This window comes from Thermostichus sp. MS-CIW-40, from assembly GCF_054058315.1.
Genome location: NZ_JBSSAC010000007.1, coordinates 1 through 55,757, shown reverse-complemented (window position 1 = coordinate 55,757; position 55,757 = coordinate 1). Strand labels below are relative to the sequence as shown.

Here is a 55,757-nt window from a genome sequence, read left to right as displayed (position 1 = left end):
TTTTGAGAACTGTGCCGTAGCGGGATAGGGCAGCCGCCAACATTTCCTTGGTGGTGGTTTTGCCTGCTGAGCCCGTGATGGCCAGTATGGGGGGGGGAAACTGCTCCCGCCAGCCTCTGGCAATGCGCTGGTAGGCAGCTAGGGTATCTGAGACTTGAAAATGGGGCCCAGCCACCGGACGCTGGCTGATGACGGCAACGGCCCCCCTTGCCAAAGCTTGTGGAATAAAGTTGTGTCCATCAAACCGTTCCCCCCGCAGCGCCACAAAGACTGACCCCGGCTGCAATTGGCGGCTGTCGGTGCAAATGGCTTGGACGGGAAGACCCAACAAATGGGGATCCCCCTGCAGGGGAGTTTGCAGCAGGTCGGCCACAGTTCGTAAGGTCAGCATCGGGCAGAAACTCCAATTCGCCTACAGCCTCTTCGTCTATGGTCATTTCAGACCCGATTGAGACATTTCCCAAGCGCTCCCCCTCACCCCCAGCCCCTCTCCCAGGGGGAGAGGGGAGTTGGGGATAGCTGTACAGCTTTTTTCAGCGTTGTTTACCACAGCCAGTGTCAATCAATCTCTTGCGTGGGAAGGCTCCCGCTTGGCTACGGAACTCCCATGAAGTCGAAAAAAGCTGTAAACCCAGTTCCTGGGCAACGCCAATACACGACTGGGTATAGGAAGTTGTCAGCTGGGTTGCAGCGTTTCGATCCCAGTCGGGAGGGCGATGATTGCCTCTTTGGCCATGCCGATGAACAGGCCATGTTCCACAACCCCCACCGTCCCCTTGAGTTGATCGGCGATCTTGGCAGGATCCGCCATGGGGCCGAATTGGCAGTCGAGGATGTAGTGCTGCTCGTCCGTCAAGTAGGGATCCCCGTTGGCATTCCGCCGTAAGGTGGCTGTGCACCCCAGAGCCTCTACCCGCGCCAAGGTGGTTTTCCAGCCAAAGCGCACCACCTCTACCGGCACCGGGAAGCGAATGCCCAACTGCGGGACTTTTTTAGAGGCATCGGCGATGATGATCAGCTCGGCGGCGCTGGCCTCCACCAATTTTTCCCGCAACAGGGCCCCTCCTGCCCCTTTGATCAGGTTCAGGGATCCCACTTCAATCTCGTCGGCCCCATCGATGGCCAGATCCAGGCGCGGCTGCTCTTCTAGGGTAGCCAGCGGGATCCCCAGGGAGCGGGCCTGTTCAGCCGTGCGCTCGGAGGTGGGCACACCGAGGATCTGCAGACCCTCGCTTTGCATCCGCTCTGCTAGGGCGCTGACAGCAAAGGCGGCTGTGGATCCCGTGCCCAGCCCCACCACCATTCCCGACTGCACCTTTTGAACTGCAGCCCGGGCTGCCGCCTGTTTCAGCTCATCTAAAGACTCGGTCCCGCTGCCGCCAAGGGTAGTCATTCCCAGCTCCTCTCCCGTGGATGAAGATCCTACCAAAGTGCTTTGCACCGCTACCGCCCGCTCCAGCTAAAACCCTCCGGCGCTGCCACCACCCGACCGAAGAGATCATAGGGCTCGGCGTGGGTGATCTGCACCGGCACCAGGGATCCCAGGGATCCCTGCCCCTGCACATACACCACTCCATCCACCTCGGGGGCAAAGCGAGGGGAGCGGCCAATCCACTCGCCGGTTCTGGGGTTTTCCTGCTCCAAAAGTACAGGTACCACTCGGCCCACCTGCTCGCGGTTGCGGCGGAAGGCAATGCCTTGCTGCAGTTGCATTAGACGGGCGCGGCGCTCTTGTTTGACAGCCTCTGGAACCTGATGGGGGAGGTGGTAGGCAGGGGTGCCCTCTTCGGGAGAAAAGGTAAACACCCCCACATGGTCAAACTGATGGCGCTGGACAAAGTCTAGTAGATGCTGGAAGTGCTCCTCCGTCTCCCCAGGAAAGCCGACGATAAAGCTGGTGCGCAGCACGGCATTGGGCAACGCCTGGCGCAGCCGCTCGATCACCCGGTCGTTGACCTGCCCTTGCCAGGGGCGATTCATGGCCTTGAGGATCTCAGGATGGCTGTGCTGTAAAGGCAGATCCAGGTAAGGCAGGAAATTGGCGGTCTCTTGAATGGCCTCCACCACAGCGGGGGTAATGCCCGTGGGGTAGGCGTAGAGCATGCGGATCCAGGGAATGGGGATCTGGCCCAGGGCGCGGATAAGCTCAGCCAAGCACGGCTCCCCGTAGAGGTCGATCCCGTAGTGGGTGGTGATCTGGGAAATTAAAATCAGCTCCTGCACCCCCTCTTCGGCCAGTTGTTCTGCTTCCCGTAGGATCGACTCGATGGAGCGAGAGCGTTGGTCGCCCCGCAAGTGGGGGATGATGCAGAAAGAGCAGCGGTAGTTACAGCCCTCGGCTACCCGTAGGTAGGCCACAGGCGCATGGGTGGTGCGATAGCGAGGTACGGTCTCGTCGGCAATGTAATCCAAGCTGGAAGTAACGGCATTGACCCGCTCTCCCCGCTCCGCCCGCTCGATCACCTGGACGATCTGGTGGTAGTCGCCGGTACCCACGATAGCCACCGCCTCCGGGATCTCCTGCAGCAGCTCCTCTTGGAAGTGTTGCGCCAAGCAGCCGGCAATAACGATTTTCTTGCCCTGTACTGCCAACTCCATCAGGGTGCTGACCGACTCCCGCCGCGCTGCTTCAATGAAGCTACAGGTATTGACGATCACATAGTCAGCACTCTCTTCGTCCCCATCCACCCGGTAGCCTGCTTGAGCCAGCAAGCCCAGCATGTGCTCGGTGTCCACCCGGTTTTTCTCGCAGCCCAGGTGTAAAACGGCAACCGACGCCTTTGTACGCTGCACCGCTGTTCGCGTAAGCGGGACGGAGTCCTTAACGGATGGGAAACTGGAGACGGTCGCTTCTAACCCATTCATGGACTGAGCATCAAAAAGGGGGCAGCTTGCCAGAGGCTTATCTATTCTAGTTGAGGGCCGCATCAGCGTTGCGGAGCAATAGAGCCGTAGCCACGGCCAACGCGGTGGCCGCCCAACTGTAGGGATCCCCGCCAGCCGCCGTCGGAAACAGAGGCGCTTGTCCATAGCCCCGCAGGCGCAAAGCCTGATAAACCCTCTGCGAGCGCTCGTAGCTGCGCACCAACAGGGTGCCCACCGAAGCGGCCAGAAAGGGCAGATCTTGTCTTAGAGACGGTCCAGGACGCCACAGGGATCCCCGCGGTCGCCAACCCCTCAGCCGGGCTGCCCGTTGCATCTGCTGCCACTGAGCGGCCACCTCCTGCAAATAGCGCTGGGTGAGCCAGGCCAGTTCCAGCAGGAGGTCTGGGATCCCCAGTTGCCGCAACGCTGCCAACAGTTCCGATGTGGGGGTGGTCTCCAGCAGCAGCATCGTGAGGGCAAATAGGGCCAGCCCTCTCCCCCCAATGCGAAGCGCCATCTGCAGCCCCTCCCAACGCAGAGCCAGGGATCCCCAGCGCCACAGGATGGTTTCCCCCGCCCAGAAGGGTAGGATCCCCATCAACCCTGCCACCAACAGCCCTGGGGCTGCCAGCCGCCTCAGCCCGAGGCTCCAAGGCAATCCCGACAGGCTCCACAGTCCAGCCACCAGCGCCCAGATGAGCGGCAAGAGGGCCAGGCACCTCACCGAGGCGAAAGCCGCCATCAGCGCCATCAGGCCCAGCACCTTGGGCAGAGGTTGCCACCGGTGCAGCCAGGAAAGGGGTTTGGAGGGGTGAGGATGGGATTGTTGACCGCGCCAGCAGCAAGGGATCCCTGAGCCGGCTTCATCTCTTGCCATACTCTCCCAGCAGCGCCGGTTGTACCCGCTGCAAAAACAGCACCACCCAACTGGCGAACAACCCCTCCACCACCATCAGGGGGATGTGGGCCACCACCAAGCTCCCAAGAGCCAGGCGACCGGCTTCTGTGGAGAGGATCCCGCTGCCAGCGTCAACCACAGCAGCCATGACCACCCCGTAAAACAACAGCACTGCTAGACCCACCCCAACCGCTCCCGCCAAGAAGGCAGACACTCCGGCCCCCATCACCCGACGGCCTGCCCGAAAAATCCCACTGGCCAGGAGCGCCGGGATCCCCATAATGGCGGCGTTGATGCCCAATGTGGTCAGGCCCCCATGGCCAAAGGCCACCGCCTGAAAAAACAAGCCCACTACAATCGCCGGATAGGCCAAAGCCCCCAACATCAGACCCATCAACCCGTTCAGCACCAGATGCAGGCTGGCCGGGGGAAAGGGCAGGTGAATCGAAGAGGCCACAAAAAAGACAGCCGTGAGCAAAGCCGCTTTGGGCAACTGATGGCGGGGATCCCGTTCCCACCAAGGACATTGCTCGGCAACGCCGGCGCGACGGAGAAGCCGCAAGCTGTAGCTGGTGATCAGGGCGGTGATGCCATAACCCCCTAGCCAAAGCGGTGCTGGCAAAATGCCATCGCTGATGTGCATGGTCAGTCCTACTCCAGAGCAGAGGAGCCAGCCTGGGAGCCTGAGATTCCTGACCCTGGAGATCCCGAAACCGGTGGGCTCTCCACCGCTGCGTAACCAGATTGACGGGGCCTGGAGAAGAAGAGAGCTGTGCCCAGACAGCCCCAAATGACACAGGCGGCCATAACCCCCCGCTGCAAAGGCCCAAAGGGTGGGGAAGCGCTGGGGATCCCTTCTGTCTGAGGGAACTCCTCGCCCACCGGCACGTTGACCAACACCCCATGCCCCAGCTGGCGAATCCGCACCTGCCAGAGGCCCGTCAGGTTGGGATCCGGCTGCAGCAAAAATCGTCCCTGTGCATCCGTCTGTCCCTCCTGCCAAGGGGTAGTGGGATCCGTTGGCGCAAACACCGTTACCTGCGCAGAACGCATCGGTTCGCCAGAATCGTAGCGGGCCTGGATCTCAAAAGCGGGAACTGCCCGCCAAGAGGCCTCCACCCCGTGGCCCCAAGCGGGAGCAGACAGGAGCAGGCCGAAAGCCAGCAAGCTCAACCGTGCTCCGCATCGCTGACGCGACGCCGCAATCAGGCTCAGTCGGCAGGAAGGGATCCAAAGTTTTGGCCAGACTCGGTTCATTGGTTAGCTGAGGACAGACGACAATCTCTACGCTCTGCAGGCGACCGGTCTTAGAAAAGCCAAGACTTCAGGGCGAAGACTCTGTCTGGGCAGGGCCAGAGGCAGCGCGGCAGTGGCCTTCCCCCACATGGCCCAAGTGGTGCAGGATCTCCAATGCGGCCTTAGCCGCAGGGGATCCCTCCTGCAGATCCCCCCAGTCCACTTCCAGAAGGTCGGATCCCCCCCCAGTGCTCCGCGCCGCTGACGCGGCCAGCCGCTGCTCCAGGGAGACAGGATCCAACTTCACCAAAGGGGCAAACCCCAGAGCTGCTTGATTGAGGCTGTCGTTGGGGGGCAAGCTTCCATCTCCAAACAGGTGGTCGAAATGGAAGGTGACCTCCAGATCTGCCACCTGGCCGACGCGCACAAAGCCTTTGCGCTCCTCCCCCACATACTCTCCGCAGGTGAAGGCCACCTCAGGGCTGAACTTGAGCACAAACGGCATCTCCCCAGCCCCTTCCTTTGTCGGTCGGGCTTGGCCTTCGATCCAGAGGGAATAGCCCTTTGCCGGCCCCTCCAGTGCTGGCACCAGCCGCCACCCCAGGGCGTTGTAGTGGCCAGGGGGTGCCTCTAGGGATCCCAGTAAGGCCCGCTCCGCCGGGGGAGCCGTGATCAAATCAACCGTGATGGGGCCGGAGAGGCTGACCAATGCCCGTGCCAGCAAATCTGCATTTCCTTCCGGATCAAAGGGCGGATCGGTTTGGTAGGCGGTTATGTCCGCCAGCGTCACGTACACGTGCTCAAAGCTCAGTTCCCAGCCGTCTTTGGAGACAAACCCCTCCCGAATGAAGTCCTCGCCGTTGGCCCAAAACTCCAGAGTACCCATCTCTGCCTTTGCTTGGGCTAGGGGTGCTTCCTGCCTGACCTTTTCCGCTCCAGCGTTAGAAGCCGGTCGGCAGGCGCCTAGAGAGAAGGCCAACCCAAGGGCCAGAAAGGGTAAAGCTAACCCCTTGCCCCAGGGATCCCTTGTTGAAGCACCAAGCCGAAATGGAGTGTGTTTCACCAGTTCCCCTGCCAAGGACTCGGTCCCGATGACGCAAACGGCACTGCTCTACCGAAACACAGGCTTCCCTGGTGTTACAATCCCCCACCAGGGCATCTGTAGGGCTATGCCTATGGCAAGGGCTACTCCTGCGCCAGATTCCCCGCCCGCACCCAACCTTCCTGCCCATTCTGACGGCGGATGCGCTGCCAACGACCATCTTCGCTGAGGCCCAGCACCGTCACCACCTCGTTCATGGGCACACCGCCAATGTAGGTTCCCTCCCGCTCTGGAGTGGCCCGCAGCGCCAGGCCAATGGGCTCGATCACCCGTCCCCGCTCACCTGGGGAAACCACTGCTGCCGTGGGGGGTCGAGTCGGCAAAGGAGTTGATTCAGGGTTGGGTTCAACCGTGGGAGCTGTAGAAGTTGAAGCTGAAGCACCATCCACAGGGCCCAAATTGCCGGCGCGCACCCAGCCCTCTTGTCCGTTCAACTCCCGCCGCACCCGTTGCCAACGACCATCGGCGCTGTACTCCAACACCGTCACCGTTTCCCCCACCACAATTCCCCCTTGGTAGGCTCCATCGGCAGAAGGTTGGCTGCGGATGGCCAGGCCAATGGGCTCGATCACCCGCCCGCGGCTGCCGGGGGGAAATCCCTCAGGGTCAACAGTGCCTGCAGCAGGGCCAGGCAAGGGAGAGGGAAAACTTGCCGGGCTGGGCAAGGGATCCAAGCGCACCGCCTGCGGAAATTGAGGCGGGGCAGGGGGGGCCAACATGGGGGCGACGAGCTGCCACAACTGCCAAGCCAAGGCGGCCAGAGCCCCAACCGAGACACTCACCACCACCAAGGTGCTCAAGGGAAAACTGCCAGAAGCAGGAGAAGAACGGCCTCGCATCGGGTAGTTAGCCATCCGAAATACCTTCCCGCAATGCTGCAGGCAAGAATCCGCAGAGAAGATGGGATCCCCGTCAAAACCGGGGATTTACGAAAGCCAGAGCACGACTGCTGCGCAACGCTGACGTGATTGCATCCCAATGTATCGTGTTCCGCAGCGCTCTTGCTAGGCCTGTGCAGAGGAATCGCAACGCTGACGGGGCGACGCGACCCCAGAGGGCAAGGGCGTCGGAGATTAGCTTCTACTTATTGGTGTTGGTGAACTTATTCTGCCAGTCGGTCGTCAAAATCTCTCGGCCAAATACCCATCCTGCCAGAAGGAGGGGCAATGCCAAGCCCAGAAAGCCAAAAAGACTGACCACCTGAGCCACTTGCCGCTGGGCTTGTTTTCTCCTGGGATCCGGGATGTTGTTAGCAGCCAGCACCACTTTAGAACAAAAAGCCACTACCACCGCCCCCACCGGCCCCAAAACCAAAGAGGGCCACAGCCAAGCCGCCACTTGCGAGAATGCGTAGGCTCCAGTGAATGGGATAATCACGAAACAAGCCAGCTCCAGGATCCCCCACGTGAAGAGGGCCAACCAGACATCTTTGCGGAAGACTTCATCGGGATTGGTGTACATAAGCCTCCGGGATAAACCGCCACCTGCCACACTAAAGCGAGACTTTGAGACAGGAACAGCAGCGTCACAGCTTCCAGATTAACTCCAGGTGCTAAGGATCTTGCTTGACGGATCCTCCTTACGCTACTTTTCCCCTTGGGCAACTCAGTAAGATAATGCCCAAGATTCTTGGATAAGCCTCCGTTGATTTACGCACAGGAGGGCGGCCTTGGCAAGGATAAACTCCCCGCGCGACCCCACACGTAAAGACTTGAAATAAGATTTAGGTGTTCAATAACTCATGAATCACCTGCGTTTGTTGCCCTTTCCAGCCGAGGTTGGGGTCAAGCTTGCCCTGTTGAGAGGGCTCTTTATTCACCCGCGAGCCGAGGGCCCATCGCCTCTGCACGATTGTTGCCCATGAGCTGCCGAAGGGATCCCCACACCCCAACGCCCTGCAACCTTGTCTCCTGCTGACTTCGAGAGTGCCAAGCTGCCATGTCACGCATCCTCATCATCGATGATGATCCCAGCATTTGTGCTCTACTGCAGCGGTACTTGCAGCGGCAGGGGTATTCGGTTGAGGTGGCGATGACGGGGGCCGAGGGCTTACAGCAGTTGCGCGCTTTTCAGCCGGCCTTGGTAATTTTGGATCTGAACTTGCCGGATGTGAGCGGCTACGATCTCTGCCAGCAAATGCAAAAAGAGACCGGCGTGTACGTGTTGATGTTGACCAGCCGCGTCAGCCCTGCTGATAAGTTGCACGGATTCCAGTTGGGGGCAGATGACTACCTGACCAAGCCCTTCAGCCTGCCGGAGTTACAGGCGCGAGTGCAAGCCATTCTGCGGCGGCAACGCATGAAGACCGAAGTTGCCAGCGCACCGGTCTTGACCTTTGCCTCTTTGGTAATCGACCCGGAAACCCGAGCAGTCATCCGCGAGCAGCGCCTGATCAACTTAACAGCACTGGAGTTCGATTTGCTCTATGCTATGGCTCGACATCCGGGGCGGGTTTGGCGACGGGCTGAGCTGATTCAAGAGGTGTGGGATTTTAACCACGAGGGAGATGAACGGGTGGTCGATGTCCACATCGGCCAAATTCGCAAGAAACTAGAGACTGATACCAGCCAACCGGAGTTGATCCGCACCGTGCGTGGAGTTGGCTACAAGTTTGAGCCCCCCGCTCCGAAGGAGGGATGGGGAGAGGAAAAACCTTAACCCCCAAATAACTCTGATACATTTACGCTGAACACTGCTGAACATCACTGTTCAACTATGCAGCGATAGCATTCTGTTTGTTTCCAAACAGAATGGCGGTATCCCGCAAAGCTTTGAGTAGAATACCCAAAGCGCAGTTTCCGTGTCGTCTTACTACCAATTTTCTGCTTTGCTTTGGCTACCATGTTGGCAGACTCGAAAGTAAACAGAAAGATCAACTGGTAGTAATCCGTACTGAACATATTATACATTATTTTCAGTATAGTTGAGCTTATTATTGACTAGAGTCATGCTCCCCTCTTCACGTTGGGAGAGGGGCCAGGGGTGAGGGCCCGTTAATCCAAGCGGCGGCCTGTCAAACGCACAAAAATGTCTTCTAAGTTGGCCGGGCGCACCATGAGGCCAGTTTTGTCAGGTTCAGCTTCCAACTGCCGCTGAGCTTCCGCCAAGCTGGGGAAAAAGGTGTACTCCACCTCCCGGCCAGGACAGGATCGCACCAGCAGGGCCTCTCCATACTTAGCCCGCAGTTGCTCGGTGCTGCCCAACTCGATTAACCTTCCCCCATCCATGATGCCGATGCGGTCGCACAGCTCTTCTGCCTCCTCCATGTAGTGGGTGGTAATCAGCAAGGTCATGCCCTGCCGATTGAGATCCCGCAAGATCTCCCACAACAGCCGCCGCGCCTGGGGATCCAACCCGACGGTGGGCTCGTCCAAAAACAAAATCTGGGGGCGATGCAGTAACGCCCTGGCCACCTGCAAGCGTCGTTTCATTCCCCCTGAGAGGGTTTTCACTTTGTCTTGCCGGCGATCCGCCAGCCGCACATACTCCAGCCATTCATCGATGCGCCGTTGCCGCTCTGGGTTGGGGATGTGGTGCATACGCCCGTGGAACTCCAGGTTTTCCCAAACGGTCAGCTCTGCCTCTAGGGTGATAGGCTGCAGAACTACGCCAATTTGCTGCCGCACCGCCACCGGATCCCGCACCACGTCATACCCCCCCACCCGGATGGATCCCTGGCTGGGTCGGGTAAGGCTAGTAAGCATGCGGATGGTGGTGGATTTGCCGGCGCCGTTGGGCCCCAACAGGGCAAACACTTCCCCCTGGGGGATCTGCAGGCTCAAATCTTGAACGGCAACCTGCTGCCCAAAGCGCTTCCACACCCCCTGCATTTCCACCGCCACCGTCTTGGTTTGGGGCAAGGTTGGGGCCGTCGAAAGAGCTGTCACAGTCCGCTCCGGTAAAGTGTAAAGAAATCTTTATTCTCCAGCATACGCCAGCCGTGTCAGCAAGCTGCAGGTCTTATCAGGGATCCCTGCCCTTGGCAGTAGTTTATGCTATCCCTTCAAGTCTTCCGTGGCTGTGATCTCGTTCCCTGTGGTTTTTCTCCAAGCTCTGCAAAATAGTGCACATTGCACCTGAAGGGTGAGTTACGTCCGCAGGGCAGGGCGTGATCGTACAGCAGATAGGGGAAGTCGCACTAAATAGCTAGTGCTGTATCTGTACGTATGGGTAGCAATAAAGACACAAGCTTGAGCGGGCTGACTGTTCGGCTTGGGGCTTTTTCTTGGTGAAGTGACTTCCCTTCAGCGCCCACCGATAACCTCTACTAACCAATGTAAGGAAAATGCAGAGCAAAGACCGATTCGACCAAATTGACTTCCGGCTGGATCGCCTGGTTGGGGCTGTGTTGACCCTGGCCGAGACCGTCAGCTTCGTCAAGGATGACCTAACCCATTTGAAAGCTGTTGTTCAACAACAGGTGCTGATATCCCAGGAGCAGAGCACTTGGCTGGGAGAGTTAAAGGCAATATGTCAACAGCAAGCCGATACAGCTCGTCGCCAATCTGAGATGATTGAGCGCATTATTGCCCATCTCCTGCCCACTCAGGATCCCAAGTCTTGAAGGATCAGAGGGCAGCCTGGGGGCGTGCCACAATGGCAGCAGAGCTGAGGTTTTCCACCGTTGGAGTGCCAGGTTGCAGCAGCAGGACAGGGTTCTGTTGAGGCTGAGGAGCTGCTTGCTTTCTTTCGTTGCCGACGCTTGCCTTACCTGGATCGCTTTGGCCCTCAAGAGGCCAAGCTGCCGCCGGACAACCTGCTGGAGCAATGGCGGCGGGATCGCCAAGCCCTGGCAGCCGCTGTGTTTGAGCGATTCCCCGGAGAACGGGTTGCGCCGGGCAATGAAGCTCTCTTGGCAGCCATGGCCGACGGGGCGGAGCGGATCTACGGCGGACGGATTGCCGCAGAGCTGTTTTGGCAACCGCAGGAAGATCTCAACTGTACTGCTGAGGCAGAGCTGTTGCAGCTTGCTTCTGAACCTGTCCCTCACTCCTCCTCTCCAAGGGATCCCATCCCTGCCCCAGAAGACTACGAGATGGTGCCCGCTCTTGCGTTGCCGCCTGAAGCTGTTCCAGAGAGACGTTCAGTTTGGGTGAGCAGCTCCCTGGATCTGCTGATTCGGGATCCCACTCTCGTTGGCAGAAGTCGCCACGCCGCCCGATCCTCTTACCTGCCGGTTCATATTCGTATCGGCAAACGCCCCAAACCGGAATACGAATTGTTGCTGGCTTTGCAGGCAGAGTTGCTCGGATCCCTGCAGGGAAACGTTCCCAAGCGGGGCATTTTGATCCTGAAAGATGGGAAGTGGCACCCCGTCCACCTGAGCCGACGACGAGCACAGGTGCGGCAATTGCTGCAGGAGTACCTGCACTCCCTCAGCCAGCCGGAACCGCCCCAGGTGTTTATGGCCCGCAGCCGCTGTCATCTTTGCCACTGGCGGGAGCATTGTCGGCAGTTGAACGCCACTGCCCAACCCCTCAGCCTGCTGCCGGGCGTAACGGGATCCCGCTATCCCCTTTTGCAAGAGGCGGGGATCCACTCGATTGAAGCCCTGGCCAACGCTCAGTTGGATAGGTTGCAAGCCATTCCCAAGTTGGGATCCGGCGTGGCCCTGCAACTGCAGCTGCAAGCCCGTGCCACCCTCAGCCGGCAGCCTCTCTGGATTCAATCCCCCCCGGAAACCCTGCCCACCACACCCGTAGAGCTGTACTTCGATATCGAGGCGGATCCCCGCCACAACGTCGCCTATCTGCTGGGCCTGCTGGTGGTGGAGCAAGCCGAGGGGAAAAAGGTTGCGAGCTATCACAGTTGCCTGGCCGCCGAGCCGCGGGAAGAAAGGCAAGCTTGGGAGCAATTCTTGCAACTGGCACAACGCTATCCTGACGCTCCCATCTACCACTTTCACGGCTTTGAAGTGCAGACCTGCCGACGGCTGGGGGAGCAATACCGCACGGATCCCCGACAGCTGCGGCAGTTGTTGCAGCGCTTTGTGGATTTACAGGCCTGGGTGCAACGCTCGGTGGTGCTGCCGATCGAGAGCTATTCCCTGAAAAACATCGCCCGCTGGTTGGGGTTTCAGTGGCGTCTGCCTGATGCCAATGGCGCCCAGTCCATTTATTGGTATAGCCAATGGCTGGAAACTCGGGAGCGCAGATATTTGGAGCACTCGCTTATCTACAACGAGGATGACTGCCGGGCTACCCACCGCCTAAAAGACTGGCTGTCCCAAGGAGTCCTCCATGCCGAATGATGCGAATAAATTGACAAAGACGGCCTATCCCCAGCCGCAAATGCCGCAGCTTGCGCCGCCAGTCTTGTGGCCAGTTGCTGAGGTTTCGTTTAGAATCAGGCAGGACTGTTTAGTTTATCAGGGGAATCCCATGCTGTTGAAATCTCATGAATCTCCTCGCCATCAGGGCAGAAACCGTCGCGGTCGTGGGGGATCGGCACGCAAGCGCCAACTGGACAAACGGAACCGCGCCTTGATGCAACGATTACGACAAGGAGAGCAGGCTCTCGGCTCTCGATCTTCTCGGCAGGGGCAAGTCAACCCTGCCTTTTTTGTGCTTGCTTCTTTTTTCCCTCAGCCTGGCTACAAGGGATCCCGCTTGGCTGCGTAAACTACCCGGCTCCGACCGCTAAGCGGTATGGAGCGGGCTTTCAGTAGCCCTGAGCCTGCTCTGCCCTACCAGAGAACAAAACAGGCCCGAACCTCTAGGCTGGTTTACGGCAGCCCCCAAAAGCGCAATCACATTCGCACCATTCAAATCCGCATCCCCTTCCCATCCACAGTGCCCACACTTGAACGACTTACCACTGCGGTAGGATTGCGCAGGATCGGGATGGATGTGTAAACACTTGTGGCAGGTCTGCGACGTGTAGGCAGGCGGCACAAGAATCAGAGAAACCCCTGCAACCCTCGCCTTGTACTCCAGAAACTGACGTAGTTGGTAGAACGCCCAACTGTTGGCCCTGCGCCGCTCGGCTTTGCTGCGCGGCTGTTGATTGACCCTTTCCCGGATCCCTGTCAAGTCTTCCAGAGCAAGAGCGCTATTTGTCGCCTTTGCCCTAGAGACAATAGCTTTGGAGATGCGATGATTGACCCACGCCTGAAAGCGTCTTTCCTTGCCAGACAGCCGTTGCAACAGTTCTCTGCATCTGCGCCGCGAACTGCGGGTGCCCTTACTGGCTTTGCGTTGGAGTACCGCCCTCAACCGGGAGTAGTGGTCTCGGATTCGGTTCAACTGCTGTCCATTCCAGTTATCCCCTTCCGACGTATGAGCAATATCCGTCCTTCCCAAGTCCACCCCCAGCACTCTACCCGTGCGTTGCGGTGGGGATGGCTCCGCTTCTACACAGATCTGAATAGAGTAGGAGCCGTCTTTACGCTTGACCAGAGTGGCAGATTTGGGATTGGAGCCCGCCAGCCGTTCTCTCTGGTAGCGGCCAATCGCCAGCTCAAAGCGCTCCCGACCCTCCACCGTGGTCAGCGACACCGTCCAGTCTTTCTCGCGGAACGAAAAGATACGAGCGTCGTAGGTAGCGAAGCCCCCCTTGTTCGCGTTAGCGTCGCGTAGCGACAACGCTTTGACGGGGCGGTTTTTCTGTTGGGCAACTTTACGGGCGCCGGCCAGCCGTCTGCAGACCTGCTGAGCCAAGTTACTGGACAAGCCGAACCGGGCGCGGATTTCGCGGTAGCACAGAGACTGGAGCTTAACGGCGTTGGCGACTTTCTCCGGCGTGTTCTGGTTGACCCAATTCAAGGCTTGGCCAAAAGCCTCCAAAGTCGCGTCCAATTTGGCGGCCTGCGACTGGGACGCCTTGAGCTTGCAGGAGACGGTCAGGACTTGGGTCATAGTTCTATTGTAACCTCGCATTCCTCCCGGCACTGACCCTACGGGTACAGTGCGGGGCTCCTGCGATTTCTAGCTGATCCGCCCATTTCTTTCATGGCATCGAAGAATCGAAGAGTTTGCTTCTTGCGCCTTCAAGACAAAGACTGCGCCTCCACCAATAAACGCCCGCTTTAGCAGTTAGCAACATCAATGGGAAGATTTTGGGGCCCTGGATAAGCGCGAAGCTATCGGCCAAGAACGCGAATGGCTCTGTTCTTGGTGCAGGCAGGATCGGGATGACAGGATTTGAACCTGCGGCCCTCTGCTCCCAAAGCAGATGCGCTACCAAGCTGCGCTACATCCCGGCTTAGCTTTTGTGATTATGCCAGATCCCCGCCTCTGATGCACACCCAAGCAGGGATCCCTCGCTCAAGGCAACAAGGGAAACAAACATTTGTCCAGGTCAGGACTTGAGCATCTTGGCCGGCATGACAATGAGGGTATTCCCCTGTCGCTCCACCACGTAGAGCTCCTGCCCGGCTTGGATTTCCAGGTTGGGAATGCTGCACTTGGCGTTCCAGGTGGAACCCAGATAAGAAACCCGCCCCCGTTCGCCTGGGGGAATGGGGGTGATTGCCCGCGCCTCGCGAGATTCCTCTACCTGAACCGATCCATGGGGCACCAGACGGCGGCTGAGGATAATCAACACCACCGATGCCCCAATCCAGCTGGCAAATTGTACCCAGATCGGCAGCCCCAAATAAGCCAAAAGCCCCGCCAAGAGCGCCGCCAGCCCCACCGAGCCGGCAACCAATTCTGGCAAAAACAATTCGGCAGAAATGAGGACTAACCCGATGATGATCCAAGGCCAAACCATAGAATCCAGGGATCCCACCTAACTCAGTATGGCTCAAAACCCCTGGATCCTCAGCAGGGATCCCTTGTCCTTAGGGAGACTGGTTGGGGCTTACCCGCCCAAGCGGTAATTCTCCAAAAACTGCAGGGGATCCATCTCTTCCTGAGGGGAGCTTTTGGGTAGGTTCTTGGATTCGGCGATCCGCATCAAGGTCTCCCAGTCGGTGCTCATGACAAAGGCCACGGCTTGGCGAGCTGCCTCTCGGTGGGGGCAGTCCTCTCCCAAGACACAGCCATCTCGACAGAGGGTGGCGCAATCGTGCGCAGTGCTCCTGGGATCCGGGCCAGCCATGATGTCTTCCTCTCGGTGGGTTTCACGTTTTCTTTAGGATACCTGAAGAGAATCTTGCGCTTGCAGGAGATTTGGGTCAGGGCGGGTAGCTTAGATGAGGAAATGAGGCGACAAGACCTGTTCAAGCGCAGAGGAGCCTTATGGAGTTTTCGCAATTGCAAGCGCTGGTGGATCGAGCGCTGGAAGACAAAAAGCTCACCCGCACAGAGGTGGATCAAATCGTCAACGCCATCCGGTCGGACGGCAAAATCTCCCCCGAAGAGATAGGCTTGCTGGAGTCCATTCGCGAAATGGTGCTCCGTCGGGAGATTCAGGTGGTGGAAACGGCAGATTGAGGGGCAGGGATCCCCAAGTAGAGGGTGACTTCGCTGCGATTGTGAAACAGGTGGCGGGCTCTCACCAGGGGGAAGGCACTACCCAAAATCTCCAGACTTTGCCGCAGCACCCGCAGGCGGTGTTGGCGAGGTAGCTTCAGGGTCATCACAGCTCTCCCCTGTGGCTCCAGATGGGGAGCAAAAGCCACCATCAGGTGGGCGGAAGCCGGACCATCCATGCGCATGTCGTTGAGGATGAGGTGAAACCGGCCTGGGCCACGGGCCAGGTAGGCTTGGGCGCTGAGGCAATGGTGGCGGATCCCCGGATCTTGGCTGAGGCGCTCGTCCAAGTCCCCCGGATCCACTGCCGTGACCTGCTGGCCATATAGGCGCAAAATGCGCGACCATCCCCCCGGTGCTGCCCCCAGATCCAGAGCCTGTCCCCCCGGCACCAAGGGAATCTGAAACACCTGGATGGCCTCCAGCAGCTTAAACTCGGAGCGGCTGATTTGCTCTGGATCCCGCCGAAAGCGATGGATCCCACCGGCCCAGTTGGAGAGGTTCTGGGCAGCCAAGGATAGGCCCAGCCAAGCGCGAATGCCCATCGGTTGAGCCAGGATCACCACCGAGATCACCTGCTGTGGGTCTTTGACCTGCAGGGGGGATCCCACCGCTGCGATCACCTGTTCGGCCAGGGTTTCATTGACCTGGAAGGGCTTGAGATTCCGCTCCCCAAACAGGCGCGTCTGAACCGAAAAGCTGAGGGTGGGGTCAATGGCTGCCAACATTTCCCCATCAAGGCGCAATTCAACTAAGGATCCCTCGGCCAGCCGCCGTTCTTGGTGAATGGGGCAGATGTGGCGTAAAAAAATGGGCGGGTCAGCTTGCCAAGCCTCAGCCAGGTCGGCAAATGAGCGTTGGCTGCATACCCACACCAAGCCAGGTGCTTCCTTTAGCCGCTGCACGGCAGCCTCTGGATCCGCAGCTTCTATCTCCCGGATCGCCAAATCCAGAAAATCTGGGTCAGCACTGCCCAGCCATGTATGGGTATCAGGGGGGAGAGGATTGCTCAACGGGCTCGCTGCCAACGCACGTAGGGTAAAGAAGCGGCTACTTGCTGAATCTGGGCTTGGGCGGCCAGCAGTTGTCCTGTGGCGTCCCAGGTGCCCTGCACCAGCATTTGCCAGGCTCCCTGGGGGATCTCCACAGCAGCGGTATTTGCCTCCCAGCGCACCTGTTTGTTGGGCAGATCCAGCGTCAACTGGAGCTGGGGATTTTCCGCCACCGCCTTCTGCAGGGCTTGAATCACAGCCGGGGGTGCCGTAACACAAGGGATCCCTAGAGCCAAGCAGTTGCCGAAGAAGATCTCGGCAAAGCTTTCGCCAATGAGGGCGCGGATCCCCCACTTGGCCAGCGCTTGGGGGGCATGCTCCCGGCTGGAGCCACAGCCAAAATTGGCATTGACCACGAGGATCTGGGCTCCCTGGTACTGGGGTTGATCGAAGGGGTGTTGGCCGGGATCCTGGGCGCGGTCGTCGGCAAACACGTGCTGGCCCAAGCCGTCGAAGGTGACGCACTTCAAAAAGCGGGCCGGGATAATCCGATCGGTGTCGATGTCGTTGCCCAGCAGGGGGATCCCTCGGCCTGTGACGGTCAAAACTTCGCTTGACATAGGAACTTGATGAATTCTCCCAGAGAGAACTTCAGGGTATCGCAACGTTCGGCAAAACCCTGCCCAACGGCAAAGGAAAGCCGGCAAAAGGGGAAGGCTCAGCTCGGCTACCGGCGGTAAACCTGATTTTCCAAATTGCGCACCTGCCGCTCCAGCCGATCCAGCCGCCCGCGCAGCTCGTCCATTTCCGATTGGCGGGGCACGCCCAGATCCTGCAGGACGTTGCGCACCTGCCGCTGAACATAGGATTCAAAGTTGCTCTGCTCGGCCTTCACCTGGTTGAGCAGGTTGTTGATGACATTGGATGCCTCTTCTGGGTTGAGCTGCCCCTTCTGCACCAAGTCGTCGGCAGCCTTTCTCAACTGTTCTGCCAGCAGAGTGGTTGTGCCCACGCCCATTAGCAAGAGCTGACGTAAGATACTGTTGTTGTCCAATGCTGCCCTCCAAAGGACGCTTCGCGAACGGTACGGGCCTCCATGACTACCCATTTTCCTCAGTTTGCCCTCAACTTCGCAACCGGCTCGGCCAGTTTCTCCCTTTCGCCTGAGGCGGCACAACAATGGCACAAGGCTCTGCAAATCCTCTTGGAGCGGCTCAAGGTTCGCTCGGGCAGCTCCCGGCAGCAGCCTCAGGATCCGGTTGAGTTTCATCATTCTGCTGCCGACTTCTCTTTGGAGATGTTCTGCAACCCCAACATCTGGGTCGGCCCCCACGCAGCCAAGGTCTTGGTTACTGTGAAAACGGAAGGGCTGCGCTTTTCCACCGAAGTGGAGTTCTCTCGCCTTCAAGAAGACCTCAGCCAATATCTGGAGTCCCTAACATGAGCGAAGATGCCCATGCTGCGGGAGAGGAGCCCGCGGCCATTACGGTGACGCAACTGCTGGACGAGCCGTCAGAGGGGATCCCCGGCCACTTGGAAGTGGTTTCCCTCACTTGGCACGACCGCCAGCGATCCCGGCAACGGCTGGTGAGCGATCGGGGCACCGAGATCCAGTTGATGCTGCCTCGGGGCACCCATCTTCACGATGGGGATCTGCTCTATGCGGATGCGCAGCGACACATTCGGGTCAAAGCCCAACCCGAACCGGTGCTCTTGATTCAACCTGAAAACCCCATCCAGATGGGCCAGGTGATTCATCAACTGGGCAATTGGCACCGCCCGGCCCACGTTTCTCTCCAAGGACAGATCCTGGCGCTGGCCGATGATCCGCTGCAGGACTGGCTGGCCCACATGGGGATCCCGTTTCGGTTGGAGATGGAGGTCTTCGAGCCCAACCTGTTGGCCCACAGCCATTAACCTGAGCCTTTGCGAGCGCAAACCCGTCCCTCCGACTCATGGCCTAGGCTCCAGCCTCTGCTTCTCGGGTTGCCAACCGCGCTGCAAACTCTCGGTGTTCCTCCGACTCAATTCCCCTTTGCAGCACACCCAACACCTGCTGCATGTTGCCCGTCAGCAGCGCGTCCACGGCTAACCACAACCCCGGAAACACCCGACTGTACAAAACGCCCAACTCATTGGGCTGTTGCTGCACGTACTCTCCATTCTGGAAGACATACCAGCGAAAGGCTTGCTCTTGGGTTAGCCAGACCAGATATTCCCGCACGCCGTTGCGCCGGTAGGCCCGCAGCTTATCATGCAGGTCGTAGGAAGCTGTGCTGGCGGCAATCTCCACAATCAGCTCCGGTGCACCCTCAATGTAGTCATCCTCGCTAATGCGGGACTGTCCCCCACAAGATTCGTGCATCCGCAATATGGCATCTGGCTGCGGCTCATTGTCCAAGTCCAGGCGAACGGTTGGATTGCCCGCCGACTCAACCCCCGGCGTTGCTGCTTCATAAACTCCCAGCCAGGCCATGATGTGGCTGTGTGGTCTGCCATGTCGGCGATATCTGAGGGGAGATGCCACGTAAACAATTCCCTCAATCAGCTCGGCTTTTTTGAGCTGAGGCATGGCTTGATAGCGCCGTTCAAACTCATCGCGGGTGAGACGATCGCCGCTTTCTAAGATGGGCAGTTCACGGAAGGAAGGGCTACTGACGCTCATGACCAGCTCTCCTGCAAGCAGTTGCAACAACGTTGAGGAGCACTATCGATGACTCCATCCGGGTCGGCTGGTAAGTCCATCATAGAGTGGCTGCTCGGTTGTGACAGTGTTGCGGAGCGATTGAGTCATGGATGGAATCCCTTCTTGCTCTTCATTCGACCCATTGAGCAGTCATCATCAGGTGTCCAAGTTCTCGATCCGAACCGGCTCAAGAGGTTCTGCCAGCGGAAACCCCAACACCTGGGCATAAAAGTAAAGCTCTGCCTCCAAAGCCCGTTTGATGTTGGCCGCCTGGCGAAAGCCATGTTGCTCTCCCTCGAAAGGCACATAGGCCACCGGGATCCCTTTGGCCCGTAGGGCTGCCACCATCCTCTCCGCCTGATTGGGGGGCACGATGGCGTCTTCCAAGCCTTGAAAGAAGATAACCGGACAATTGAGGCCCTCTAGGTGATGAATGGGGGAGCGCTCCCGGTAGAGATCCCGTCGCTCTGGGTAGGGGCCAATAAGGCTGTCCAAGTAGCGAGACTCGAACTTGTGGGTCTCCTGGGCTAGGGCTTCCAGATCGCTCACCCCGTAGTAGCTGGCACCTGCTCGGAAGACGGCGTGGAAGGTCAAGGCCGCCAACGTGGTATAGCCGCCAGCGCTGCCCCCTTGAATGAGCAGCCGTTCCCCATCCACCTTGCCCTGTTCTGCCAAAAATTGGGATCCGGCGATGCAATCTTCCACATCTACCAGGCCCCACCGGCCTTTGAGAGCATCCCGATAGGCCCGTCCGTAGCCGCTGCTGCCCCGGTAGTTCACATCCAAAACGGCAATCCCCCGACTGGTCCAGTATTGGATCCCCAGGTTGAGCACGGCTGCCGTCGCCCCGGTGGGCCCGCCGTGGCTTTTCACCAGCAGGGGTGGCTTTTCGCCAGCAGGGGCAACAAAGTCTCGGTTTTTGGGGGGATAGAAGAAGGCGTAGGCCACTTCCTTGCCGCCACCGGTGGGAAAAACAATGGGCTCTGGGATCGACAGATAGTCGGGATCCACCGCCACGCTGCTGGAACGGGCCACCACCTCCACTTGGCTGGAGGGTAAGTCTAGGCAGACCAAGGCAGTGGCTTCCGTCGGGGATCCGGCCAGGAAAGCGGCTTTTTCCCCACTCACCTGCAAACCGCTGATCTGGGTGTAGGGCAAGGGGATCCCTGCCAACTGTCCTGAATGGGGATCCAGATAAGCCAGATGAGACAGCCCGTCTTGTTCATAACAGGCCAGGATGCGCCCATCGCCACAGAAGCCGTAGGTGCTCAGGCCAAACACCCACTGCGGCTCTCCAAACTCCGCTTCCATAGGGCAGAGGGGAATGGGGCCCTGGGGATCCCAGCGATAGAGGTTCCACCAGCCGCTGCGATCCGAAACAAAGTAGAGATCCCCTTGCGGTGACCACTGGGGCTGGAAGATCGACTCGGCAGGGCCACCGGCCAGCTTTTGAGGTTCTCCCAAGCTGCCGTCAGGGTTCACCTCAGACCGCCACAGCTCTGTGCCGTCCCAGGGCATTTGGGGGTGATCCCAGGTCAGCCATACCAAGGTCTGGCCGTCTGGACTGAGGCGCGGGCTGGCGTAGAAGTCGTGCCCAGAAGCCAAAATCTGCTGGGATCCGCTTTCCAAGTCAATCGAGACAAGGCTGTTTTCCGGCTCTCCCTGGCGGCTGTGATCTTCCCGCACACAGAGGATGCGTCCACGCGCCCGATCCACCACCCCATCTGCATAGCGATAGGGGCCTGCTTCCGTCAGGGGCTGGGGATCCGAACCCGGCAGCAGGCGGTAGAGCCGTTGGTCAGCGAAGTTGCAAAAATACACTACCCCTGCCGACACCCAATAAGCTCCACCCCCATACTCATGCACCCGTGTCCGCACATTGAAAGGTGCCGGTGTCAGCTCCACCAGGATCCCGTCGGCAGAGCGCTGCATCAACACATTGCGCCCTTTTTCTTGCGGGCGGCCCTCCGTCCAGTAGAGATCCCCTCCATCCCAAACCATCTGTCCCAAGCGCAGGGATCCCGTCACCACCAGGTCAGCGGTAATCGGGGATCGCCAAGATCCATAGCCGGCCTGCTGCACCATAGGCTGTTAATTCTCCACCCCAGAACCCCTATTATGCCGGGAGCAAGGGATCCCTGCCTTTGCCTACAGCCTGTGGGGAAAGGGAGCCGAGAACAGGCTCGGATTCTGGGAAAAGGTATCCCGCGATACAATTCTCTCCGGGCTGAATGGGTTTGATGGAACACGTTAAGGCAACAGGGATGCACAACGCTTTCTCGACTGCAGGATTAGCCTTTTCCTCTGTTGATGTTGGGAAGGCATTCGGTGAAAGCCTCAGCCGACTGCAGTTGGGCAAATTTAACACATGGGCGAGGTGATGAGCTAAGTGCTTCCCTCTGTTGGCCGGGCTGCTGCAACAACTGGACTTCTTAATACCCTTTGCACTCACTTCGTTTCGGAGATCACCGATGGCTCAATCTTTTAATCGTCGTCAAGTGCTGAAAATGGGCGCTCTGGCCGGAGCCGGGGCTGCCCTAGGGCCGCAGATCTGGGTGAAGCGGTCTGTGCCCGCCTACGCCCAGGGAGAGACCATCCGCGTTGGCATTTTGCACTCCCTTAGCGGCACCATGGCCATTTCGGAAACCAGCGTGGTGGATGCGGAAAAGCTGGCCATCAAAGAGATCAATGCCGCCGGTGGGGTTTTGGGCAAGCAGATCGAGCCGATTATCGAGGATGGGGCTTCCGATTGGCCAACCTTTGCCGAGAAAGCCACCAAATTGATCGATGTGGACAAGGTGGCAACGGTATTCGGCTGCTGGACTTCGGCCAGTCGCAAAGCGGTTTTGCCGGTGTTTGAATCCAAGCAGCACCTGCTCTGGTATCCCGTGCAGTACGAAGGACAAGAGTGCTCCAAAAACATCTTCTACACCGGCGCTGCCCCCAACCAGCAGATCGAGCCTTCGGTGGAATGGCTGCTCAAGAACAAGGGCAAAGAGTTCTTCCTGGTGGGATCCGACTACGTGTTCCCCCGCACGGCCAACACCATCATCAAGGCCCAGTTGGAAGCCCTGGGGGGCAAAGTGGTGGGTGAAGACTATCTGCCTTTGGGCAACACAGAAGTTACCCCCATCATCAGCAAGATCCGGGCCGCTCTTCCCAATGGCGGTGTGATCTACAACAGCTTGAATGGCGACAGCAACGTGGCCTTTTTCAAACAACTGAAAGGGGCAGGGCTGGGGCCAGATCGCTATCCTTCCATGTCCGTCAGCATTGCCGAAGAAGAGGTGCAGGCCATTGGCCCCGAATTTTTGGAAGGGCACTTTGCCGCCTGGAACTACTTTATGACGGTGGATACGCCTGCCAACAAGAAGTTTGTGGAGGCTTTCAAGGCAGAATACGGCCAAAACCGCGTCACCAACGACCCGATGGAAGCCGCCTACATCATGGTTTACATCTGGAAGCAGGCAGTGGAAGAAGCGGGAACAGTGGAAATCGACGCCGTGCGGCAGGCAGCCTATGGCCAGACCTTTGATGCCCCAGAAGGCTTGGTAACCATGAACACCAATCACCACCTGACCAAGTATGTGCGGATCGGCCAGGTGCGCTCTGACGGTTTGTTTGATGTCATCTTTTCTACGGATGCCGTGGAGCCGCAGCCCTGGAACCAGTTTGTGGCAGAGACCAAGGGCTTTGCCTGCGATTGGTCAGATCCGGCCAAGGGCGGTCGCTACAAAGTCAGCTAGTCCTGGCCAGGGCTGGGATCCCTTGCCGTTTGGATAGGGTCGGGGATCCCGCCTAGATGCTCGGTTAGCCTCCCTAGTTTAGTTGGAAGGAGGATCCCCTGCCGATGACCTTGCTCTTGGATAGCTTGTTCAACGGCCTTAGCATCGGCACCGTCTTGCTGATAGCCGCTCTGGGCTTGGCTATTGTTTTCGGCCTCATGGGGGTCATCAACATGGCCCATGGGGAGCTGATGATGTTGGGGGCCTACACCACTTTTGTGGTTCAAAATGCCTTTCGTCCCCTAGGGGATCCCTGGCGGGATCTGTATATCTTCCCGGCTTTGGTGGCAGCCTTTGCCGTCACTGCTCTGGTAGGGCTGGCCTTGGAGCGGGGGGTGATTCGCTTTTTGTATGGCCGACCGCTGGAAACCCTTCTGGCCACTTGGGGTGTGAGCCTGATCCTGCAGCAGTTTGTGCGCAGCGTCAATTGGGTGCTGGCTTTCCGCTTGGGGGCCTTCGCGGTGCTCTTTTTCGGCGGCTGGTGGCTCTTGGCCAGGCGAACGGCTTGGCCGCGCCTCAAAGGGTGGACGCTGGCGCTGCTACTGGTGCTTTCCACGGCAATTGCAGCGGTGGGGGGGCGGGTGCTGGCGCAAACCTATGCTTTGGCGGTTACCCAGCCTTGGTTCGGCGCCCAGAACAAAGACGTGACGGCTCCCCGGTGGCTGGGGGGTGGGATCCCGGTGGGCAACCTGTTTTTGCCCAATACCCGCCTGTTTATCATCGCCCTCACTGTCTTCTGCATCCTGGGGCTGTACTTCTTCTTGCAACGCACCCGCTGGGGGCTGCGCATCCGGGCGGTTACCCAGAATCGGGCCATGAGCGCCTGTGTAGGGATCCCCACGCAAAAGGTGGATGCCCTTACCTTTGCCATCGGTTCGGGTCTGGCGGGAGTAGCCGGCGTGGCGGTCAGCCTGCTGGGATCCGTGGGGCCGAACACCGGCCAAAACTACATCGTGGATACCTTTATGGTGGTTGTCGTGGGGGGTGTCGGTAAGCTTTTGGGCAGCATTGTGGCAGCGCTTGGGATCGGGATTGCCAACTTTGTCATCGGCTCAGGGACGCTGGCTTTGATTTTTCCCAACGTGCCCATCCTGACCGATACCCTCAACTTTTTTGCCACCACGAGCATGGCCAAGGTGATGGTCTTTGCTTTGATCGTGGCCTTTTTGCAGGTGCGACCTCGGGGCCTTTTCCCCGAAAAAGGTCGTATGGTGGATGCCTAGGGAATGATCTCGCTTGGCGAAAACTCTAGGACCAGACTCTCCATCTTCTACTCCCTCACAAAGCCCATGAAACTGGTTCATTCCCCCCGTGCTGATCATGAAGTGGCTGCTCCCGCCGCGGGTGGGGGTCCCAATTCTTCTCGCAAGCTTCTGTGGGAGGCCGGGATCCTCATCGTTTTGGTGCTGGCCTTGATCTTTGTGGCCCCAACTGTGCTGTCTGGCTTTCGGCTCAACTTGCTGGGGCGGTTTCTGGCCCTCAGCATTGTAGCTTTGGGGATCGACCTCATCTGGGGCTATACCGGCATGCTCAGCCTGGGGCATGGGGTGTTCTTTGCCTTGGGGGGCTACGCTCTAGGGATGCACCTGAAATTGCAATTGCCGGAAGGTCAGATACCGGAGTTTTTCAGCCTCTACGGGGTAACGGAATTGCCCTGGTTTTGGTACCCCTTTTATTCTTTTCCGTTTACGGCTGTTGCTGTTGTCTTGATCCCGGCTTTGGTGGCAGCAGCCCTGGGATATTTGGTGGTGAGAAATCGCATTCGAGGGGTTTATTTCTCCATTCTAACTCAGGCCACCACGATCATTTTCTTTAACTTCTTCAACGGCCAACAGCGCTTAATTAACGGCACCAACGGCCTGACCAACTTCCAGACTTTGTTTGGCCTAGATGTCAACTCGTCCGAAATGCGCTTTGCTGTCTATGTCACTACAGTTCTGGCGGTGGTTTTGGCTTACCTTCTCTGTCGTTGGCTGACCAGCGGCTTATTCGGTCGGATCCTGGTAGCCATTCGAGATGACGAGCCGCGGGTTCGTTTTTCCGGCTACGATCCCACCGGCTTTAAAGTTCTGGTGTTTGCCGTGTCTGCTGCCCTGGCGGGTGTTGCCGGAGCTTTGTTTACCTTGCAAACTGGGATCATCTCTCCCAATGCGATGGCCGTTCCCTTTTCCATTGAGATGGTAATCTGGGTGGCGGTGGGCGGTCGGGCCAGTTTGGTGGGGGCGGTGCTGGGGGCTCTGTTGGTTAACTTTGCCAAGAGCTTGCTGAGCGAAAATTTTCCGGAGATTTGGCTGTTTTTCCAGGGGGGATTGTTCCTGTTGGTGGTGCTGGTGCTGCCGGATGGACTGGTGGGTTGGGTGCGCACCCAAGGCAGGCAACTTTGGGTCACCGTTCAGCTTTGGCGCAGGCGTTTGGCAAATACTTCTCCAGCCTAAATCTGGCTCTCTCTTGAGGATGTCAGTTATGTGCAAGATATAAGTTTAAGGTAAGAGGATCCCATGGGTGAGCCAGCGATGCCAAGTTTCCTCTCCTATTTGATGGGTTTATTTGATGGGTTGAGAATCCGGTTTGACCTTTGGCCTTTCCGTTCTTGGATGTGATCCCTATGCTCACTGCAGCTCCCACCGCCACCCGACAAATTTTACAAACTCAGGATCTCACCGTCAGCTTTGATGGCTTCAAGGCTTTAGACAGGCTGAACTTCTCTCTGGAGGAAGGGGAGCTGCGGGTGGTCATCGGCCCCAATGGGGCAGGCAAGACTACGTTTCTCGATGTGCTGACGGGCAAGGTTAAGCCTACTCGAGGCCGGGTGCTGTTTAAAGGAAAAGATCTGACCAAGCTCAAGGAACATGAGATCTCGATTTTGGGTGTTGGGCGCAAGTTTCAGACGCCGCGGGTCTATCAAAACTTGAGCGTGCGAGAAAACTTGGAGCTATCCCTCAACCCTGACAAAAGGGTTTTTTCCACCCTATTGGGCAAAAAGCATCTGCGAGAAAAAACGGATGCTCTTTTGGAAACCATTGGCCTCAGCCGTAAGGATCGGGTTCCGGCAGGGCTGCTTTCCCACGGAGAAAAGCAATGGCTGGAGATCGGCATGGTGATTGCTCAAGATCCGGATTTGCTGCTGCTGGATGAATGCGTGGCCGGGATGACGGACAAAGAAACAGAAGCTACAGGAGAGTTAATTCAATCCTTAGCCCAAAGCCACACCATTTTGGTGATCGAACATGACATGGTGTTTGTACGACAAATTGCCCGCAAGGTTACCGTTTTACACCAAGGCTCGGTGCTGTGCGAAGGTACCTTTGAGGATGTGAAAAACGACCCGCGAGTGATTGAGGTCTATCTCGGATCCCACAAGGGGAAAAACTAAGCAAAGAGGCTATAGTTCTGTATCTAATCGACTCATGCGCAGGCCTATGAATACGGAAAACGCGACCGCAACACAAAACTTATCCCGAGATGGATCCGGGCCTCTCCTGGAGGTCTCCAACTTGAGGGTTTACTATGGTCAGAGTTTAATTGTGAAGGATCTCTCTTTTAAGATCTTTCCCGGCCAAGCGGTTTGCCTTCTGGGCCGCAATGGTATGGGCAAAACCACCACACTTAAAGCCCTGATGGGACTTCTGAAAGACTGCACAGGCAAAATTGCTTTTGAGGGCCGTCCTATCAACCATTACCCTCCCAATTGGCGAGCCCGCGCCGGTATTGGCTATGTACCCCAAGGTCGAGAGATATTTCCCCGCCTAACGGTTGAGGAAAACCTGCTGGTGGGGCTAGAAGCGGCACCGGACAGAGAACGGATCATACCTGAGTTTGTCTATGACCTATTCCCAATTCTGCGTTCTTTTCTTAAACGGCTGGGTGGGGATTTGAGCGGTGGGCAGCAGCAGCAACTGGCCATCGCCAGAGCTTTGGTGGCAGAGCCCAAACTTTTGCTCCTGGATGAGCCCACAGAAGGGATCCAACCCTCCATCATCATCGAGATTGAAGAAGCCATCACCCGTATTCAAAAGGAGCGGGGCGTTTCGGTGTTGCTGGTGGAGCAGTATTTTGAGTTTGCCCAAAGTCTGGCCGATTACTTTTATCTTATGGAAAATGGATCCCTTATCATGGAGGGGCCGACTGACCAAATGGACGAAGAAAAAGTCCGAGCTCACCTTTCTATCTGAGGTGGCACCTGGAGAGCCTGAAAACCTCTATAACTTTTTTGAGAGCGGCAAATGGCATCCTGCATGTTCCAGAGACCTTGCCTAAACTTCTGGAAAAGCGAGAAGTCCACCTGCGAGGGGATAGGCTAGGGTTAGCCCTGGGCTTCCTTGAGCAGCAGCGTTGGCTAAGCTAGAAACTGTTCAAGATTGCGCTAGCTTGCCATTTCCATCCACAGGTTTGTGTCTCCTCCGATTCACTTCACTGCAGAGCCCTGGCTGCACACCTACAGCGAAATTATCGATGTGCGCTCTCCGGCAGAGTTCGCAGAGGATCATTGGCCGGGAGCCATCAACTTGCCTGTACTCTACGATACAGAACGGGCGGAGGTGGGCACGCTCTACAAGCAGGTGGATCCCTTTACAGCCCGCAAACGAGGGGCAAGCTTGGTGGCCCAGAACATCAGTCGCCACTTGCAAACCCATTTTGCCGATAAAGATCGCGATTACCGGCCCCTAATCTACTGCTGGCGGGGAGGGCAGCGCTCTGCCAGCTTGGCATTGGTGTTGTCCCAGGTGGGCTGGCAGGTTACGGTTTTGCAAGGTGGCTACAAAACCTACCGGGCCTGGGTGCGCCGACAGCTGCAGATCTTGCCCCAGGAATTTACCTACCGAGTGCTCTGCGGACCAACAGGGAGCGGCAAAACCCAGTTGCTTCACCATCTGCGCCAACAGGGATCCCAAGTTCTCGATCTGGAAAAGCTGGCCTGTCACCGGGGATCCCTCCTGGGGGCCGAGTGGGGGGTGCCACAGCCCAGTCAGAAGAGCTTTGAAAGTCAACTGGTGCAGGTTTTTCTCCAGTGGGATCCCGCCAAGCCAGTCTGGGTGGAGGCTGAGAGTGCCAAAGTGGGCCAGCTCCATCTGCCGCCTGCCCTTTGGCAAGCCCTTACCCAAGCCGACTGTGTCGAAGTGCAGTTGCCTCTAAAGGAGCGGGTGAAGGGGTTAATCGCCCACTATCCCCACTGGATTGCTCACCCCCAAGCGCTAAAAGGGAAATTGCTGCCTCTGAAGTCCCGTCTTGGCCAGGCCCGCCTGCAGCGTTGGTTTGAGCTGATCGACGCCCAAGACTGGCCGCAGTTTGTGCAGGAGTTGCTGGAGCAGCACTACGACCCCACCTATCGACACGGGCTGCAGCAAAACTTCAATCGCCTTCGGGCCCGGATTGAGCTGTCCGACCTTTCCGAGACCAGCCTCAGGGAAGCTGCTGCTCGCCTCATCCAGATGCCGCTTGGATCCCCATCGGTCGCGGCTAGGTGAGCACGATAAACTCCAAAGCCCGCAACACCTCAAACCACTCGGAAACTTCCAGCCGAACCGTGGAATCGGCAATCCACCGGCAGCCGGGATAAAAAGACTTGCGGTAGGCCCGAGCGGGATCCTTGTAGTCCACTTCCAATTGAAAGTGATCCGGCAGTGGGCGAGGACGGTAGGCCGACAGCCGCCTCAGGGATCCCTCTACACCTTGGCGGATGGCCTGTAGAACCTGCTGCGGATGTGGCGTAATGACCGACTGGCCTATCCCTTTGTGGGTGACCACCGTCTCGATGTGGGCGTCATAAGCTTTCGCTGCGGCACACACCTCCGCATCTCCGGCTACAAACACAACTGGGACTCCCTCATAGGCAGCCGTGAGGCTGACCAGGTGAAACTCGGCGATGGCCTGGCCGTTCAGCCGGATTTGGCTAACTTCGGTGGTGTAGGTGTGGGCGAGGGGGTTGGCAGCAGATCCGGCGCGGGCATGGTAGCCGATTAGGAGCAGGGCATCGTAACTGCGATCCAACTCTTGCACCATACAGTAGGGGTGGCCGCTCCAGCCGCGGATGAGTTGCACCGGCTCCGGCAACCGTTCGGGGATGAGGTTCCGCCCGGAGTCATGGGCATCTTTGACTGTGATCTGCGTGGCTCCGGCAGCCAGGGATCCCTCACAAGCCGCGATCACTGCTCGGGTCATCTGCTCTCGGAATGCCTCGTAACCCGGCTGGCCGATGGTGGCCTCATCCCAATGGCTGATGCCGGCGATCCCTTCAATATCGGCACTGATATAGACCTTCATGCTTGGCTCAGTAGACTCAGCATTGGATTCTGTTGGGCTTCATCCACCCTCGGATGCCCCTCAGCATCGCTCTGGGCAAGGGATCCAAGCGGTTATTTCCCTTGCGAAAGCTGCCCCTGTCTCTGTTACGGATCCCTTCCCTATTCTCAAGAAGCTCGGATGAAGAATAAAGACTCCGTCCCGCTGAGGGGATCAGAGAGCCACCAAAGAAGCAGATACCCCCTGCTGTAACTCCGACAACAATGAGGCCGGACGCCCCTTATAGGGCCAGGCAAAAGCGTGACGAAAGGCTGCTTCCTGGCAGTGTTTGAGCTGCTCGAAATCGATAATGTCGTGGGTTAGCAGGTTTTCGTACTCAAACGGCAGCCGCACATTGTGCAAGCCGGCGTTGTCGGTGCAGATGGCGATATCCACCCCCGCCTCAAAGCAGCGGTCAAAGACTATCTTGAGGGGCTCCAAACTGGGCAGGGTTCCCGTTTTTAGATAGGTGGTGGGACAAACTTCTAGGCATTGTCCTCGCCGTGCCAGCTCCGGCAGCAATTCTGGATAGTGGAGGGGGATCTGAATGCCGTGGCCGATCCGCGAGACATAGGGCAGCAACTGTGGGTAGCAGCCATCCAAAGTTTCGTACAGGTGGGCAGTGGTTTTCAGGCCGCGGGCCAGCGCATACTTGAACAGCTCAATCCACTCGTCCATCCGTTCGCCGTAGGGCTTGTCTCCCCCGGCCAGGTCGATGGCACACACATACTCCGACTCAGCGGCAGCTTCCACCATGGCCCGGTTGATGTGGCTGGGCAGGCGTGAATGCAAACAGACGATCTGGGTGGTGACGATGGGATACTCCCGCTGCTGGCTGGCCTGCCCCACCGTCTCGATTACCTGGCGCATCTGCTTGAGGCGCTCCCCCTCATCCAGGCTGGGATCCGTGCGCAGGTAGGGAGTGTAGCGAATCTCCAGGTAGGCCAGATCCTCAAAGACGTAGGCTCCCCGCAGCAGGCGGTAGATAAAATAGGGCAGGGTTTCCAGGGTTTGCACCTGTTCCACCAGCGTGTGCAGCTCCAGGTAATCTTCGAGGGTGTTGCGCGGGCGGGTGTAGAACTCCTCGAACTCGGCATAGGTGGGAAAGCGCTCTGCCACAGGGGATCCCTGGCGGTGAAAATAGCGCCACAGAATTCGGGGGACAACCGAACCGCCCAAATGACGGTGCAACTCCGCGTGAAGTGCCATAAACGCTCTACAGTGGCCCGCCAGGGGGCAGACTTGGTTTGTTTAAGTACTATTTCTACTCTTATCCTACTCTTATCCAACCGCCTCAGGCTTGTCCAGGTCTAATCCCGCAAGCCCGGCTAGAAGTTTAGATCGTCAAGCCGATCCCCTGCCCATCGTGATAGGCGGCCAGCAGTAGGTCGGTGGTGGTATCCCAAGCAATCTCGCCCGAGCGCGATAGAGCAATGGCCCCAAAGGAGCGGCGACGTTGGCGGGCCTCTTGAAAAGACTTGGCCATGGCAGCCTTCAGGCTGAGGCCATCTTCCACTCGAATCACAATCCGCGCCGCCAAGCTCTCATCCAAAATATCTTCCCCAACACCGGTACAACTGACTCCCGCCACCGCACTGGCATAGGTTCCCGCTGGAGTGGCCGAATCGCTTACTCGCCCCACCCGTTCAAACCCCCGCCCGCCGGTGGAGGTGCCGGCACAGATTTGCCCCTGTTGATCCAGCGCCACCGCCCCCACCGTGCCCATGGCCAGAGCAGTGAGAACCCTAGTTGGGGGATGGGTTTGACGCAACTGCACCCACTCTTGAACCCGCTTGAGAGTGGCCGGATCATAAACCGGCAACTGCAGCTCCCGCGCCAGCTCTGCTGCCCCTTGTTCGGCCACCACGCGATCCGGGCTTGATTGCAGAGCCTGGGCCATGAGGATGGGATGCTGAACTCGGCTGACGTTGATCACCCCGCTAAAAGACTGGGTGGCCCCGTTCATGAGAGCGGCGCTCATGCGGATTTGCCCATCCGATTGCAAGACCGACCCCGTCCCGGCATTGTAGAGCGGATCATCCTCCAGCAACTGGCAGGCATGCATCACCGCCGCCTCGGCACTCTGCCCAGCCAACAGCAGCTCGTAGGTGCTCTCCACCACCTGCTGCAGGGATCCCCTCACTTTTTCCAGGCTGCTTTCCCCTTCCAGGGCGCTGCCGGCTCCGCCGTGGATGATCAGTTTGGGCTGAGGCATGATGAGATCGGTTACCTTGTGAGAACAGTGGAAGACTATATTTTGATTTTCGGGTACAACATCCACCCATGCATCTGCTCCATCCCAGGGATCCCAACGCAAAGGGAGAGGGAGCCTTAAGATAATCCTGTAGATTTGCTAAGCATAGATACTCAAGGGCGATTCTGGTAAAGGGCTGTCGGATTGCAGCCGGTAGGGATCCCCCTGATGGTATGGCACAAGCGAGGTTACATCCATGGCGCTGCCCAGCTTGCACGAGTTTCCTTGGCTGACCACGGTCATCGCTTACCCTGTGTTGGCCGCCCTATTTATTCCCCTGATCCCAGCACCGGCTGGGGATCCCAGTACCCGCGCCTACGCACAAAAGTTGGCCGAGCGGATCCGCTGGTTTGCTTTGTTCATTGCGGTCACGGATCTGCTGATTCTGCTGGCCGGCTTCTATGTCGGCTACGATCCCGGCCAGACGGGCTTGCAACTGCTGGAGCGCTACACCTGGGTACCCCAAGTGGGCTTGAGTTGGTCGGTGGGGGCTGATGGCCTCTCCATGCCCCTGATCCTGCTCACGGCGTTTATCACTACCCTAGCCATCTTGGCCGCTTGGCCGGTCACCCTCAAGCCTCGCCTCTTCTACTTTTTGATGCTGGCCATGTATGGCGGGCAGATCGGGGTGTTTGCCGTGCAGGACATGTTGCTGTTTTTCCTGATGTGGGAATTGGAGCTGATCCCGGTGTACTTGCTCCTCTCCATTTGGGGGGGATACAACCGCCTGTATGCGGCCACCAAGTTCATCCTCTACACGGCCCTCAGCTCCCTGTTTATCTTGGTGGCAGGTCTGGCCATGGCCTTCTACGGGGATCCCATCAGCTTTGACATGACGGATCTGGCCCACAAGACCTATCCACTCACCTTCCAACTGCTGATGTATGGGGCCTTCCTCATTGCCTATGGGGTGAAGCTGCCCATTTTCCCCTTGCACACTTGGCTGCCCGATGCCCACGGCGAGGCCACTGCGCCGGTGCACATGTTGCTGGCCGGGATCCTGCTCAAGATGGGGGGCTATGCCCTGATGCGCATGAATGCGGGCATGCTGCCGGATGCTCATCTTTACTTTGCGCCAGTGCTGATCGTGTTGGGGGTGGTGAACATCATCTTTGCCGCCCTCACCTCTTTTGCCCAGCGCAACCTGAAACGGAAGATCGCCTATTCTTCCATCAGCCACATGGGTTTTGTGCTCATCGGTATCGGATCCCTGACCGAAATCGGCATGAGCGGGGCCATGTTGCAGATGATCTCTCACGGACTTATCGGGGCCAGCCTGTTCTTCTTGGTGGGGGCCACCTACGACCGCACCCATACGCTGGAGCTGGAGGAAATGGGCGGCGTTGGCCTGAAGATGCCCAAGATCTTCTCCATGTTCACCGCCTGCTCCCTGGCTTCGCTAGCCCTACCCGGCATGAGCGGCTTTGTGGCCGAGATCATGGTGTTTATCGGCATGGCCACCACCGATGCCTACTCTCTCCCCTTCCGGTTGGTGGTGGTTTTCCTGGCAGCAGTTGGGGTGATCCTGACCCCCATCTACCTGCTGTCGATGTTGCGGCAGATTTTCTTTGGCCCAGAGAACAAAGAGCTCACCGAACACGAAGAGTTGGTGGATGCCGAGCCGCGCGAGGTGTTCATCATTGCCTGTCTGTTGATCCCCATCATTGGCATTGGCCTCTATCCCAAGCTGGTGACCAGCCTCTACGACCAATCCACCAACGCCTTGGTGGCGCTGCTGCGGCAGGAACTGCCCCAAACTGGTGAGACGGTTGCCCAAGCCCCTGCCCTCTACAACAACTGAATAATAATGTTGAATTGAGATGAGAACTGAGGGTCGGAAAGGGATCCACTCCCTTTCTATCCCCTATTGGGCTTGCGGCCCTCACCAGCTTGAACTTGCATCCAGCCAAACAAAGTTGCAATTGTCAGTTGGATCCCTGAGGCGAAGGCGGGAGCGGGGATCACCTCTTGGGGATCCTCATGTACTGTCGGCTGCTGCCCGGCAGGGTAGGCGAAAACAACCCTTTCTTCGGGATCCACCACCCACCCCATTTGGCAGCCGTGATCCAGGCCGATCAAGATTTTTTTGACCAGCTTCATTGGATTTTGATCGGGAGAGAGAATCTCGATCATCCAATCCGGGCAAAAGGGGATGAGATTTTGAATGGTGCCATCTTCATCCACAGGGATCCGATCCCAGGGGATCACAGAAATATCGGGCACAATCGCATAACCGGCAAAGGTACAGCGCAGCTCTGGAAATGCCCATCCAAGGCGCTTAGGTTTGAGGTTTGCATTGATGAACGAAGTGAGTTCCCCTTGCAGTAAACTATGTTTTCCCTGGGGCATGGGCTTCTGGATAATTTCTCCTTCAATGAACTCGCTAGCCGGCTGAGTTTCCGGCTGTTGTAGAAAGTCTTCCAGAGTTAGAGGCTTGGCAGATAGACTGACCATGGCTTGCTCCTATCACGCTGCTATCTGATAACAATGGGTTCAGAGAATATCAGAGCCGGTCAAAACAGATCCCTGTCGCGTTGCTGCCAAGTCATTTGGCGGTCATAGGGGCTTTTGCCGGAAAACAACCCCATCAGCGGCCCCAAAATGGCCCCAAACACAAAACCGCCTGCATGGGCCCAGTAAGCAATTCCCCCACCCTGCATACCGATATTGGTAGGCGTCTGTAGGCTGGCAATGCCGTAGAAAGCTTGCTGGATGAACCAAAAGCCTAGGAACACCCAAGCCGGAACGTAGAGGGTTGTGATGAAAATACCCAAGGGCACCAGGGTCAGAATCTCGGCCCGTGGAAAACGCAAAATATAGGCTCCCAATACGCCAGCAATAGCGCCGCTTGCCCCCAGTGAAGGAATGGGGGATCCCATATCGAAAAACCACTGCGTTAGCGCAGCCAAAGCTCCGCAAGCCAGGTAAAAGATGAGGTAGCGCACATGGCCCAAGCGATCCTCAACGTTGTTGCCGAAAACCCACAAAAAAAGCATGTTCCCGCCAATGTGGAGAAAGCCCCCATGCAGAAATTGTGAGGTGAATAGGGTTACCCATTCTGGACGCGACGAAGAGGTGATCTCCCCTCGAAAACTGGCCGTCAACTCTACCGGTACCACTGCCCACTCCCGGAAAAAAGCTGCCAGCTCTTGTGGCGACAGGGTTAGCTGGTACAGAAAGACTAGAATATTAACGATCACCAGGGCATAAGTGACATAGGCTGTGCGGGTGGTTGGGTTGCGATCTTGCAGGGGTACCACAGTTAAGATCCAGTCGACGTCACCCTCTAGCCTAGCCTGTTCTTTTCTGCCCCCCCAGGTTCACCTCTAAACCCCTACCTGAGGCTACACTAGGGTAACCTGCTGGGAGCTTTGCTGGTGAACCTATTTCAGTTTTCAGTCAAGCCCGCCCGGCAGAGGATAAACTGCAAGGCTGGACTAGAGGAGTGGATTGATGTCCGAGGTTGAAAGCCCCACTGCCCCGCTCAAGTTTTTGATCGTCGAAGATCATCCAGAGGTGGCTCAAAACAACTGTGAGTGGCTGCAACGCATTGCAGCAGATGCTCAATGTATTACGGTCACCAATCCCATGGACGCCATCCTGCGGCTGCAGCGGGAACAACCAGACTTGGTTGTAGCCGATCTGCTCTATGGTCAAACCAGCGGAGAGCAGTCTGCCGAGCCTGGCCTAGAGTTCCTGCGCCATATCTTTGAGAACTACCCAACCTTGAATGTGATGGCCTATTCCAGCGAGCCGCTGCTGCTCACTCCATTGGTGGGCCTGATCAGCAAACACCAGGGTGGGTTTGCCGCGGTCAACAAAATGGAACGGCGCACCGTGTTTCTGGAGGGGGCCAAAAGCGCCCTGAATGGAGAATTGCGCATGCCGCGGGAGTTGCGCGGTCTTACGAAGCTGACAGAACGAGAAATTGAGGTCTTGAACTTGCTCTGCAAAGAAGCCCTCACCGATCAGGCCATCGCAGATCGCATTCACACCAGCAAGAAGACCGTACAAAACTGTATCCAGAGGCTCAAAGAAAAGTTGGATATTTTCGGCTCTGAGGATGAGATCAATGCTCGCGTTGCCATGTGTATGACAGCCGTTCAGAAAAAGATTATCCAGTGGTAAAGGCTGAAGGCCAGCAGTGACTTGCATCTGCGGCCAGCTCCAGCTTGGGGTACTGGCAAAGGCTTAGTCAAAGCCAGAAGAAGAGAGGCGGAGCTCTCCGGCTGCCATTTTCCAATTCTTCCAGCCATCAGACAGCTTTCAACTGGGATCAGCGGATCCCCAGTGCAGAGGCAAACACACTGTGGCCCACTATGGCCTCTACCACAACACTGATGGCAAACCCCAGCATGGCCAGCCGTCCGTTCCATCGCTCGGCCTTCTCCGTCCAGCCAATCTCCCACTCCGGCGGGGTATCGCCGTCTTGACCGTACTGCGGTACATACCGCGGGCGCTCAGCGCTTTCCCAGCCAGCAGGGCGCTTGGAGTTGAAGAAAGCCATCGAGCCAATTGCAACAGCGGCCACCAGCCCGGCCACCATGACGGCAATGTAGGGGAGGAAGGGATTGTCAAGCATCATCGGACTGTCGAGAGGGATGAAGGGTGAAAAAGCTCCCAAAAAGGGTAGAGCCGTAACATCTCAAAGCCGAAGAGAAAGTCTGTGAGATGTCCAATGTGGCTCTACCGAAAAGTTCTTTGACAGATTATTGCAGGTTATTGCAGACCTAGCCACTGGGCGAGAGTGCTGGCAAAAACACTGTGGCCCAGCACCGCTTCTGTAGCAATGCTGATCACCAAGCCCAACATGGCCAAGCGTCCATTCCAACGCTCCGCTTGCTCTGTCCAGCCTGGGATCCAGTCGTTGGTGGTGTCGTAGTACTGGGCAACAGAAGCGGAGTCCAGACGAGAAGGGATTCTGGGAGACGATTGCATTGCTAATACCTCGTATTGGTTGCTGTAACTAAACTTAACACAAAGTTACATTTTGTGACAAGCTTCGCTTTCAGGTCAGGGAGGAAGGGATCCCTGGATGCTGGAAGGGATTGGGCGGATGGGTTTGCCGAAGGCTGGCCGGAAGCGATGTCATACTGAGGGAAGCAGGCTTTTTGCGCAGACCATGGCGGTATCCCCCCTTTCTTCTCTCAAGCTTGACCATTCTTTCGATCTGGCTGCCCAGGTGCGGTCAGATTTTCCGATTTTGCAGCGCCAGGTCAACGGCCACCCGCTAATCTACTTTGACAATGCCGCCACTTCTCAAAAGCCACTGGCGGTTATGCAGGCGATGGATCATTACTATCGACACTGCAACGCCAACGTGCATCGCGGGGTGCATACGCTGAGCAACGAAGCCACAGATGCCTATGAGGGGGCGCGGGAAAAGATCGCTCGGTTTGTGAACGCGCCTTCTCCTCAGGAGATCATCTACACCCGCAATGCCAGCGAAGCCATCAATCTGGTGGCCTACAGTTGGGGCTTGAGCCATCTGGAGCGGGGGGATGAGATCGTCCTCTCGGTGATGGAGCACCACAGCAACCTAATCCCGTGGCAATGGGTGGCCCAGAAGACGGGAGCCCACCTCAAGTTCATCCAGATCACGCCAGAGGGAGAGTTGGATCTGGAGCACTACCAATCTTTGCTCAGCGACCGCACCCGCTTGGTGGCGGTAACCCAGGTCTCCAACATGCTGGGATCCATCAACCCCGTTCAGGAGATTACTGAACTGGCCCATCGTTACGGAGCCAAGGTTTTGCTGGATGCCTGCCAGAGCGTGCCCCACATGCCTGTGGATGTCCAGGCGCTGGATTGCGATTGGTTGGCCTTTTCGGGGCACAAGATGTGTGGCCCAACGGGGATTGGCGTCCTCTACGGCAGGCGGGAGCTGCTGCGAGCGATGCCCCCTTTTTTGGGTGGGGGAGAGATGATCGCCGATGTGTACTGGGATCACGCCACCTATGCGGATATCCCCCACAAATTTGAGGCTGGTACGCCGGCGATTGCCCAGGCGGTGGGGCTGGGGGCAGCCGTAGATTACTTGAGCCAGATCGGTCTGGAGCGGGTTCATGCCCATGAACAAAGGTTGATTACCCACCTGTTGGACGGGATCCAGCACATAGCGGGTATTACGGTTTATGGCCCCAAGGATCCGGCGCGACGGGCAGGGCTGGTCAGCTTTTCGGTGGAGGCCGTCCATCCTCACGACCTGTCTACCTTGCTGGATGAGCAAGGCATTGCCGTTCGAGCGGGGCACCACTGCACTCAACCCCTCCATCGCTATTTGGGAGTACAATCCACTGCCCGAGCCAGTGTTTACCTGTACAACACGTTGGCGGAGGTGGATCGCTTTTTAGACGTGTTGGCAGAAGCGGTGGAGTTCTTCGGCGCTGCCCTAAGCTAGGGATCCGGGATAGACCTCTGAAGAGATGAGCATGCCTCTAACCCCCAAAACCCTGAACTTTGCTGAATTTACTGAGCTTTAGGCGGTTTGGCAAAAGTCATTGAGAGGGATATAGTAGACCAAGTTTCCCCCTGATCCTTGAGTCCACCGCAACGGTTGCCGGGAAGTGAAGGGGGAAAGCGCTCGGGGGGTATTCCTCAGGGCTTTGCGGGATACCGCCTTCCTGTTTGGACTCCGTCCCGCTGACGCGAACAGAGATAGGCAGGATGCGATCGCTTCTTTCCTGAACCATGTTCAGGAGAGTTCAGCGTGAATGTATCAGGTAGACTCATGCCTTGGGATCTGGGGCGGTTCTGGAACACGCTCACCTACTATGAGGCCCTGCCTTGGGCTGAGGTGTGGCGTCGGGTTCAAAATGGGTTCCAGGCCGTGGAGGATGATTTTGTGCCACCTTCTCTTTCCGAGCCGGTCGCTATCCAGATAGGGGTGGTGGGGGAAGGTTTGCCTGACGGGTTGGCGGAGGCCCTGCGGCAGCAGGGCGTGGAGGTGAGCCATACGCCAGATTGGGCGACAGCAACCGTGATCCTAGGTTTGGGGGATCCACCAACGGCCAAGGCTTATCTGGAGCAATTGCGCAGCAGTGGGCAAACGGAGCGGATGCTGTTCGACTTTCGCCGGCCCAACCCGGATTTGCATCGGTTTTGGGGCATTTTGGACGATGTGGTGATGGGCGGGGCGAGCCAAAGCCAACTGCTCTGGGGAAAGGAGGAGCTGCTGTTCGCAGGCCAGGTTTCCACGGCCAACTTTGGGGGGTTTGTTTCCACGCGCACCCGCAATTGGCAGCCGCCGCTGGACTTGTCGGGGTTTGCCGGTCTGGAGCTGCGCCTGCGAGGGGATGGGCAGCGGTATAAGGTCTTACTGCGGGATCAAGGCGGCTGGGACAGCCCCGCCTACGGCTATGCGTTCGACACTGCGCCGGGAGAAGAGCAGACCGTTCAGATCCCCTTTGCGGAGATGGTTGCCACGTTCCGCGCCCGCCTTGTGCCTTCGGCTCCTGCGCTCAATACTCGCCAGATCTGCTCTCTGCAGGTGATGTTGAGCAAGTTTGAGGCGGATGGCCGCTTGAACCCCCGTTTCCGACCGGGGCCTTTTCAACTGGGCTTGCGCTGGATTGGGCTGTATCGTCGGGAGCCTCTGCCGCAATTGATCGGGGTGGCGCGGGGATCCCTTGCCCCGGAGTGGATAGCTGCCCTGCAGGGTAGCTCCAGCCGTTGGTGTGGGGTGGAGATTCCGGTAGAGACAGAGGGATCCGCTCTGGCAGCCCAGTTGCTCCGCCTCCTGCGCTCGCCTCAGAGCGTGGGCCGGGTGGTGTCTTCAGAAGCTTTCCATGCCTAGCTTTCTGGGCCGCCTCAAGGGATCCCTGGGGATGGGGCTTTTGGCCGGCCTGTGGCTGTGGGTAGGTCAGGGGATCCCCTACCTGTTCGACTGGGATGAGCTGATCTACGCCAGCTTGGCGCGGCAGATGCTGGCCAGCGGGGATCCGCTCTCGTTGGCGATCAACGGGGAGCCCTTTTTTGAAAAGCCGCCCCTGTTTTTTTGGCTGCAGGCCCTGTCCATGGCTGTTTTAGGGATGAACGAAGGGGCAGCGCGCTTGCCCAATGCTTTTGCTGGCGGGATCACGGTGGCGCTGCTGGTGGGGTGGGGATCCTGTCTGGGCGGGATGGGGTTCGGCTGCCTATGGGGGATCTTGCTGCTGACGGGCTACCTGCCCTTGTTTTTTTACAAAACCGGCCTCATCGACCCGCTGTTGAATCTGGGGATGGGGGTGGGTCTGGGATCCCTTTGGGCCGCCGAGGAGGCCTGGCGGGCCGGGTACTCTGGACGCAGGTGGAGAGCGGTGGGGGCGCTGGCTCTGGGCTTGGCGGTGTTGGCCAAAGGGCCAGTGGGGTTGGTGTTGCCCCTGGCTATCTGGATCCTCTACAAGCTCTGGCAACGGGATCCTCCCCTTCGATGGGGGGAGAGCCTGGTTTTCCTCAGCCTAGCTGTGGCTGTTCCCCTCACTTGGCTGGCGTTGGAGGGGGTGCAACGGGGGCCAGAATGGGTGGAAGAGTTTGGGCGCTACCAATGGCGCATCCTCACCAGCTCAGATGGGCATCCCGGCCCGGTTTATTTTCATCTGTTGGCCTTTGCCCTAGGGTGCTTTCCCTGGGGTTCTTTGGCTTTGGCCGAGATCCTGCAGCCCATCCCCAGGAGCGTGGGCTCGGTGGATTTGACTCGGCGGGCAGAATCTCTGCTGTTGGTGGCTTTTGGGGTGGTGCTGGCCCTGTTTTCGCTGCTGGTGCAAACCAAGCTGGTTCACTACACCTCGCTGCTGTACCCCATTGGGGCCTACTTTGCTGCCCTGCGCTTGCAGCGCCTGGTTGCTGAGAAAAGAGGGCCCAGTTTTTGGGAAAGTGCCTGGATCCTGCTCAGTGGCTTGTTTTGGCTGGCCCTGTGGCTATTGCTGCCTTGGCTGGGATCCCAGGACCCCGCTGGGCTAGTCCAAGCATGGGTCTTTGCCGGCATCCCTGACGACTTTTCCAGCAGCTTGGTGCTGGGATACCTGCAGGCTGAGGTGGAGTGGCCGGTGTTGACCTACGTCCCCGCCGCGATCCTGCTGCTGGGAATTCTCCTTTGGAGTCGAGGACGGCGGCGGGCTTGGGGCTGGACAGTTTTGCTCTTGGCCACGGGACTGAGCGCCCAACTGGCCTGGTGCTGGGTCTTCCCCCGCCTGCTGCAACACACCCAGGGAGGAGCCGTCCACTTTTTCCGGCAGTTTGCCACTTCCGAAAACAACGCCCAGCCGGCTCTCTCTGGAACGGTGGGCCTGTACGGCTTTCGCTCTTTTGTACCCTATTTTTATGGCCCGCTGCAGGTTCCCTACGCCGCCAGCCCAGAAGAGCTGGCCGACTGGCAAGCCCAGGGGCAGGCGCCCGACTACCTGGTTACCTGGGATCCCTTTGTAGCTGAACTTACAGCTCCCGAGGGCGAACAGGCAGCCATTCTGGGATCTTGGCGGGTCGTCGAGCGCCGCAGTCCCTTTTGGCTGTTGAAAAAAACCTCTTCTCCTCCCTAGGCCCCAGATGAGCCAGTACGTGCTGCGCATCAGCGATATTCCTGCCCAAGATCGTCCCCGCGAGCGGCTGCTCAGCCAAGGGGCAAGGCACCTCTCCCACGCCGAGCTGCTGGCCATCTTGCTCAACACTGGCCAGGGGCCAGGCAAGCTCTCGGCAGTCGGCCTCGCCCAGTTGCTCCTGAAAAAATTGGAAGCCCAAGGGGATCCCTTGGCCCAGTTGCGCCAGGTGGAAGCCGGAGAGCTGATCCAGATCGAAGGCATTGGCCCGGCCAAGGCAGCCACAGTGTTGGCCGCCATCGAGCTGGGACGACGGGTGTTTTTGAGTCGTCCGCCAGACCGGACAGCCATTGAGTCGCCAGAACAAGCGGCTATGGCTCTGAGTGGTGACTTGATGTGGGAATCTCAAGAGCACTTTGCCGTCTTGCACTTGGATGTCAAGCACCGTCTGCTCAGCCAGCAGATTGTAACCCGGGGCACCGCCACCGAAACCCTGTCTCATCCGCGGGAGACTTTCCGCAGCGCCATCAAACAGGGGGCCAGTCGCATCCTGGTGGCCCACAACCACCCTTCCGGCAGCTTGGATCCCAGCCCAGAAGATCTTGCCCTTACCCGGCAACTCTTGCAGGCGGGGCAGCTGCTGCAGATCCCGGTCTTGGATCACCTTATCCTCGGCGGCGGACAGTTCCTCAGCTTGCGCCAACGCACCAACCTTTGGCAGGAGTTTCCCCAGCCGGAGTAGTCTTCACCCCCAGCCTTTCTCCCAGAGAGAGAGTAGAATCAAGGCAACGGACAGGTTCGCCGTCTTTGGGTTGGCCGCGCCCAAGGGATCCCTGTATGGCTCTCAAGCATCCGGGAGTGGCTCAAAACGCATCCCCACCTTGAGCTGGCCGCCATTGACCAGGTCCCAAGCGGACTGTTCTTTTTTGCCAGGCAGCTGCGCCCGCCGGATCAACAGGGATCCCTCTCCGGTGGCTACATAGACTCCTTCTCCCCTGGCCAATCCCACCACCTCGCCAGGGCTGCCTTGGGGGAGATCGCCAGGGGGTGGGTGCAACTGAGGAGAGGCAGAGCGGACAATTTTGATCCGCTGCCCCCTCAAACTGGTGAAACAGTCGGGAGAAAAGGCGCGGATTTGGTTGTGCAAGGCCTGGGCAGGGCGCTGCCAGTCGAGGTGAAAGTCTTGTTTTTTGAGCAAAGGGGCGTAGGTTGCCCGGGATCCATCCTGAGGAATAGGGGTGAGTTCCCCTTTCTCCAATTTCAAGAGCGTTTCCACCAAGAGTTCTGCCCCCAGTTGAGCCAGTTGGGGTGCCAATTCTAGGCTGGTTTGCTCTGGCCCAATGGGTAGCTTGGCCTGGAGCAGGATGGCCCCCGTATCCATTCCCTCATCCATGAGCATGGTGGTCACGCCGGTCTCGGTTTCGCCGTTGGCAATAGCCCACTGGATGGGGGCAGCGCCACGATAGGCGGGCAGGAGGGATCCATGCACATTCACACAGCCCAGCTTGGGCATCTGCAACACCGTCAGGGGCAAGATCTGGCCATAGGCCACCACCACAAACACATCGGCAGCCAGCGCCTCCAGAGCCGCCAGCACTTGGGGATCCCGCCGTAGGCGGACAGGCTGCCACACCGGGATCCCGTGGGCCTGGGCGAGAACCTTGGTAGGGGGGGGAAGCACCTTTTGCCCTCGCCCCTGGGGCCGATCCGGCTGACAGACCAATCCCACCACTTCAAAGGGAGACTGCGGCTGCAACAGGATCTGCAGCGAAGGCAGGGCAAACTCTGGCGTGCCGAAAAAAACAACCCGCATGGCCAACCCCAACGAGCACTGTCCTTCAGAATACGCTCAGCCAGCGGCTGCAAACGCTCGGCTACTTACTATCTCCTCCGTCAACTGACACCCGGAGATTCAGTCTGGGAGGCAGGAGAAGGGGGTGGCGGCTTATCCAGCGGAGAGATTTCTCTCTCTGAGATGGGGGATCGCCCGGTCAAGGGCACCTGCGGGGACTGCCAAAAGGCAGGCTGTTTGAGATCGAACTCTTGGCTCCAGGCCGGGAAAAAAGAGCCCAGTTTCTGCCCAGAAAGCCGCAGCCGTTGCAAAAAAGTCCATTCCAGACGGGTTAAGGCTCGCCGCAGAAAATCCTTAGCCCAATCCGGATCCGGGGCTTCTGCCGCCTGCAAGTTCACCTGCAGGAGGCCCAGTTTGGGATGGAAATGAACCCGTGCTTGGATCCCTTCCGGACGCAACAGGTAATTGAACACCTGCTGGATGGCCACCTCATCCCCCCGCTGAGCGCGATACAGAGGGCTGTTGGGGTTGGGCTGGGGCTGATAGCGCCACTCGCGGTGCCATTCCGGGATCCCTTCATTGGCCAGAAAGCCAAACAGCTCCACCTGACGCTGCCTGTGGGTCAGCGCCATTTGCTCCAAGGCCGGCGAGAGGCTCCCCAGCAAAGCATCCGGCTCAGGCAAGGGATCCCCCTCTAGGCGCAGCAACAGGCGGTGGCCGGAAAGCCGCGCTTGTACCTGAAGATGGCCCAACCCCAGGGATCCCAGGGCTTTTTGCAGATCGGCCAAAATGGCGGGCAGAGGAGCCTGAACATCCAAAGAATCGCTCACCGACAAAAGATCTCCAACAAGCCCTAACCCAACCTAGCCAATTTCCAAGGTTGCTTGGATCCCTGGGATCGTCGGCCAAGATGGGCAGATCCATTCTGCTTTGGATAATTGCTAGATCCCCAGGATCAGGCGAGCTGCAGCGAACTGAGTTAACCTCAGCAACGGCTACAGCCCATAGAAATCCGGCCCGGATCCCTCGTAGCTGGGGTTGACCCGCAAGTTTAAGTGGGGACAGATGATCTCGCAGGTGCGGCACTGGATGCAGTTTTCCAAAGACATGGCATGGGAGCGGATCCCATGTTGGTCGCGGATGTGGTGTACCTCTGCTGTGCAGTCGGCCACGCAGGGGGTGGGGCGATTCAGCTTGTCGTAGGTGGCGATGCACCGGCGGCAGGTTTCGGCGTCGAACTCCAAGATATGACGGTTGCCTTCGGGGTAGCGGGGATCCGCGAAAAAAACCGCATCGGGCCGCGAGAAATAGCCCGGTCGAGAGGCCAATTCCTGGGAAGCCAAGGTTGTGGGGGCCACAAAATCCGCTTGAATGGCAGCGTGGGGGGCCACATAGCCTCGCGGGGGTGGCTCGCTGGGGCTGACCCGCCCGGTGAGCAGGGTGTAGGCGCGCAGAGTTTCTCGTCCGCGGCGAACGGGATCCTGTAAACCCCAGCGCAGGGATCCCAGCCAGGGGTGGCCGGCATCGACGCTGCGGCACACCTGAGGTAAGTATTCTTCCAGCAGGCGGGAGTTTTCCAAAAAAGCCTCGCGGAAGTAGCGGCTGCGGTAGAGGTTTTGCCCCACTGCACTTTCCATCACCGCCTTTTGGTAGTCGGTTTGGATGCGCAGATCCCCTTTCAAGAAGCCATCGTGAATGAGGCCCGCCGCCAGATAGCCGGTTTCCATGGCATTATCCACCCCGGCCAAGCTGCCCACATCCAACACCCCCAGCGCATCCCCCAACAGCAGGGCTCCCTCAACGCCAAACCGGGTGGGCAGGCTGTGGTAGCCCCCTTCGGGAATCACGGCAGCCCCGTACTTGAGCAACTTGCCGCCGGCAATCAGGGACTGGATCCAGGGGTGAGCTTTGAACTCCTGCAGACGCTGCTGGGGATTAAGGTTGGGGTTCTTGCTGTCTAGGCCGATGATCAGACCTAAGGCCAGGCGATTGTCTTTGAGGCCATAGACAAAGCCCCCGCTGAAGCTGCCATCCAAAACCGGGTAGCCCAAGGTATGCCACACCTGCCCCTGCAGGGACTGGGGGATCTGCCACACCTCTTTGACCCCCACCGACCACAATTGCGGGTTGGGGCGCAGTTGAAACTTCTCGATGAGATCTTTGGAAATGAAGCCTTTGTCGCCAAAGCAGGTGAGTTCGGCAAAGATACAGTCTTCGTACACTTGGCCAGAATCGCTTGCCCGTACCCCGATCACCCGCTCCCCCTCGTAGAGGATTTCATGGGCGGCAAAGCCGGGGAACACATCGAGGGTAACATTTGGGATCCCTTTGGCTTTTTCCTGCAGGGTTTCGGCCAGCCAACGGATGACGTGGCTGAGGGTGAGAATGAACTGCCCCTGCTTGCGAAATCCCGGCGGGATCACCGCTTCCGGCAGATCCCAGCGCTGTTGGGATCCCAGCACGCTCAAGTGATTGGCTTCCACCCGGCCTTCGTGGGGAAATCCTTGGCTTTCAAAATCGGGGAAGAGCTTGGCGATCACTTGGAGGTTGCAGATGGCGCCACTGACGATGTGACCGCCGAATTGGCGGGCTTTTTCCAAAATGGCAATAGAGATTTTCAGCCCAGAGAGCTTGGCCAGATCCAAAAGGCGGTGGGCCAAGATCAAGTTGGAGGAGCTTCCCCCCACCAAAAGAAGGTCGTAGCGGATGGCTTCACTCATAGTCCCCCACACGGTAGCTCTGGATACCCTGCCTGTATCCTAAAAAGGGGAAGGGGAAAGGGGGCAAAACTTTAGACCTTCTCAAGCCTCTGGTTGAGCCGCCAGCAAAATGATTGTCATTGGCTTAATGTCGGGCACCTCTGTAGACGGGATCGATGTAGCCATCGTCCGCATCGAGGGCGACGATTCCCTACAGTGGGAGTTAATGCATTTCCAGACGATCCCCTATTCCCCAACGCTGCGAGCGGAGATTTTGCGGGCTGCGGATCCCAAAACCGGCACGGTAGATCGCATCTGCGCCTTGAACTTTCGTTTGGGCCGAGCTTTTGCCGAAGCGGCCTTGCAAGGGATCCAGGCGGCCCATCTCACCCCCCAACAGATCGATCTCGTCGGCAGCCATGGCCAAACCCTTTGGCATAACCCCAGTGGGCCAGAAGCTTCGACTTTGCAAATCGGTGAAGCTGCAGTTATTGCCGAGCTGACCGGGATCCCGGTGGTGAGCAATTTTCGGGCGCGGGACATGGCGGCAGGAGGCCAAGGCGCACCTTTGGTAGCTTTTGTGGATTGGCTGCTGTTGAGGCATCCCCACCTTCATCGTGTGGCCCAGAACATCGGCGGCATTGCCAACCTCACCTATCTCCCCAGCCTCTGCAGTGGGGGATCCCCCTTGGCCTTCGACACTGGCCCCGGCAACATTTTGATCGATCTGGCGGTGATGCGGGCCAGTCAGGGACATCAAGCCTTTGATCGCGATGGAAAATGGGCTGCCCAAGGCCAAGTCCACTGGGAAAAAGTTGCAGAATGGATGCGGGATCCCTATTTTCAAAAGGCACCGCCCAAAACCACTGGTCGGGAGTATTTTGGATCCCTTTATTTGGAGCAAATTTGGACCCAATTTATATCTGCTCACGACTGTATTGCCACCCTCACGGGGTTCACAGCCTGCTCCATTGCCCAAGCCTATAGGGACTTTTTACCTAGGATCCCAGATCAAGTTATCCTCAGCGGTGGCGGCACCCAAAACCCTGTTCTCATGCAACTGCTGCAGGAGCAACTGCCGACCACAACCCTGTTGACTTCCGACCAAGTGGGGATCCCTTCTAAGGCCAAAGAGGCTCTTGCCTTCGCGGTATTGGCCTATAAAACCTGGCAAGGTAAGACCAACAATTTACCGGAAGCAACTGGGGCAAGACATGCTGCCATCTTGGGCCAAATCACACCCTCTTGTCGTAACCAGTCCTAACTCATCTGTATCGTTATCTCCAACAAGCTTGAGCCATTCCTCATACTCCCGAGGAAAGAGAAATGTCCGGAATTGCGGCGGAGCCTCTGCCGAATCCAGATCTCGCTAGGATGTCACGCAAGGCTGAGAAAAGCGATAAAGTTACCTTGCCAAGATCTATAAATCAAAAGCCCTAGTTCTTATGAAGGATCGTCCTCTGCCTCCACTTCTGCTGGCAATCATGATTTTTAATTTCTTCATTCTCTTTGGCTGTAGTGTTGTCCGGCATCACCTGTTTCAGTCTGGAGGATATGATCTTGGCATCTTCGACCAATCCATCTATCTAATCAGTCGGGGAGAGGTTCCGTTTTCGACCATTCGAGGGATCCACATCTTGGGAGACCACGCAGCCTTTATTCTCTATCCCATCAGCTTTTTGTACCGCATTGTCCCCTCGGTCTATTGGCTGTTTGGGCTCCAATCCCTGGCGTTAACCTTGGGAGCATTGGCTATTTATCACCTTGCACTTCAGGCCAAGGTCGATCCCAGCCAAGTGATGGTGATTGCCACAGCCTATCTTCTCTATCCGGCCATTTTTAACGCCAACCTTTTTGATTTTCATCCAGAGGTTTTGGCCGTTCCCCTTCTCTTGGCGGCTGTGCTCTGCATTCGCTCTGGAAAATTGTGGGGGTTCCTTCTCTGTTTGAGCAGCATCCTCGGCTGTAAAGCAGTGTTGTCTCTCAATGTTGTCGCCCTGGGAGCCTGGCTGTTGCTCTGGGAAAGAGGACGAATTCAAGAACGCTGGCAATGGCGCTGCCAAGTGGGCGGCTGGACGGCAATTGCAGCAGGATCAGCTTGGTTTGGGATAGCCACTTTTGGGGTCATTCCTCACTTCAGCGGCAGCGAGCCGGCAGCCGTTTCTCATTACGACTATCTAGGGAATTCTGTTGCGGAAATTGTTCAAGGTTTAATCTTGAGACCGATGCTGGTTTTGAGCAAAGTCTTCTCTCTGGACACCCTGTTTTATGGATTTTTATTGGTTGCGCCTTTGGCTTGGGGCCTCTCTTGGCGACACTGGGATCCTTGGATCCCTGCCCTGCCTACCCTGGGTTTGAATATACTCTCCAGCAACCCCGCCTATCGAGATCTGGTGCATCAGTACGCTTTGCCTATCGTTCCTTTCTTGTTCTTAGCTGTCATCGAGAATGTGAAAAATCACCTCTTCCAGAGCCATTTTATAAAAGATGGAAAACTGCCCCTGATCTGGTCTTCGCTGGCCTTTTTGGCCTTGGGGAAATACACCTTTTTCGGCTCGATTTATCTCAGCTCCCTGGACACTTGGCAGGCAACCCGACAGGCTCTTGCCCAGATCACCACCCAAGGGGGCGTCCTCACCACCCACGAGATCAGTCCTCACCTCACCCAGCGACCTGTAATCTACTTTACAGACGAGGGCCGCTTCAATGGATCCCCGCCCTCTCAGTGGGATCCCTTTGATTATGTGTTGCTCAACACCCGTCATCCGGGGTGGCGCAGCACTCCAGAGTTCTCCCGCATCCTGATCGAAGCTTTACAGAAGGAAACCCAGTTTCAGCTTCTGTACCATCAAGATGGGGTGTATTTGTTCTCTAGGTTACGAAAAGAATCCTAAGAATCGCTATTCAAGGACTGCAGGCCACTTCTTCATTCGCAGTTGATTCAGCAATTGATTCACTTGACATCAGGCAAGTCCTCTTCCCATCGTAACAAACGGTTAAGAAACTGCCGCCTCAATCTAAAGAAACTGTTTAGACCTGCAAGGCTTAACCTAGCCTTGGTCTCCTCTTAACGTTGGGTCGCTAACTTTGTAGTGCCTAATTCTGATGCGCAGATAGACTAGCGCAGGGAGTGGGTGCTGTTTTATAAGACTCGCCAAGTTTCTAAACAAAACTTGTCAAGACAAGAGGAGAAGTCAACGTGAGTATCCATTCGCATGGCCCTAAGCTTCGTCCTGGGGACGAGCCTATGTGTAACCACTCTCCCAACCCCACCTTCAGCAGCATCCTGGAGAGCCGTTTGCAGCGGCGTCAAGTGTTGCAGGGGGGAATTGCTGCAGCGGTGGCCACCTTTTTTGGCTTGCCTGCGCTGAACGGTGCTTCCAAATCGGCAAAAGCCGCCAGTGGCAGTGCTTTGCTGGGCTTCAAGGCAATTCCTGTGAGCGCGGAAGACAAACTGGTGGTGCCCGAAGGCTACACTGCCCGACCGCTGCTGGCTTGGGGTACTCCCATCACCGGCACCTATCCACAGTTCAAGCTGGAAAACACCGGTGCCGAGCAGGGAATGCAGGTGGGCAGCCACCACGATGGCATGCACTTCTTCCCCATCGAAGGGAAGGATCCCTGGCAGGGCAGCTCCACCGAGGGTTTGCTGGTGTTTAACCACGAGTACGTTGAGCCTCGGTTTATGCATGCTGCGGCTGTGGGCCAGAAGCTGGATTCCGACCTGTATCCCACCAATCCTGACGGCACCCGCGATCCCGATCAGGTGCTGAAAGAGCTGAATGGCCACGGGGTGAGCATTGTCCACATCAAGCAGCAGGGAGATGGCAGTTGGGAAGTGGTGCGGGATCGCCTCAACCGCCGCATCACCGGTCTTACCCTCATGGAGATCCACGGCCCGGTGCGGGGATCCGACTTCGTGAAAACCAAGTTCAGCCCTGAAGGCACAATGACCCGGGGTACTTTGAACAACTGCGCCCACGGCGTCACTCCCTGGAATACCTACCTTACTTGTGAGGAGAACTGGGCGGGCTACTTTAGCAACACCAGCAAAGGCCCCGACCAAAAGCCCAACCTGCCCCGGGAGCACAAGCGCTACGGCGTAAGCACCGAGACTTCCCGCTACGGCTGGGAGCTGGCCAGCAACAAGGCAGACGAGTTCATCCGCTTCAATGCCACCCCCACCGCTGCGGATGCCACCCAAGACTACCGCAATGAGCCCAACACCTTTGGCTGGGTGGTGGAGATCGATCCTTTTGATCCCAGCAGCACTCCCAAGAAGCGCACCGCTCTGGGCCGCTTCGCCCACGAAGGCGTGGTGTTTCAGCCGCCGGTGGAAGGCCAGCCGATTGTGGCCTACATGGGGGACGATGCCCGCTTTGAGTACATCTACAAGTACGTCTCTGCCGAGCCCTACCGCAAGGAAACGGCGGGTGGACATCTGTTGGACAATGGCACCTTGTATGTGGCCAAGTTCAACGAAGATGGCACAGGGGAGTGGCTGCCGCTGGTGTTTGGGAAAAACGGTCTAACCCCGGAAAACGGCTTCACCAGCCAAGCAGATGTGTTGGTGAATACCCGCACGGCGGCAGATTTTGTCGGTGCTACTAAAATGGACCGGCCTGAGTGGGGAGCGGTGGATCCGCAAACCCGCATGGTCTACTTCACCCTGACCAACAACAGCCGTCGGGAACAAGACCAGGTGAACGCTGCCAACCCCCGTCCCAAAAACAAGTGGGGTCACATCATCCGTTGGAAGGAAGCCAACGACCGGCCTCAAGCCACCCGTTTCGAGTGGGATCTCTTTGTCTTGGCCGGGCCGCCGGAAGATAGCCGCAAGCTATCGGGCCAGCCCCTCAATGAAGACAACATCTTCAACTCTCCCGATGGTCTGTGGTTCGATGCCAGCCGTCGCCTCTGGATCCAGACCGACACCAGCGACAGCAATCTCAACAAAGAGGAGTTTGCGCCTTTTGGCAACAACCAAATGTTGGCTGCCGATCCGGATACAGGGGAAATTCGCCGCTTTTTAACCGGGCCGATTGGGCAGGAGATCACCGGTGTGGTCACCACTCCCGATCAGCGCACCATGTTCATCAACGTGCAGCACCCAGGCGCCAGCACCAGCGAGGACGACTTTGCTGCCGGCAAGGTCAATTCCCGCTGGCCCGACTACGACCCCAATCTCTACCCCCGCTCGGCGGTGGTGGTGATCACCAAAAATGACGGCGGGATCATCGGTACCTAGTTGTCTCTGAGGCCGTCAGCCCATAAAACCCAGCGGCAGGGATCCTTCATCTCTGCCGCTTTCTTGCACTTAACCCAGCAAGGCTGATCCCTGCAGGGTCAGGAATCTGGAGCTATCTCTCAAGTACCAATTCTCCCTCTGGGAGACGAGCCGGGGGTGAGGGAAATTAATCCCACAGGTTCAAATCCGTCACTGCCCCCAGGCTGCTGCTGGAGACCAGCTTGGCGTACTTGGCTAGGGTGCCCCGTTTGTAGCGAGGCTCAGGAGGAGACCAGCGGGCGCGGCGGCGGGCCAGCTCTTCTTCGCTCACATGCAAGTGCAACTGGCGAGCCGGGGCATCAATGGTGATGAGATCCCCTTCCTCCACCAGGGCAATCGTGCCCCCCACATAGGCTTCGGGAGCCACATGGCCCACTACCATGCCGTAGGTGCCGCCGGAGAAGCGGCCATCGGTGATCAGGCCAACGCTATCCCCCAAGCCGGCGCCGATGATGGCCGAAGTGGGCGAGAGCATCTCCCGCATGCCGGGGCCACCTTTGGGGCCTTCGTAGCGGATCACCACCACATCCCCTGCTCGGATCTGGCCGGAGAGGATGGCCTGCAGGCAGGACTCCTCTGAATCGAAGACCCGCGCCGGCCCGGTAATTTGCGGGTTCTTGACGCCGGTAATTTTGGCCACTGCCCCTTCGGGAGCCAGATTCCCCTTGAGGATGGCCAGATGCCCTTGGGGATACAGGGGGCTGTGCCAAGGGCGGATCACCTCCTGATCCGGGCTAGGCTCGTCCGGCACATCCCGCAGGACTTCGACGATGGTCTGGCCGGAGATGGTGAGGCAGTCCCCGTGCAGCAGGCCGTGGTTGAGCAGCATTTTCATCACCTGGGGGATCCCGCCGGCCCGGTGCAGGTCGGTGGCCACAAACCGCCCTGAAGGCTTGAGATCGCAGAGGACAGGCACGCGAGCACGAATGGTCTCGAAATCATCTAGCGTCAGGGGCACTTCTGCCGCATGGGCAATGGCCAGAAAGTGGAGCACGGCGTTGGTGGATCCCCCTACGGCCATGATCACCGAGATGGCATTTTCAATGCTTTTACGGGTGATGATGTCGCGGGGGCGGAGGTTGGCTTTGATGGCCTCTGCCAAGACCTTGGCCGATTGGGCGGCACTTTCGGCTTTCTCTTCGTCTTCTGCAGCCATGGTGGAGGAGTAGGGCAGACTCATCCCCATAGCCTCAAACGCGCTGGACATGGTGTTGGCCGTGTACATGCCGCCGCAGGATCCGGCACCGGGACAGGCGTGGCGCTCCACCGCCAGCAGCTCTTCCTCGGAGATGCGCCCGGCGCTGAACTCCCCCACCGCTTCAAAGGCGCTCACGATGGTGAGGTCGCGGCCATTGTAGTGACCCGGCTTGATGGTGCCGCCGTAGACGAAGATGGAGGGCACATTGAGGCGGGCCATGGCAATCATCGCCCCCGGCATATTCTTGTCGCAGCCGCCGATGGCCAAGAGGCCATCCATGCTCTGGCCGTTGACCACCGTCTCGATGGAATCGGCAATCACTTCCCGCGACACCAGCGAGTATTTCATCCCCTCCGTGCCCATGGAAATGCCATCGCTGATGGTGATGGTGCCGAACACCTGGGGCATACAGCCCGCCGTTCTCAAAGCCGCCTCCGCCCGCTCCGCCAGAGTTTGGATCCCCATGTTGCAGGGGGTGAGGGTGCTGTGGGCGTTGGCAATGCCGACAATGGGCTTGCCGAAATCTTCGTCGCGAAAGCCCACGGCTCTGAGCATGGCGCGGTTGGGGGAGCGCTGTACTCCCTGGGTAACCACTTGGCTGCGCAGCGGGAAAGGGGAATTGGCCATCATTGCAAGAGGAAACCGGGACGAAGTAGGGAGAGGAGAAAAGGGGTAGAACTCATCCTACCGCGTTTCTTCGGGGGAACATGAGCTTTCCCGGAAAGAGGGATCCGACCAAATCTGAAGCAACTCTATAAGTTGTCTGCACCTGCGCCGAGGATCGGCCAGCCTACCTAATAGAAGGGATCCCAGGTTCCAATCGCCCTGGCAAGACCGAGTCCTTGCACTCCGGGTCAAGACGCAGGGGTCGGGGATCCCTTGTATGGGTGTTTTTCTTTCGTGTTGGCGAAGCCTCGTATGGTTCTCAGCTCTCCTCCCTCCCCGCCGGTAGTGTCCAGCAGCGCCGACCGCGTTGGCGGGACAGAGTCCTCACAGGAGATGTCGCGGGATGTGCTCACCCTCTCCCGTCATGTTTTGCAGCAGTTTGGCAGCTTTACGGCAGAGGCCCAAGACTTCAGCGCCCTGATGAACCGCATTGCCCTGGCCGGCAAGATGATCGCCCGGCGGCTGAGTCAGGCAGGACTGATCGAAGGGGCGCTGGGGGTTACCGGCAGCCTCAATGTCCAAGGGGAAGAACAGCAACAGATGGACGACTACGCCAACCGGGCCTTCATTCGCGCTTTGGAGCAAACGGGCCTGGTGTGTCGGCTGGTCTCGGAAGAGATGAAAACCCCGGCTCGCCTGCCGGAAAACTGCTCCCTCAGCCGCTTGGCCCTGATGATCGATCCCCTGGATGGATCCTCCAACATTGACGCCAACCTCAGCGTCGGCTCCATCTTCTCCGTCCTTCACCCTCTTGAGGATTGCCCGGAAGCGGACAACCAAGACCTGCTGCAACCGGGCCGTCGCCAACTGGCTGCGGGATATATTCTCTACGGCCCCAGCACCCAACTGGTCTATTCCGTCGGCAAGGGGGTACACGGTTTTACGTTGGATCCCAGCTTGGGGGAATTTATCCTCTCCCGCAGCGACATCCGCATTCCTGAACGCGGCTCCGTCTACAGCCTCAACGAGGGCTATTTTTGCCAGTGGAGCGAAGGGATCCAGAACTATGTCCGGTATGTTCACCGCCGCGATGGCTACATCTCCCGTTACAGCGGCGCTCTGGTGGCGGATTTTCACCGCATTCTCCTGCAGGGCGGAGTTTACCTCTATCCCGGCACCCAGAAAAAACCGGAGGGCAAGCTGCGCCTGATGTACGAGGCCAACCCCCTGGCTTTTCTGGCCGAGCAGGCGGGCGGGGCGGCCACCACTGGCACCGAGGCCATCCTAGACATCGTCCCCCAATCTCTCCACCAACGGGTGCCCCTTATCATCGGCAGCCGCGAGAACGTGGAAGAAGTGCTGCGCTGCCTAGAGGGTTCTCTGGTGCCCTAGGTTCTTCCCAATCCTTCTCTTTGAGCCAAGCTGGCCTATGGTAACCCTGGCAGAAAACCCCCTTCGCGTTGGTCTCAACCAAGAACGCACCCCGGATCCCTGCATTGTGGTGCAGTTTGGCGCTTCTGGGGATCTGGCCGCCCGCAAGCTGCTCCCGGCCTACTACCGGCTGTTTGGGCAGCGGCGGCTGCCGCCGGAGTTTACTTTGGTGGGGGTGGCCCGCCGCGATTGGACTCACGAGGTTTATCGGGAAAAGATGCGGGCTGCCGTGCAGGAGTTTGCCCCCCAGGACTTGGGGCCGGAGGCCCTCTGGCAGGACTTCGCCAGCCGCCTGTTCTATTGCCGCCTCGATATCGGAGATGCTGAGAGCTATCTGCGCCTAAAGCAGCTGCTCAGCCAGCTGGACGAAGAGCGGGGCACCCGCGGCAACCGAGTGTTCTATCTGGCGGTGGCGCCGGACTTCTATGCCCAGGCCATCCAACAGCTGGGGGCAGCCGGTATGGTGGCCGATCCGACCAAAACGCGGGTGGTGATCGAAAAGCCCTTTGGCCACGACCTCACCTCGGCCCAGGAACTCAACCGCCTTGTGCAGCGAATTTGCCAGGAAGAGCAGATCTACCGCATTGATCACTACTTGGGCAAAGAGACGGTGCAAAACCTGCTGGTCTTCCGCTTTGCCAACGCCATTTTCGAGCCTCTCTGGAACCGCAACTACATCGACCATGTGCAGATCACCGTGGCGGAGACGGTGGGGGTGGAGGATCGGGCCGGCTACTACGACACTGCCGGCGCCCTGCGAGACATGGTGCAAAACCACCTAATGCAGATCTATTGCCTGACGGCCATGGAGCCACCTGTCTCACTGCGCAGCGATGGGGTGCGCAACGAAAAGACCAAGGTGCTGCAGGCCACCCGCCTAGCGGATCCCCGCAATGTGGCAGCCGCAGCGGTGCGGGCGCAGTACGGCCCTGGCTGGATTGCCGGCAAGCCGGTGCTGGGCTATCGGCAGGAGCCCAATGTCAATCCCCAGTCCAAAACCCCCACCTACGTCGCTCTGAAACTGGAGTGTGATACTTGGCGGTGGAAGGGGGTGCCCTTCTACTTGCGCACTGGGAAACGCCTGCCCAAGAAGGTTTCGGAGGTGGCCATTCACTTTAAGCAGGTGCCCCTTTCCCTGTTCCAATCGGCAGCTCGGGAGGTGAGCCCCAATATCCTGGTGCTGCGTATCCAACCCAATGAGGGCATCTCGTTGCGCTTTGAGGCCAAGATGCCGGGGCCAGAGATCCGCACTCGCTCGGTGGATATGGATTTCCGCTATGGGACGGCTTTTGGAGCGAGTACACCGGATGCTTACGATCGCCTGCTCCTGGATTGTCTGCTGGGGGATCCAACGCTGTTCACCCGTGCCGATGAGGTTGAAGCGGCCTGGCGGGTGGTGACGCCGGTGTTATCGGCCTGGGAGTCTGAGCCCGGCAGCGGCAATGGCGGCGGTGCTGCACCGCCTCTGTTCACCTATGAGGCCGGCACTTGGGGGCCAAAGGCTGCCGAAGATCTGCTCACCCAATCGGGGCGGCGGTGGCGGCGCCTCTGATTTGGCTGCTCTCGGCTGGTAAACCATGGCCTATCCACCTCTGTGTAAGCCGGGGCACCCTCAGCAACAGGCAGAAGAGCATGCCTCTAACCCCCAAAACCCTGAACTTTGCTGAATTTACTGAGCTTTAGGCGGTTTGGCAAAAGTCATTGAGAGGGATATAGTAG

The 55,757-nt window shown here is 58.1% G+C and carries 53 protein-coding genes and 1 tRNA gene (1 of these 54 running past the window's edge); 24 read left to right on the top strand and 30 right to left on the bottom strand.

All coding sequences use genetic code 11. From position 1 onward, the window contains the following. The 9 genes from ACVWXF_RS03965 to ACVWXF_RS03925 all read right to left on the bottom strand — a co-directional run. Positions 1–391, bottom strand: the 5' portion of a protein-coding gene (locus ACVWXF_RS03965; protein WP_457473690.1) for a UDP-N-acetylmuramoyl-tripeptide--D-alanyl-D-alanine ligase. It extends 947 nt beyond the left edge of the window; 391 of the gene's 1,338 nt are visible here — the first part of the coding sequence; it begins with the start codon at positions 389–391; its stop codon lies beyond the left edge, outside the window. A 285-nt stretch (positions 392–676) separates the two neighbouring features. Beyond that, the gene (gene rpiA / locus ACVWXF_RS03960) at positions 677–1,393 is read right to left on the bottom strand and encodes a ribose 5-phosphate isomerase A (RefSeq protein ID WP_414342421.1); all 717 of its coding nucleotides are present in this window, start codon (positions 1,391–1,393) and stop codon (positions 677–679) included. Between the two features lie 50 nt (positions 1,394–1,443). Next, positions 1,444–2,928 (bottom strand): 30S ribosomal protein S12 methylthiotransferase RimO, encoded by a 1,485-nt coding sequence (gene rimO, locus ACVWXF_RS03955; RefSeq protein WP_457473689.1) that lies wholly within the window; start codon positions 2,926–2,928, stop codon positions 1,444–1,446. Next, entirely contained in the window at positions 2,912–3,742 is an 831-nt protein-coding gene (cbiQ, locus tag ACVWXF_RS03950; protein WP_457473688.1) for a cobalt ECF transporter T component CbiQ, read from the bottom strand. Before cbiQ ends, rimO begins: the two co-directional genes overlap by 17 nt. Then, on the bottom strand, positions 3,729–4,406 hold the full coding sequence (gene cbiM, locus ACVWXF_RS03945) for a cobalt transporter CbiM (protein WP_457473687.1): 678 nt from the start codon (positions 4,404–4,406) through the stop codon (positions 3,729–3,731). The genes cbiQ and cbiM overlap by 14 nt, the downstream gene beginning before the upstream one ends. Before the next feature lie 8 nt (positions 4,407–4,414). Next, complete coding sequence (locus tag ACVWXF_RS03940; protein WP_457473686.1) at positions 4,415–4,936, bottom strand: hypothetical protein; 522 nt, start codon at positions 4,934–4,936, stop codon at positions 4,415–4,417. 151 nt (positions 4,937–5,087) lie between these two features. Continuing rightward, the gene (locus ACVWXF_RS03935) at positions 5,088–5,885 is read right to left on the bottom strand and encodes a hypothetical protein (protein ID WP_414374603.1); all 798 of its coding nucleotides are present in this window, start codon (positions 5,883–5,885) and stop codon (positions 5,088–5,090) included. 299 nt (positions 5,886–6,184) lie between these two features. Then, entirely contained in the window at positions 6,185–6,955 is a 771-nt protein-coding gene (locus tag ACVWXF_RS03930) for an SH3 domain-containing protein (RefSeq protein ID WP_457396141.1), read from the bottom strand. A 226-nt stretch (positions 6,956–7,181) separates the two neighbouring features. Continuing rightward, positions 7,182–7,562, bottom strand: coding sequence for a hypothetical protein (locus ACVWXF_RS03925; RefSeq protein WP_011433618.1), 381 nt, complete (start codon positions 7,560–7,562; stop codon positions 7,182–7,184). A 477-nt stretch (positions 7,563–8,039) separates the two neighbouring features. Between ACVWXF_RS03925 and ACVWXF_RS03920 the strand changes: the two genes are divergently transcribed. Continuing rightward, entirely contained in the window at positions 8,040–8,759 is a 720-nt protein-coding gene (locus ACVWXF_RS03920) for a response regulator transcription factor (RefSeq protein WP_011433617.1), read from the top strand. A gap of 335 nt (positions 8,760–9,094) precedes the next feature. Here ACVWXF_RS03920 and ACVWXF_RS03915 read toward each other — a convergent pair whose 3' ends face one another. Beyond that, positions 9,095–9,943: an ABC transporter ATP-binding protein gene (locus ACVWXF_RS03915; RefSeq protein ID WP_011433616.1), complete on the bottom strand. Its 849-nt coding sequence runs from the start codon at positions 9,941–9,943 to the stop codon at positions 9,095–9,097. A gap of 443 nt (positions 9,944–10,386) precedes the next feature. Between ACVWXF_RS03915 and ACVWXF_RS03910 the strand changes: the two genes are divergently transcribed. The 3 genes from ACVWXF_RS03910 (at position 10,387) to ACVWXF_RS03900 (ending at position 12,721) form a co-directional block, all read left to right on the top strand. After that, positions 10,387–10,665, top strand: a complete 279-nt coding sequence (locus ACVWXF_RS03910; protein WP_457473685.1) for a hypothetical protein — start codon at positions 10,387–10,389, stop codon at positions 10,663–10,665. Between the two features lie 60 nt (positions 10,666–10,725). After that, the gene (locus tag ACVWXF_RS03905; protein WP_457473684.1) at positions 10,726–12,351 is read left to right on the top strand and encodes a TM0106 family RecB-like putative nuclease; all 1,626 of its coding nucleotides are present in this window, start codon (positions 10,726–10,728) and stop codon (positions 12,349–12,351) included. A 130-nt stretch (positions 12,352–12,481) separates the two neighbouring features. Next, a complete protein-coding gene (locus tag ACVWXF_RS03900; protein WP_457473683.1) occupies positions 12,482–12,721 on the top strand; it encodes a hypothetical protein in 240 nt (79 codons plus the stop codon). Positions 12,722–12,739: 18 nt separating this feature from the next. Here the strand turns inward: ACVWXF_RS03900 and ACVWXF_RS03895 are convergent, their stop codons facing one another. The 4 genes from ACVWXF_RS03895 to ACVWXF_RS03880 form a co-directional block, all read right to left on the bottom strand. Continuing rightward, on the bottom strand, positions 12,740–13,957 hold the full coding sequence (locus ACVWXF_RS03895) for an RNA-guided endonuclease InsQ/TnpB family protein (RefSeq protein ID WP_457473682.1): 1,218 nt from the start codon (positions 13,955–13,957) through the stop codon (positions 12,740–12,742). A gap of 270 nt (positions 13,958–14,227) precedes the next feature. Beyond that, positions 14,228–14,301: transfer RNA gene (locus ACVWXF_RS03890), tRNA-Pro, on the bottom strand. Positions 14,302–14,399: 98 nt separating this feature from the next. Continuing rightward, the gene (locus ACVWXF_RS03885) at positions 14,400–14,813 is read right to left on the bottom strand and encodes an NfeD family protein (RefSeq protein ID WP_414346738.1); all 414 of its coding nucleotides are present in this window, start codon (positions 14,811–14,813) and stop codon (positions 14,400–14,402) included. Between the two features lie 90 nt (positions 14,814–14,903). Then, complete coding sequence (locus ACVWXF_RS03880) at positions 14,904–15,143, bottom strand: hypothetical protein (RefSeq protein WP_011433611.1); 240 nt, start codon at positions 15,141–15,143, stop codon at positions 14,904–14,906. A gap of 140 nt (positions 15,144–15,283) precedes the next feature. On the opposite strand from ACVWXF_RS03880, the gene ACVWXF_RS03875 reads away from it, so the two are divergent. Continuing rightward, positions 15,284–15,478 carry a hypothetical protein gene (locus tag ACVWXF_RS03875; protein ID WP_011433610.1) on the top strand — a complete coding sequence of 65 codons (195 nt, stop codon included), beginning with the start codon at positions 15,284–15,286 and terminating at the stop codon, positions 15,476–15,478. Here ACVWXF_RS03875 and ACVWXF_RS03870 read toward each other — a convergent pair. From ACVWXF_RS03870 to ACVWXF_RS03860, 3 genes are all read right to left on the bottom strand, one after another. After that, complete coding sequence (locus tag ACVWXF_RS03870) at positions 15,454–16,530, bottom strand: SAM-dependent methyltransferase (protein WP_457473681.1); 1,077 nt, start codon at positions 16,528–16,530, stop codon at positions 15,454–15,456. The genes ACVWXF_RS03875 and ACVWXF_RS03870 overlap by 25 nt on opposite strands. After that, positions 16,527–17,129 carry a 3-isopropylmalate dehydratase small subunit gene (gene leuD / locus ACVWXF_RS03865; protein WP_414342404.1) on the bottom strand — a complete coding sequence of 201 codons (603 nt, stop codon included), beginning with the start codon at positions 17,127–17,129 and terminating at the stop codon, positions 16,527–16,529. The genes ACVWXF_RS03870 and leuD overlap by 4 nt, the downstream gene beginning before the upstream one ends. 107 nt (positions 17,130–17,236) lie before the next feature. Then, on the bottom strand, positions 17,237–17,563 hold the full coding sequence (locus tag ACVWXF_RS03860) for a phasin family protein (RefSeq protein ID WP_011433607.1): 327 nt from the start codon (positions 17,561–17,563) through the stop codon (positions 17,237–17,239). Between the two features lie 42 nt (positions 17,564–17,605). On the opposite strand from ACVWXF_RS03860, the gene ACVWXF_RS03855 reads away from it, so the two are divergent. Further along, positions 17,606–17,953 carry a hypothetical protein gene (locus tag ACVWXF_RS03855; protein ID WP_457441649.1) on the top strand — a complete coding sequence of 116 codons (348 nt, stop codon included), beginning with the start codon at positions 17,606–17,608 and terminating at the stop codon, positions 17,951–17,953. After that, a complete protein-coding gene (locus ACVWXF_RS03850; protein WP_457473680.1) occupies positions 17,950–18,426 on the top strand; it encodes an urease accessory protein UreE in 477 nt (158 codons plus the stop codon). The genes ACVWXF_RS03855 and ACVWXF_RS03850 overlap by 4 nt, the downstream gene beginning before the upstream one ends. A gap of 43 nt (positions 18,427–18,469) precedes the next feature. Here the strand turns inward: ACVWXF_RS03850 and ACVWXF_RS03845 are convergent, their stop codons facing one another. Both ACVWXF_RS03845 and ACVWXF_RS03840 read right to left on the bottom strand, forming a co-directional pair. Continuing rightward, positions 18,470–19,174: a Uma2 family endonuclease gene (locus ACVWXF_RS03845; RefSeq protein WP_041436634.1), complete on the bottom strand. Its 705-nt coding sequence runs from the start codon at positions 19,172–19,174 to the stop codon at positions 18,470–18,472. Between the two features lie 177 nt (positions 19,175–19,351). Further along, a complete protein-coding gene (locus ACVWXF_RS03840) occupies positions 19,352–21,280 on the bottom strand; it encodes a S9 family peptidase (protein ID WP_457473679.1) in 1,929 nt (642 codons plus the stop codon). Positions 21,281–21,666: 386 nt separating this feature from the next. On the opposite strand from ACVWXF_RS03840, the gene urtA reads away from it, so the two are divergent. The 6 genes from urtA to mnmH all read left to right on the top strand — a co-directional run bounded on the left by urtA (position 21,667) and on the right by mnmH (position 28,445). Beyond that, positions 21,667–22,941, top strand: a complete 1,275-nt coding sequence (gene urtA / locus ACVWXF_RS03835; RefSeq protein ID WP_457441657.1) for an urea ABC transporter substrate-binding protein — start codon at positions 21,667–21,669, stop codon at positions 22,939–22,941. A 104-nt stretch (positions 22,942–23,045) separates the two neighbouring features. Next, entirely contained in the window at positions 23,046–24,203 is a 1,158-nt protein-coding gene (gene urtB / locus ACVWXF_RS03830; protein ID WP_457441659.1) for an urea ABC transporter permease subunit UrtB, read from the top strand. A 3-nt stretch (positions 24,204–24,206) separates the two neighbouring features. Further along, positions 24,207–25,415, top strand: coding sequence for an urea ABC transporter permease subunit UrtC (gene urtC / locus ACVWXF_RS03825; RefSeq protein ID WP_457441661.1), 1,209 nt, complete (start codon positions 24,207–24,209; stop codon positions 25,413–25,415). Positions 25,416–25,585: 170 nt separating this feature from the next. After that, positions 25,586–26,353, top strand: a complete 768-nt coding sequence (urtD, locus tag ACVWXF_RS03820) for an urea ABC transporter ATP-binding protein UrtD (RefSeq protein WP_011433599.1) — start codon at positions 25,586–25,588, stop codon at positions 26,351–26,353. A gap of 34 nt (positions 26,354–26,387) precedes the next feature. Next, a complete protein-coding gene (gene urtE, locus ACVWXF_RS03815) occupies positions 26,388–27,152 on the top strand; it encodes an urea ABC transporter ATP-binding subunit UrtE (RefSeq protein WP_011433598.1) in 765 nt (254 codons plus the stop codon). Between the two features lie 219 nt (positions 27,153–27,371). Next, positions 27,372–28,445 carry a tRNA 2-selenouridine(34) synthase MnmH gene (mnmH, locus tag ACVWXF_RS03810; protein WP_457441663.1) on the top strand — a complete coding sequence of 358 codons (1,074 nt, stop codon included), beginning with the start codon at positions 27,372–27,374 and terminating at the stop codon, positions 28,443–28,445. On the opposite strand, the gene ACVWXF_RS03805 is transcribed toward mnmH, so the two are convergent. The 3 genes from ACVWXF_RS03805 to ACVWXF_RS03795 all read right to left on the bottom strand — a co-directional run bounded on the left by ACVWXF_RS03805 (position 28,438) and on the right by ACVWXF_RS03795 (position 31,474). After that, positions 28,438–29,241: a M55 family metallopeptidase gene (locus ACVWXF_RS03805; protein WP_414342392.1), complete on the bottom strand. Its 804-nt coding sequence runs from the start codon at positions 29,239–29,241 to the stop codon at positions 28,438–28,440. The genes mnmH and ACVWXF_RS03805 overlap by 8 nt on opposite strands. 192 nt (positions 29,242–29,433) lie before the next feature. Further along, positions 29,434–30,468, bottom strand: coding sequence for an adenosine deaminase (locus tag ACVWXF_RS03800; RefSeq protein WP_457473678.1), 1,035 nt, complete (start codon positions 30,466–30,468; stop codon positions 29,434–29,436). A 127-nt stretch (positions 30,469–30,595) separates the two neighbouring features. Further along, positions 30,596–31,474, bottom strand: coding sequence for an isoaspartyl peptidase/L-asparaginase (locus tag ACVWXF_RS03795; protein ID WP_457473677.1), 879 nt, complete (start codon positions 31,472–31,474; stop codon positions 30,596–30,598). A 235-nt stretch (positions 31,475–31,709) separates the two neighbouring features. Between ACVWXF_RS03795 and ACVWXF_RS03790 the strand changes: the two genes are divergently transcribed. Continuing rightward, a complete protein-coding gene (locus ACVWXF_RS03790) occupies positions 31,710–33,314 on the top strand; it encodes an NAD(P)H-quinone oxidoreductase subunit 4 (RefSeq protein ID WP_414357523.1) in 1,605 nt (534 codons plus the stop codon). A 56-nt stretch (positions 33,315–33,370) separates the two neighbouring features. Here ACVWXF_RS03790 and ACVWXF_RS03785 read toward each other — a convergent pair whose 3' ends face one another. Then, the gene (locus ACVWXF_RS03785) at positions 33,371–33,967 is read right to left on the bottom strand and encodes a Uma2 family endonuclease (protein WP_457473676.1); all 597 of its coding nucleotides are present in this window, start codon (positions 33,965–33,967) and stop codon (positions 33,371–33,373) included. A gap of 59 nt (positions 33,968–34,026) precedes the next feature. Beyond that, positions 34,027–34,773 carry a rhomboid family intramembrane serine protease gene (locus tag ACVWXF_RS03780; protein WP_457473675.1) on the bottom strand — a complete coding sequence of 249 codons (747 nt, stop codon included), beginning with the start codon at positions 34,771–34,773 and terminating at the stop codon, positions 34,027–34,029. Between the two features lie 193 nt (positions 34,774–34,966). Here ACVWXF_RS03780 and ACVWXF_RS03775 point away from each other — a divergent pair, with 193 nt between their 5' ends. Continuing rightward, entirely contained in the window at positions 34,967–35,641 is a 675-nt protein-coding gene (locus ACVWXF_RS03775; protein WP_011433588.1) for a response regulator transcription factor, read from the top strand. Between the two features lie 148 nt (positions 35,642–35,789). Here ACVWXF_RS03775 and psb35 read toward each other — a convergent pair whose 3' ends face one another. Continuing rightward, a complete protein-coding gene (psb35, locus tag ACVWXF_RS03770; RefSeq protein WP_457473674.1) occupies positions 35,790–36,098 on the bottom strand; it encodes a photosystem II assembly protein Psb35 in 309 nt (102 codons plus the stop codon). 134 nt (positions 36,099–36,232) lie between these two features. After that, entirely contained in the window at positions 36,233–36,451 is a 219-nt protein-coding gene (locus ACVWXF_RS03765; protein WP_011433585.1) for a hypothetical protein, read from the bottom strand. A gap of 184 nt (positions 36,452–36,635) precedes the next feature. Here ACVWXF_RS03765 and ACVWXF_RS03760 point away from each other — a divergent pair, with 184 nt between their 5' ends. From ACVWXF_RS03760 to radC, 4 genes are all read left to right on the top strand, one after another. Continuing rightward, the gene (locus ACVWXF_RS03760) at positions 36,636–37,913 is read left to right on the top strand and encodes a cysteine desulfurase (protein WP_414331647.1); all 1,278 of its coding nucleotides are present in this window, start codon (positions 36,636–36,638) and stop codon (positions 37,911–37,913) included. Positions 37,914–38,243: 330 nt separating this feature from the next. Further along, on the top strand, positions 38,244–39,308 hold the full coding sequence (locus ACVWXF_RS03755; RefSeq protein WP_457403937.1) for a CIA30 family protein: 1,065 nt from the start codon (positions 38,244–38,246) through the stop codon (positions 39,306–39,308). Continuing rightward, the gene (locus ACVWXF_RS03750; RefSeq protein WP_414423526.1) at positions 39,301–41,028 is read left to right on the top strand and encodes an ArnT family glycosyltransferase; all 1,728 of its coding nucleotides are present in this window, start codon (positions 39,301–39,303) and stop codon (positions 41,026–41,028) included. Before ACVWXF_RS03755 ends, ACVWXF_RS03750 begins: the two co-directional genes overlap by 8 nt. A gap of 7 nt (positions 41,029–41,035) precedes the next feature. Then, positions 41,036–41,767: a RadC family protein gene (gene radC, locus ACVWXF_RS03745; RefSeq protein WP_414355461.1), complete on the top strand. Its 732-nt coding sequence runs from the start codon at positions 41,036–41,038 to the stop codon at positions 41,765–41,767. A 102-nt stretch (positions 41,768–41,869) separates the two neighbouring features. Here radC and fmt read toward each other — a convergent pair whose 3' ends face one another. From fmt to ACVWXF_RS03730, 3 genes are all read right to left on the bottom strand, one after another. Then, positions 41,870–42,838 carry a methionyl-tRNA formyltransferase gene (gene fmt, locus ACVWXF_RS03740; protein ID WP_457473673.1) on the bottom strand — a complete coding sequence of 323 codons (969 nt, stop codon included), beginning with the start codon at positions 42,836–42,838 and terminating at the stop codon, positions 41,870–41,872. Positions 42,839–42,918: 80 nt separating this feature from the next. Beyond that, positions 42,919–43,647: a hypothetical protein gene (locus ACVWXF_RS03735; RefSeq protein ID WP_457473672.1), complete on the bottom strand. Its 729-nt coding sequence runs from the start codon at positions 43,645–43,647 to the stop codon at positions 42,919–42,921. 165 nt (positions 43,648–43,812) lie between these two features. Further along, on the bottom strand, positions 43,813–45,537 hold the full coding sequence (locus tag ACVWXF_RS03730; protein WP_457473671.1) for an electron transfer flavoprotein: 1,725 nt from the start codon (positions 45,535–45,537) through the stop codon (positions 43,813–43,815). A gap of 109 nt (positions 45,538–45,646) precedes the next feature. Here ACVWXF_RS03730 and ACVWXF_RS03725 point away from each other — a divergent pair, with 109 nt between their 5' ends. The 3 genes from ACVWXF_RS03725 (at position 45,647) to ACVWXF_RS03715 (ending at position 50,764) form a co-directional block, all read left to right on the top strand. Next, positions 45,647–46,780 (top strand): anhydro-N-acetylmuramic acid kinase, encoded by a 1,134-nt coding sequence (locus tag ACVWXF_RS03725; protein ID WP_457473670.1) that lies wholly within the window; start codon positions 45,647–45,649, stop codon positions 46,778–46,780. Between the two features lie 181 nt (positions 46,781–46,961). Beyond that, the gene (locus ACVWXF_RS03720) at positions 46,962–48,410 is read left to right on the top strand and encodes a DUF2079 domain-containing protein (protein WP_457473669.1); all 1,449 of its coding nucleotides are present in this window, start codon (positions 46,962–46,964) and stop codon (positions 48,408–48,410) included. A gap of 353 nt (positions 48,411–48,763) precedes the next feature. Next, positions 48,764–50,764 carry a PhoX family protein gene (locus ACVWXF_RS03715; protein WP_457473668.1) on the top strand — a complete coding sequence of 667 codons (2,001 nt, stop codon included), beginning with the start codon at positions 48,764–48,766 and terminating at the stop codon, positions 50,762–50,764. Positions 50,765–50,930: 166 nt separating this feature from the next. Here ACVWXF_RS03715 and ilvD read toward each other — a convergent pair whose 3' ends face one another. Next, complete coding sequence (gene ilvD, locus ACVWXF_RS03710) at positions 50,931–52,628, bottom strand: dihydroxy-acid dehydratase (RefSeq protein WP_457473667.1); 1,698 nt, start codon at positions 52,626–52,628, stop codon at positions 50,931–50,933. Positions 52,629–53,000: 372 nt separating this feature from the next. On the opposite strand from ilvD, the gene fbp reads away from it, so the two are divergent. Together fbp and zwf are read left to right on the top strand one after the other, a co-directional pair. Further along, positions 53,001–53,999, top strand: coding sequence for a class 1 fructose-bisphosphatase (fbp, locus tag ACVWXF_RS03705; protein ID WP_457473706.1), 999 nt, complete (start codon positions 53,001–53,003; stop codon positions 53,997–53,999). Positions 54,000–54,036: 37 nt separating this feature from the next. Further along, positions 54,037–55,590 (top strand): glucose-6-phosphate dehydrogenase, encoded by a 1,554-nt coding sequence (gene zwf / locus ACVWXF_RS03700; RefSeq protein ID WP_011433572.1) that lies wholly within the window; start codon positions 54,037–54,039, stop codon positions 55,588–55,590. The last annotated feature ends 167 nt before the right edge of the window (positions 55,591–55,757 follow it).

What these genes read in the sequence shown, in the direction of transcription:
- rpiA (WP_414342421.1), bottom strand. Translation starts at nt 1,393, where the DNA reads ATGACTACCCTTGGCGGCAGCGGGACCGAGTCTTTAGATGAGCTGAAA.
- rimO (WP_457473689.1), bottom strand. Translation starts at nt 2,928, where the DNA reads ATGCGGCCCTCAACTAGAATAGATAAGCCTCTGGCAAGCTGCCCCCTT.
- cbiQ (WP_457473688.1), bottom strand. Translation starts at nt 3,742, where the DNA reads ATGGCAAGAGATGAAGCCGGCTCAGGGATCCCTTGCTGCTGGCGCGGT.
- cbiM (WP_457473687.1), bottom strand. Translation starts at nt 4,406, where the DNA reads ATGCACATCAGCGATGGCATTTTGCCAGCACCGCTTTGGCTAGGGGGT.
- ACVWXF_RS03935 (WP_414374603.1), bottom strand. Translation starts at nt 5,885, where the DNA reads ATGGGTACTCTGGAGTTTTGGGCCAACGGCGAGGACTTCATTCGGGAG.
- ACVWXF_RS03930 (WP_457396141.1), bottom strand. Translation starts at nt 6,955, where the DNA reads ATGGCTAACTACCCGATGCGAGGCCGTTCTTCTCCTGCTTCTGGCAGT.
- ACVWXF_RS03925 (WP_011433618.1), bottom strand. Translation starts at nt 7,562, where the DNA reads ATGTACACCAATCCCGATGAAGTCTTCCGCAAAGATGTCTGGTTGGCC.
- ACVWXF_RS03920 (WP_011433617.1), top strand. Translation starts at nt 8,040, where the DNA reads ATGTCACGCATCCTCATCATCGATGATGATCCCAGCATTTGTGCTCTA.
- ACVWXF_RS03910 (WP_457473685.1), top strand. Translation starts at nt 10,387, where the DNA reads ATGCAGAGCAAAGACCGATTCGACCAAATTGACTTCCGGCTGGATCGC.
- ACVWXF_RS03900 (WP_457473683.1), top strand. Translation starts at nt 12,482, where the DNA reads ATGCTGTTGAAATCTCATGAATCTCCTCGCCATCAGGGCAGAAACCGT.
- ACVWXF_RS03895 (WP_457473682.1), bottom strand. Translation starts at nt 13,957, where the DNA reads ATGACCCAAGTCCTGACCGTCTCCTGCAAGCTCAAGGCGTCCCAGTCG.
- ACVWXF_RS03885 (WP_414346738.1), bottom strand. Translation starts at nt 14,813, where the DNA reads ATGGTTTGGCCTTGGATCATCATCGGGTTAGTCCTCATTTCTGCCGAA.
- ACVWXF_RS03880 (WP_011433611.1), bottom strand. Translation starts at nt 15,143, where the DNA reads ATGGCTGGCCCGGATCCCAGGAGCACTGCGCACGATTGCGCCACCCTC.
- ACVWXF_RS03875 (WP_011433610.1), top strand. Translation starts at nt 15,284, where the DNA reads ATGGAGTTTTCGCAATTGCAAGCGCTGGTGGATCGAGCGCTGGAAGAC.
- leuD (WP_414342404.1), bottom strand. Translation starts at nt 17,129, where the DNA reads ATGTCAAGCGAAGTTTTGACCGTCACAGGCCGAGGGATCCCCCTGCTG.
- ACVWXF_RS03855 (WP_457441649.1), top strand. Translation starts at nt 17,606, where the DNA reads ATGACTACCCATTTTCCTCAGTTTGCCCTCAACTTCGCAACCGGCTCG.
- ACVWXF_RS03850 (WP_457473680.1), top strand. Translation starts at nt 17,950, where the DNA reads ATGAGCGAAGATGCCCATGCTGCGGGAGAGGAGCCCGCGGCCATTACG.
- ACVWXF_RS03845 (WP_041436634.1), bottom strand. Translation starts at nt 19,174, where the DNA reads ATGAGCGTCAGTAGCCCTTCCTTCCGTGAACTGCCCATCTTAGAAAGC.
- ACVWXF_RS03840 (WP_457473679.1), bottom strand. Translation starts at nt 21,280, where the DNA reads ATGGTGCAGCAGGCCGGCTATGGATCTTGGCGATCCCCGATTACCGCT.
- urtA (WP_457441657.1), top strand. Translation starts at nt 21,667, where the DNA reads ATGGCTCAATCTTTTAATCGTCGTCAAGTGCTGAAAATGGGCGCTCTG.
- urtB (WP_457441659.1), top strand. Translation starts at nt 23,046, where the DNA reads ATGACCTTGCTCTTGGATAGCTTGTTCAACGGCCTTAGCATCGGCACC.
- urtC (WP_457441661.1), top strand. Translation starts at nt 24,207, where the DNA reads ATGATCTCGCTTGGCGAAAACTCTAGGACCAGACTCTCCATCTTCTAC.
- urtD (WP_011433599.1), top strand. Translation starts at nt 25,586, where the DNA reads ATGCTCACTGCAGCTCCCACCGCCACCCGACAAATTTTACAAACTCAG.
- urtE (WP_011433598.1), top strand. Translation starts at nt 26,388, where the DNA reads ATGCGCAGGCCTATGAATACGGAAAACGCGACCGCAACACAAAACTTA.
- ACVWXF_RS03805 (WP_414342392.1), bottom strand. Translation starts at nt 29,241, where the DNA reads ATGAAGGTCTATATCAGTGCCGATATTGAAGGGATCGCCGGCATCAGC.
- ACVWXF_RS03800 (WP_457473678.1), bottom strand. Translation starts at nt 30,468, where the DNA reads ATGGCACTTCACGCGGAGTTGCACCGTCATTTGGGCGGTTCGGTTGTC.
- ACVWXF_RS03795 (WP_457473677.1), bottom strand. Translation starts at nt 31,474, where the DNA reads ATGCCTCAGCCCAAACTGATCATCCACGGCGGAGCCGGCAGCGCCCTG.
- ACVWXF_RS03790 (WP_414357523.1), top strand. Translation starts at nt 31,710, where the DNA reads ATGGCGCTGCCCAGCTTGCACGAGTTTCCTTGGCTGACCACGGTCATC.
- ACVWXF_RS03785 (WP_457473676.1), bottom strand. Translation starts at nt 33,967, where the DNA reads ATGGTCAGTCTATCTGCCAAGCCTCTAACTCTGGAAGACTTTCTACAA.
- ACVWXF_RS03775 (WP_011433588.1), top strand. Translation starts at nt 34,967, where the DNA reads ATGTCCGAGGTTGAAAGCCCCACTGCCCCGCTCAAGTTTTTGATCGTC.
- psb35 (WP_457473674.1), bottom strand. Translation starts at nt 36,098, where the DNA reads ATGATGCTTGACAATCCCTTCCTCCCCTACATTGCCGTCATGGTGGCC.
- ACVWXF_RS03765 (WP_011433585.1), bottom strand. Translation starts at nt 36,451, where the DNA reads ATGCAATCGTCTCCCAGAATCCCTTCTCGTCTGGACTCCGCTTCTGTT.
- ACVWXF_RS03760 (WP_414331647.1), top strand. Translation starts at nt 36,636, where the DNA reads ATGGCGGTATCCCCCCTTTCTTCTCTCAAGCTTGACCATTCTTTCGAT.
- ACVWXF_RS03755 (WP_457403937.1), top strand. Translation starts at nt 38,244, where the DNA reads ATGCCTTGGGATCTGGGGCGGTTCTGGAACACGCTCACCTACTATGAG.
- ACVWXF_RS03750 (WP_414423526.1), top strand. Translation starts at nt 39,301, where the DNA reads ATGCCTAGCTTTCTGGGCCGCCTCAAGGGATCCCTGGGGATGGGGCTT.
- radC (WP_414355461.1), top strand. Translation starts at nt 41,036, where the DNA reads ATGAGCCAGTACGTGCTGCGCATCAGCGATATTCCTGCCCAAGATCGT.
- fmt (WP_457473673.1), bottom strand. Translation starts at nt 42,838, where the DNA reads ATGCGGGTTGTTTTTTTCGGCACGCCAGAGTTTGCCCTGCCTTCGCTG.
- ACVWXF_RS03730 (WP_457473671.1), bottom strand. Translation starts at nt 45,537, where the DNA reads ATGAGTGAAGCCATCCGCTACGACCTTCTTTTGGTGGGGGGAAGCTCC.
- ACVWXF_RS03725 (WP_457473670.1), top strand. Translation starts at nt 45,647, where the DNA reads ATGATTGTCATTGGCTTAATGTCGGGCACCTCTGTAGACGGGATCGAT.
- ACVWXF_RS03720 (WP_457473669.1), top strand. Translation starts at nt 46,962, where the DNA reads ATGAAGGATCGTCCTCTGCCTCCACTTCTGCTGGCAATCATGATTTTT.
- ACVWXF_RS03715 (WP_457473668.1), top strand. Translation starts at nt 48,764, where the DNA reads ATGTGTAACCACTCTCCCAACCCCACCTTCAGCAGCATCCTGGAGAGC.
- ilvD (WP_457473667.1), bottom strand. Translation starts at nt 52,628, where the DNA reads ATGGCCAATTCCCCTTTCCCGCTGCGCAGCCAAGTGGTTACCCAGGGA.
- fbp (WP_457473706.1), top strand. Translation starts at nt 53,001, where the DNA reads ATGTCGCGGGATGTGCTCACCCTCTCCCGTCATGTTTTGCAGCAGTTT.
- zwf (WP_011433572.1), top strand. Translation starts at nt 54,037, where the DNA reads ATGGTAACCCTGGCAGAAAACCCCCTTCGCGTTGGTCTCAACCAAGAA.